The 57,005-nt window shown below is 52.3% G+C and carries 58 protein-coding genes (2 of these 58 cut by a window edge); 15 read left to right on the top strand and 43 right to left on the bottom strand.

What is annotated here, in order from left to right; genetic code table 11:
• The 19 genes from pheS to ACOQPM_RS11495 all read right to left on the bottom strand — a co-directional run.
• Positions 1-921 carry the 5' portion of a phenylalanine--tRNA ligase subunit alpha gene (gene pheS, locus ACOQPM_RS11405; RefSeq protein WP_420629383.1) on the bottom strand. It extends 105 nt beyond the left edge of the window, so the window shows 921 of its 1,026 coding nt (coding positions 1-921); it begins with the start codon at positions 919-921; its stop codon lies beyond the left edge, outside the window.
• A 335-nt stretch (positions 922-1,256) separates the two neighbouring features.
• Positions 1,257-1,724 (bottom strand): NUDIX domain-containing protein, encoded by a 468-nt coding sequence (locus tag ACOQPM_RS11410; RefSeq protein WP_420629384.1) that lies wholly within the window; start codon positions 1,722-1,724, stop codon positions 1,257-1,259.
• A gap of 12 nt (positions 1,725-1,736) precedes the next feature.
• Positions 1,737-2,180 (bottom strand): transcription antitermination factor NusB, encoded by a 444-nt coding sequence (gene nusB / locus ACOQPM_RS11415; RefSeq protein WP_420629385.1) that lies wholly within the window; start codon positions 2,178-2,180, stop codon positions 1,737-1,739.
• Between the two features lie 31 nt (positions 2,181-2,211).
• The gene (locus tag ACOQPM_RS11420) at positions 2,212-2,577 is read right to left on the bottom strand and encodes an Asp23/Gls24 family envelope stress response protein (RefSeq protein WP_420629386.1); all 366 of its coding nucleotides are present in this window, start codon (positions 2,575-2,577) and stop codon (positions 2,212-2,214) included.
• Between the two features lie 39 nt (positions 2,578-2,616).
• Positions 2,617-3,366 carry a 3-oxoacyl-[acyl-carrier-protein] reductase gene (gene fabG, locus ACOQPM_RS11425; protein WP_420629387.1) on the bottom strand — a complete coding sequence of 250 codons (750 nt, stop codon included), beginning with the start codon at positions 3,364-3,366 and terminating at the stop codon, positions 2,617-2,619.
• Positions 3,367-3,426: 60 nt separating this feature from the next.
• Positions 3,427-4,338 carry an ACP S-malonyltransferase gene (gene fabD, locus ACOQPM_RS11430; RefSeq protein WP_420629388.1) on the bottom strand — a complete coding sequence of 304 codons (912 nt, stop codon included), beginning with the start codon at positions 4,336-4,338 and terminating at the stop codon, positions 3,427-3,429.
• A gap of 73 nt (positions 4,339-4,411) precedes the next feature.
• Positions 4,412-4,597, bottom strand: a complete 186-nt coding sequence (gene rpmF / locus ACOQPM_RS11435; protein WP_420629389.1) for a 50S ribosomal protein L32 — start codon at positions 4,595-4,597, stop codon at positions 4,412-4,414.
• 247 nt (positions 4,598-4,844) lie between these two features.
• Entirely contained in the window at positions 4,845-5,099 is a 255-nt protein-coding gene (locus ACOQPM_RS11440) for a Txe/YoeB family addiction module toxin (protein WP_420629390.1), read from the bottom strand.
• Complete coding sequence (locus ACOQPM_RS11445) at positions 5,096-5,347, bottom strand: type II toxin-antitoxin system Phd/YefM family antitoxin (RefSeq protein WP_420629391.1); 252 nt, start codon at positions 5,345-5,347, stop codon at positions 5,096-5,098. The genes ACOQPM_RS11440 and ACOQPM_RS11445 overlap by 4 nt, the downstream gene beginning before the upstream one ends.
• Positions 5,348-5,550: 203 nt before the next feature.
• The gene (locus tag ACOQPM_RS11450; RefSeq protein ID WP_420629392.1) at positions 5,551-6,018 is read right to left on the bottom strand and encodes a hypothetical protein; all 468 of its coding nucleotides are present in this window, start codon (positions 6,016-6,018) and stop codon (positions 5,551-5,553) included.
• 142 nt (positions 6,019-6,160) lie between these two features.
• The gene (gene coaD, locus ACOQPM_RS11455) at positions 6,161-6,694 is read right to left on the bottom strand and encodes a pantetheine-phosphate adenylyltransferase (protein ID WP_420629393.1); all 534 of its coding nucleotides are present in this window, start codon (positions 6,692-6,694) and stop codon (positions 6,161-6,163) included.
• Between the two features lie 80 nt (positions 6,695-6,774).
• Positions 6,775-9,306 (bottom strand): ATP-dependent DNA helicase RecG, encoded by a 2,532-nt coding sequence (gene recG / locus ACOQPM_RS11460; RefSeq protein WP_420629394.1) that lies wholly within the window; start codon positions 9,304-9,306, stop codon positions 6,775-6,777.
• A 66-nt stretch (positions 9,307-9,372) separates the two neighbouring features.
• Positions 9,373-10,230, bottom strand: a complete 858-nt coding sequence (locus tag ACOQPM_RS11465) for a DegV family protein (RefSeq protein WP_420629395.1) — start codon at positions 10,228-10,230, stop codon at positions 9,373-9,375.
• 86 nt (positions 10,231-10,316) lie between these two features.
• Complete coding sequence (locus tag ACOQPM_RS11470; RefSeq protein ID WP_420630529.1) at positions 10,317-12,017, bottom strand: DAK2 domain-containing protein; 1,701 nt, start codon at positions 12,015-12,017, stop codon at positions 10,317-10,319.
• Positions 12,018-12,117: 100 nt separating this feature from the next.
• Complete coding sequence (locus ACOQPM_RS11475) at positions 12,118-12,492, bottom strand: Asp23/Gls24 family envelope stress response protein (protein ID WP_420629396.1); 375 nt, start codon at positions 12,490-12,492, stop codon at positions 12,118-12,120.
• A gap of 159 nt (positions 12,493-12,651) precedes the next feature.
• On the bottom strand, positions 12,652-13,614 hold the full coding sequence (mvk, locus tag ACOQPM_RS11480) for a mevalonate kinase (RefSeq protein ID WP_420629397.1): 963 nt from the start codon (positions 13,612-13,614) through the stop codon (positions 12,652-12,654).
• The gene (locus ACOQPM_RS11485) at positions 13,614-14,486 is read right to left on the bottom strand and encodes a decaprenyl-phosphate phosphoribosyltransferase (RefSeq protein WP_420629398.1); all 873 of its coding nucleotides are present in this window, start codon (positions 14,484-14,486) and stop codon (positions 13,614-13,616) included. Before ACOQPM_RS11485 ends, mvk begins: the two co-directional genes overlap by 1 nt.
• A 280-nt stretch (positions 14,487-14,766) precedes the next feature.
• The gene (locus ACOQPM_RS11490; protein WP_420629399.1) at positions 14,767-15,951 is read right to left on the bottom strand and encodes an MFS transporter; all 1,185 of its coding nucleotides are present in this window, start codon (positions 15,949-15,951) and stop codon (positions 14,767-14,769) included.
• Between the two features lie 98 nt (positions 15,952-16,049).
• Positions 16,050-16,394 (bottom strand): ATP-dependent Clp protease adaptor ClpS, encoded by a 345-nt coding sequence (locus ACOQPM_RS11495; protein WP_420629400.1) that lies wholly within the window; start codon positions 16,392-16,394, stop codon positions 16,050-16,052.
• A gap of 71 nt (positions 16,395-16,465) precedes the next feature.
• Here ACOQPM_RS11495 and ACOQPM_RS11500 point away from each other — a divergent pair, with 71 nt between their 5' ends.
• Together ACOQPM_RS11500 and ACOQPM_RS11505 are read left to right on the top strand one after the other, a co-directional pair.
• Complete coding sequence (locus tag ACOQPM_RS11500) at positions 16,466-17,413, top strand: phosphotransferase family protein (protein WP_420629401.1); 948 nt, start codon at positions 16,466-16,468, stop codon at positions 17,411-17,413.
• 59 nt (positions 17,414-17,472) lie between these two features.
• Complete coding sequence (locus tag ACOQPM_RS11505; protein WP_420629402.1) at positions 17,473-17,988, top strand: hypothetical protein; 516 nt, start codon at positions 17,473-17,475, stop codon at positions 17,986-17,988.
• Positions 17,989-18,149: 161 nt separating this feature from the next.
• Here ACOQPM_RS11505 and ACOQPM_RS11510 read toward each other — a convergent pair whose 3' ends face one another.
• The 12 genes from ACOQPM_RS11510 to ACOQPM_RS11565 form a co-directional block, all read right to left on the bottom strand.
• Positions 18,150-19,256, bottom strand: coding sequence for a hypothetical protein (locus ACOQPM_RS11510; RefSeq protein ID WP_420629403.1), 1,107 nt, complete (start codon positions 19,254-19,256; stop codon positions 18,150-18,152).
• 41 nt (positions 19,257-19,297) lie between these two features.
• Entirely contained in the window at positions 19,298-20,083 is a 786-nt protein-coding gene (locus ACOQPM_RS11515) for a thioredoxin family protein (protein WP_420629404.1), read from the bottom strand.
• A 103-nt stretch (positions 20,084-20,186) separates the two neighbouring features.
• Complete coding sequence (locus tag ACOQPM_RS11520; protein ID WP_420629405.1) at positions 20,187-21,377, bottom strand: ABC transporter permease; 1,191 nt, start codon at positions 21,375-21,377, stop codon at positions 20,187-20,189.
• 85 nt (positions 21,378-21,462) lie between these two features.
• Positions 21,463-22,233, bottom strand: coding sequence for an ATP-binding cassette domain-containing protein (locus ACOQPM_RS11525; protein ID WP_420629406.1), 771 nt, complete (start codon positions 22,231-22,233; stop codon positions 21,463-21,465).
• Between the two features lie 132 nt (positions 22,234-22,365).
• Positions 22,366-23,511, bottom strand: a complete 1,146-nt coding sequence (locus ACOQPM_RS11530) for an ABC transporter permease (protein WP_420629407.1) — start codon at positions 23,509-23,511, stop codon at positions 22,366-22,368.
• 274 nt (positions 23,512-23,785) lie between these two features.
• On the bottom strand, positions 23,786-24,802 hold the full coding sequence (locus ACOQPM_RS11535; protein WP_420629408.1) for a LytTR family transcriptional regulator DNA-binding domain-containing protein: 1,017 nt from the start codon (positions 24,800-24,802) through the stop codon (positions 23,786-23,788).
• Positions 24,803-24,946: 144 nt separating this feature from the next.
• Entirely contained in the window at positions 24,947-26,074 is a 1,128-nt protein-coding gene (locus ACOQPM_RS11540; RefSeq protein WP_420629409.1) for a hypothetical protein, read from the bottom strand.
• 297 nt (positions 26,075-26,371) lie between these two features.
• Complete coding sequence (locus tag ACOQPM_RS11545; RefSeq protein ID WP_420629410.1) at positions 26,372-27,004, bottom strand: 4-vinyl reductase; 633 nt, start codon at positions 27,002-27,004, stop codon at positions 26,372-26,374.
• 253 nt (positions 27,005-27,257) lie between these two features.
• Complete coding sequence (locus ACOQPM_RS11550; protein WP_420629411.1) at positions 27,258-27,752, bottom strand: NUDIX hydrolase; 495 nt, start codon at positions 27,750-27,752, stop codon at positions 27,258-27,260.
• Between the two features lie 3 nt (positions 27,753-27,755).
• Entirely contained in the window at positions 27,756-28,937 is a 1,182-nt protein-coding gene (locus tag ACOQPM_RS11555; protein ID WP_420629412.1) for a M20 metallopeptidase family protein, read from the bottom strand.
• An 84-nt stretch (positions 28,938-29,021) separates the two neighbouring features.
• On the bottom strand, positions 29,022-29,618 hold the full coding sequence (locus tag ACOQPM_RS11560; protein WP_420629413.1) for a pentapeptide repeat-containing protein: 597 nt from the start codon (positions 29,616-29,618) through the stop codon (positions 29,022-29,024).
• A 2-nt stretch (positions 29,619-29,620) separates the two neighbouring features.
• Positions 29,621-30,658 (bottom strand): DNA gyrase C-terminal beta-propeller domain-containing protein, encoded by a 1,038-nt coding sequence (locus ACOQPM_RS11565; RefSeq protein ID WP_420629414.1) that lies wholly within the window; start codon positions 30,656-30,658, stop codon positions 29,621-29,623.
• Positions 30,659-30,842: 184 nt separating this feature from the next.
• On the opposite strand from ACOQPM_RS11565, the gene ACOQPM_RS11570 reads away from it, so the two are divergent.
• The 4 genes from ACOQPM_RS11570 to ACOQPM_RS11585 all read left to right on the top strand — a co-directional run bounded on the left by ACOQPM_RS11570 (position 30,843) and on the right by ACOQPM_RS11585 (position 35,582).
• Positions 30,843-31,301, top strand: a complete 459-nt coding sequence (locus ACOQPM_RS11570; RefSeq protein ID WP_420629415.1) for a MarR family winged helix-turn-helix transcriptional regulator — start codon at positions 30,843-30,845, stop codon at positions 31,299-31,301.
• Between the two features lie 85 nt (positions 31,302-31,386).
• A complete protein-coding gene (locus ACOQPM_RS11575) occupies positions 31,387-33,843 on the top strand; it encodes an alpha-amylase family glycosyl hydrolase (RefSeq protein ID WP_420629416.1) in 2,457 nt (818 codons plus the stop codon).
• A 124-nt stretch (positions 33,844-33,967) separates the two neighbouring features.
• A complete protein-coding gene (locus ACOQPM_RS11580) occupies positions 33,968-34,447 on the top strand; it encodes an NUDIX hydrolase (protein WP_420629417.1) in 480 nt (159 codons plus the stop codon).
• A gap of 148 nt (positions 34,448-34,595) precedes the next feature.
• The gene (locus ACOQPM_RS11585; RefSeq protein ID WP_420629418.1) at positions 34,596-35,582 is read left to right on the top strand and encodes a hypothetical protein; all 987 of its coding nucleotides are present in this window, start codon (positions 34,596-34,598) and stop codon (positions 35,580-35,582) included.
• Positions 35,583-35,618: 36 nt separating this feature from the next.
• Here the strand turns inward: ACOQPM_RS11585 and cyaB are convergent, their stop codons facing one another.
• The 5 genes from cyaB to ACOQPM_RS11610 form a co-directional block, all read right to left on the bottom strand.
• Positions 35,619-36,227 (bottom strand): class IV adenylate cyclase, encoded by a 609-nt coding sequence (cyaB, locus tag ACOQPM_RS11590; RefSeq protein WP_420629419.1) that lies wholly within the window; start codon positions 36,225-36,227, stop codon positions 35,619-35,621.
• A 37-nt stretch (positions 36,228-36,264) separates the two neighbouring features.
• On the bottom strand, positions 36,265-36,801 hold the full coding sequence (locus tag ACOQPM_RS11595) for a biotin/lipoyl-containing protein (protein WP_420629420.1): 537 nt from the start codon (positions 36,799-36,801) through the stop codon (positions 36,265-36,267).
• A gap of 6 nt (positions 36,802-36,807) precedes the next feature.
• Positions 36,808-38,325 carry an acetyl-CoA carboxylase biotin carboxylase subunit gene (gene accC / locus ACOQPM_RS11600; protein ID WP_420629421.1) on the bottom strand — a complete coding sequence of 506 codons (1,518 nt, stop codon included), beginning with the start codon at positions 38,323-38,325 and terminating at the stop codon, positions 36,808-36,810.
• Between the two features lie 71 nt (positions 38,326-38,396).
• Positions 38,397-39,941: an acyl-CoA carboxylase subunit beta gene (locus ACOQPM_RS11605; protein WP_420629422.1), complete on the bottom strand. Its 1,545-nt coding sequence runs from the start codon at positions 39,939-39,941 to the stop codon at positions 38,397-38,399.
• Positions 39,942-39,995: 54 nt separating this feature from the next.
• Entirely contained in the window at positions 39,996-40,403 is a 408-nt protein-coding gene (locus ACOQPM_RS11610) for a hypothetical protein (protein ID WP_420629423.1), read from the bottom strand.
• 153 nt (positions 40,404-40,556) lie between these two features.
• Here ACOQPM_RS11610 and ACOQPM_RS11615 point away from each other — a divergent pair, with 153 nt between their 5' ends.
• The 5 genes from ACOQPM_RS11615 to ACOQPM_RS11635 all read left to right on the top strand — a co-directional run bounded on the left by ACOQPM_RS11615 (position 40,557) and on the right by ACOQPM_RS11635 (position 44,359).
• On the top strand, positions 40,557-41,507 hold the full coding sequence (locus ACOQPM_RS11615) for a sugar-binding protein (protein WP_420629424.1): 951 nt from the start codon (positions 40,557-40,559) through the stop codon (positions 41,505-41,507).
• A gap of 115 nt (positions 41,508-41,622) precedes the next feature.
• Entirely contained in the window at positions 41,623-42,453 is an 831-nt protein-coding gene (locus ACOQPM_RS11620) for a lysophospholipase (RefSeq protein WP_420629425.1), read from the top strand.
• Positions 42,454-42,505: 52 nt separating this feature from the next.
• Positions 42,506-42,868: a dihydroneopterin aldolase gene (locus ACOQPM_RS11625; protein ID WP_420629426.1), complete on the top strand. Its 363-nt coding sequence runs from the start codon at positions 42,506-42,508 to the stop codon at positions 42,866-42,868.
• A gap of 68 nt (positions 42,869-42,936) precedes the next feature.
• On the top strand, positions 42,937-43,473 hold the full coding sequence (folK, locus tag ACOQPM_RS11630; protein ID WP_420629427.1) for a 2-amino-4-hydroxy-6-hydroxymethyldihydropteridine diphosphokinase: 537 nt from the start codon (positions 42,937-42,939) through the stop codon (positions 43,471-43,473).
• Positions 43,460-44,359 carry a phosphotransferase gene (locus ACOQPM_RS11635; RefSeq protein ID WP_420629428.1) on the top strand — a complete coding sequence of 300 codons (900 nt, stop codon included), beginning with the start codon at positions 43,460-43,462 and terminating at the stop codon, positions 44,357-44,359. The genes folK and ACOQPM_RS11635 overlap by 14 nt, the downstream gene beginning before the upstream one ends.
• Here the strand turns inward: ACOQPM_RS11635 and ACOQPM_RS11640 are convergent.
• Both ACOQPM_RS11640 and ACOQPM_RS11645 read right to left on the bottom strand, forming a co-directional pair.
• Complete coding sequence (locus ACOQPM_RS11640) at positions 44,356-45,180, bottom strand: exodeoxyribonuclease III (RefSeq protein WP_420629429.1); 825 nt, start codon at positions 45,178-45,180, stop codon at positions 44,356-44,358. The two genes, ACOQPM_RS11635 and ACOQPM_RS11640, sit on opposite strands and share 4 nt — an antisense overlap.
• Before the next feature lie 83 nt (positions 45,181-45,263).
• On the bottom strand, positions 45,264-45,869 hold the full coding sequence (locus tag ACOQPM_RS11645; RefSeq protein ID WP_420629430.1) for a DUF1990 family protein: 606 nt from the start codon (positions 45,867-45,869) through the stop codon (positions 45,264-45,266).
• A gap of 234 nt (positions 45,870-46,103) precedes the next feature.
• Here ACOQPM_RS11645 and ACOQPM_RS11650 point away from each other — a divergent pair, with 234 nt between their 5' ends.
• Positions 46,104-47,006 (top strand): hypothetical protein, encoded by a 903-nt coding sequence (locus tag ACOQPM_RS11650; protein WP_420629431.1) that lies wholly within the window; start codon positions 46,104-46,106, stop codon positions 47,004-47,006.
• Positions 47,007-47,129: 123 nt separating this feature from the next.
• A complete protein-coding gene (locus ACOQPM_RS11655) occupies positions 47,130-48,356 on the top strand; it encodes a hypothetical protein (RefSeq protein ID WP_420629432.1) in 1,227 nt (408 codons plus the stop codon).
• Between the two features lie 203 nt (positions 48,357-48,559).
• Here ACOQPM_RS11655 and alr read toward each other — a convergent pair whose 3' ends face one another.
• The 3 genes from alr to ACOQPM_RS11670 all read right to left on the bottom strand — a co-directional run bounded on the left by alr (position 48,560) and on the right by ACOQPM_RS11670 (position 51,441).
• Positions 48,560-49,717, bottom strand: coding sequence for an alanine racemase (gene alr, locus ACOQPM_RS11660; protein WP_420629433.1), 1,158 nt, complete (start codon positions 49,715-49,717; stop codon positions 48,560-48,562).
• 125 nt (positions 49,718-49,842) lie between these two features.
• Positions 49,843-50,772, bottom strand: a complete 930-nt coding sequence (locus tag ACOQPM_RS11665; RefSeq protein WP_420629434.1) for a hypothetical protein — start codon at positions 50,770-50,772, stop codon at positions 49,843-49,845.
• A 228-nt stretch (positions 50,773-51,000) separates the two neighbouring features.
• On the bottom strand, positions 51,001-51,441 hold the full coding sequence (locus tag ACOQPM_RS11670) for a pyridoxamine 5'-phosphate oxidase family protein (RefSeq protein ID WP_420629435.1): 441 nt from the start codon (positions 51,439-51,441) through the stop codon (positions 51,001-51,003).
• A 205-nt stretch (positions 51,442-51,646) separates the two neighbouring features.
• Here ACOQPM_RS11670 and ACOQPM_RS11675 point away from each other — a divergent pair, with 205 nt between their 5' ends.
• A complete protein-coding gene (locus ACOQPM_RS11675; protein ID WP_420629436.1) occupies positions 51,647-52,669 on the top strand; it encodes an ABC transporter substrate-binding protein in 1,023 nt (340 codons plus the stop codon).
• 238 nt (positions 52,670-52,907) lie between these two features.
• Positions 52,908-53,735, top strand: coding sequence for an ABC transporter permease (locus ACOQPM_RS11680; RefSeq protein ID WP_420629437.1), 828 nt, complete (start codon positions 52,908-52,910; stop codon positions 53,733-53,735).
• A gap of 62 nt (positions 53,736-53,797) precedes the next feature.
• On the opposite strand, the gene ACOQPM_RS11685 is transcribed toward ACOQPM_RS11680, so the two are convergent.
• Both ACOQPM_RS11685 and ACOQPM_RS11690 read right to left on the bottom strand, forming a co-directional pair.
• Positions 53,798-55,870 carry an ABC transporter permease gene (locus ACOQPM_RS11685; protein ID WP_420629438.1) on the bottom strand — a complete coding sequence of 691 codons (2,073 nt, stop codon included), beginning with the start codon at positions 55,868-55,870 and terminating at the stop codon, positions 53,798-53,800.
• Between the two features lie 139 nt (positions 55,871-56,009).
• Positions 56,010-57,005: the 3' portion of a quaternary amine ABC transporter ATP-binding protein gene (locus ACOQPM_RS11690; protein ID WP_420629439.1), read on the bottom strand. It continues 36 nt past the right edge of the window; only the last 996 of its 1,032 coding nucleotides appear in the window; its start codon lies off the right edge, out of view; it ends in the stop codon at positions 56,010-56,012.

Below are 57,005 nucleotides of genomic sequence, written 5' to 3' on the forward strand. Positions count from 1 at the left end.
GCCCGTATAAATTTCGGGATCGTAGCCGCCGTTACGTAGCACGTTGGGGTGTACCATGCCGCTGCCCAAAATTTCCAGCCAGCCAGTGTATTTGCACACTTGGCACCCTTTGGCATCGCATAAAAAGCAGGTCACGTCCATCTCTGCGCTGGGTTCGGTGAAGGGGAAGTAGCTGGCGCGGAAGCGGGTTTGGCGGTTGGCACCGAAGAGGCGTCGGGCAAACTCGGTGAGCGTCCCTTTAAGGTCGGCAAAGGTGATAGCCGTGCCGACGGCGAGCCCTTCTACCTGGGTGAACTGGATGCTGCTGCGGGTGGTGATTTGCTCGTTGCGGTAGCACATACCGGGCAGGATGACGCGCACTGGTTCGGGATAATATTCACGCATGGCACGAATTTGTCCGGCACTGGTGTGGGTTCGCAGAATCACGTCCGGATTTTCGGTGTAGAAGCTGTCTTGCATTTCCCGCGCCGGGTGGTGGGGTGGGAAGTTGAGCAGTTCAAAGTTGTAGGCGTCGGTTTCCACATCGGGTGAGCGGTAGATTTGAAAGCCCATATCGCCGAAAATGCGGTAGATGTCGCGCAGGGTTTGGGTGATGACGTGTAGTCCTCCTGTGGTTAACGGCCGTCCTGGCAAGGTCACGTCAATGGCGGAGCTGGCGATCTTGTCGGCCAGTTCGGTTGCTTTTAGCTCTGCCTGCCGCGCTGAGTAGGCAGCTTCCAGCTCATTTTTGACGACGTTGATCCGCTTGCCGAAAATCGGCCGTTCCTCGGCACTGAGTTGCCCGACCTGGCGGGTCATCAAATAGATGCTCCCTTTGCGACCTAAAGTGTCGCGGTACCAGGTGTCGAGTACGGCCGTACTCGACACATCCCCCAGCTTGGCCAGCGATGCTTCATACAATGATTCCAGTTGGTCTAGCATAATTAACTTCCTAAGATGATTTTTTGCCAGAGAGTACACAGAGGTTTTAGAGAGTTTTCTCTTATTTCTCTGCGTTCTACTTCGGCTACGCTCAGTACAAGCCTGGCGCTAATAATTCCAAGCGAAAAGTTTATCGGTTCTTGTCCAAAGACACAAAAAAAGACGCGGTGTTGGCCGCGTCTTTCAGAGCAAGTTCGTATTTTACTGCTTCTTCTCAGGCAGAACGAACCTCCGGCGCAAACGCAGCGTAAGAGTCCATAAAAAAGAAGAAGCTAAAAAATCGTTGTTGGTTCATCGTGGGCGCATAATAGCACTGGGCAGGAGGTGTGTCAAGGTCATAATTTTTGCTGCAATTTTCCTGCTTGTACGGCTTCGTAGCCAAATTGGAATTGGTCGCGCTGCAAATTTGCGAGAGGAATCCATTCGGTTGGATTGGTTTCATCGGTTTCGATGAGGGCTGTGGCGGTGGTTAACGGCCGTTCCAAACCATAATACATCGCCGAAAGTTTCCAGGCTCGACGCGCCTCGTCCAAAAAATATTGATCTTCTACAAAAAGGAGTGAACCAATCGCTGGCGTAAGGCCAACAAGCTGCCGAAAGTATTGTCGAATAACCTGCGTGGGTGTGTCGCTGGCGGTGAGCATTGTACCAGGCGGGTGCCACAGACCAGTCTCTGGCTGTTTTTGCAGCAAAATCTGGCTATTCTCAATGTATATGCCATAAACAGCGGGGCGAAATGTGATCGATTCTGCGGCAACGGGAACTGCATTGCCGTAAATATCGTAGCAAACGATGGTGGCCATGATCAGGTTAGATTATTCGGGAACGGGTAAGGGGAGGAACTGTTCTTTTAACTGGGGAATATGGTCAGCAAGTGTGCCTAAAACACCGTTGATGAAGCGTGGCGCGCTGTCTGAGCCATACGTTTTGGCCAATTCAACGGCTTCATTGATAGCAACTTTTACGGGGGTTTCAGCTTCAATTAGAAATTCAAAAATGGCGATGCGGAGAATGTTACGATCAATGACGGCCATCTGATCCAGCGGCCATTCCGGAGCGTATTGGGCAATGAGGGTGTCCATCTCGTCCTGGTGCTGAATCACGCCCTGAATGAGGCGGGAGGCAAACTCGACGCCCGTTTTTTCCATGGGGTTATCCAACAAACGACGTTCTAGCACTTCACCCGGTGGGTGGTCAGCAATGTCGTATTCGTAAAGCGTTTCCAGGGTTACGCGCCGAGCGCGACGTCTAGTTTTCATAGTCTCAGACGGTCATACCAATGGTCAGGAGTCAATCGGTGGATTCTTCCTGAGCATAGACAACATCTTCCACATGCACGTTGACCGCTTCTACGGAAATTCCGACCATCGTATCAATTGCTTCGGCAACGGCCGTTTGCAGACGCTTACTGGTCTCCATAATGTTTACGTGCGGGCTCATTATAACGTAAATATCAAATTTAACCTTGTTATCTTCTGTCAGGTCCAGCAAAATGCCAGACTGACGAGATTCACGGCGGAAAAGCCGTGCTACATCTGCCGGAATGGGTGCCATTTTGGCTACCCCTTCAACCCGAAGGCTGGCAAAATGGGCAATTGTTACCAAAACGTCCGGGGCAACCTCAATGCGGCCAATGCTTTCTTGTACGTTTTCCATTATTGTTTGCTCCCTGCTTTAGGCGCAGTAGGTTCTTGGTTACATGGCAATGCCGCCATCCACACTAATTACCTGACCCGTGATGTATGCGGCCTTGTCTGACGCTAAAAATGATACCAGATACGCTACCTCTGGCAATTTTCCCCAGCGACCAAGTGGGATGAGCTTTTTGGATTCGCTCACAACATCATCTTCAAGTACTTCGGTTAGCGCAGTGGGGAAGAAGCCGGGGGTTATGACATTGACGGTAATGTTCCGCGAGCCAATCTCTTTAGCCAGAGATTTGGAAAAGCCGATGATGCCCGCTTTGGAAGCCGCGTAGTTGGTTTGCCCACCTTGCCCAATAAGAGCCACGACAGAGGAGATGTTGATGATACGGCCGCCTTGCTTCTTCCGCACCATAGGCCGAACGGCCGCTTTGCAGCAATTAAATACACTTTTCAGGTTTGTATCAATCACTGTGTCCCACTGGTCTTCCTTCATCATCATGAGCAAAGTGTCGCGTGTGGTTCCCGCGTTGTTGACCAAAATGTCAATTTGACCATAGGTGTCGGTGGCGGTTTTTATCAACTTTTGGGCTGCTTCAAACTGGGAGACATCGGCCTGAACGGCCGTTGCTTCCCCACCATTTTCCTGAATAGCTGCAACCACCTCTTCTGCCGCCGCGCTACTGGAATTATAGTTGATAACCACCTTCGCGCCGTGCGTCGCCAAATCTTCCGCAATGGCTCGCCCAATACCACGAGACGCCCCCGTAACAACTGCTACTTTCCCTGCTAACAATGCCACAACCCTTCCTCCACCAGAGACTACAAAAGTCTCAAAGACTTTTGTAGTCTGGAAATTGTCCTAAAAATTTTCACCAAAGCTCAACTTCACCCGCTTCGATTTGCGGTGAATGCGCTTCATGAAGCTGAGTAACGTATCGCCAGGGCCAACTTCCACAAAGGTGTCAACGCCCTGTTCCAACAAGTAATTCATCGAATTCGTCCAGGAAACCCCAGCCGTGAGTTGCGCCTTTAGCTCTTCCCGAATTTGGTCTGGTGTTGTCAATGGCGTTGCCGTTACGTTGGCAATCACGGGAACGGTGGGTGCCTCAATTGGGGTGGCGTCTACCGCCTGGGCAAACGCTTCTGCTGCCGAGGCCATCAATCGAGAATGAGCTGCGATCGTGATAGGCAACTTAACAACTTTACGGGCTTTCGCTTCTTCCGCTAGCGCCACGGCTCGCATTAAGGCTGCTTCATCGCCAGAAATGACCACTTGCCCTGGGCAGTTGTCATTGGCTACTTGCACTGTGCCATCTTCATCACTGGCTTGCTCACAAATTTGCTGCACGGTGGGGATGTCCAAAGCCAGGATGGCGGCCATTGCGCCTGGCTCCCGTTCGCCTGCCGCTTTCATTAGTTCGCCACGCTGCCTTACCAAGCGTAACCCATCGGCAAAAGTGATTGCGTTTACGGCCGTTAACGCCGAAAGCTCACCCAAACTATGCCCAGCTACATAGGCAGGCATCTCCCAACCTTGTGTCTGCATACGTTGCCACATTGCCATGCTCGTAACAAACAGTGCTGGCTGCTGGTTCACCGTATCAGTTAGCGTTTCTTCCGGCCCCTCAAAGCAAAGTTTTGAGAGAGCAAAGCCCAATTGTTCATCTGCCTGATCAAAAACAGCACGCGCCTCAGGGGTGTTTTGGTAAAGCTCCAACCCCATGCCCACGTGCTGTGACCCTTGTCCAGGGAAAAGATATGCACTACTCACTTGATAATGTCCAAAAAATTATTGTAGCTAAAAGAGAAAAGGCCGCTTAATAACGGCCTCTTTTCCAAACGAACTAAGCTTCGGCAACCGGCAAAATCTGGCGACCATTGTATTTGCCACACTCAAGGCAAACGTGATGGGAACGCTTCATCTTGCCGCAATCTGGGCATTCCACTAGGTGGAATGTCTTCAAGGCATCGTGTGCTCGCCGCCGACCACGACGTGCTTTGGAAATTCTTCGCTTTGGTACAGCACCCATAACAACATCCTCTCTAACTAATTCAGGCTTCAACCTGCTAATAATTTCTCTACTTAACAAAAAACAAGCGGCAAATTCGCCGCGACTGGCAATTATAGCCACACCCGCTTGACTGTCAAGAAAAATGTGAGGAGCGAGGAAGTCAGCTAGACTCAGGTATGCAGAGCCTCAATGCCTTGAAAATGTTTTGGTTGTTAAGGGCATCCACGACCAGGCATAGAATCCTGATTCCAGAATACTTTCCTCGTTAATAGTGATGGCGAAGCTGAGCGATTCGTAAACTACCTTTTTCCACTTTGTATACAATGCGATGTTCGTGATTTATGCGACGCGACCAGTACCCCGTGAGTGCGTGTTTCAACGGCTCAGGTTTCCCGATTCCCTCATGGGGGGTTCGCTGGATTTCCTTAATCAATCTGTTGATTCGCTTGACTATCTTTTTATCTGTTTTTTGCCAATACAAGTAATCATCCCAGGCGTGTTCAGAAAAGATCAGTTTCACTCGAGCAACTCTCTCTCTTGACCATCACCGCCCTCTAATTCCAAAATGGATTCCAGCAATCGCTGCGCGTTACGCGGACTACGAAGCAGATATGCGGTCTCTTCCATAGCTTGATAATCTTCCAGTGAGATGAGAACTACATGCTGTTGGTTTTTACGAGTGATGATTAGCGGCGCATGATCATCGTACACTTTGGCAATAGTTTTTGCCAGATTATTTCTTGCCCATGTGTAATTTACTGTTTCCATCTATCGCTCCTTGTGTAAGCATGTACAGTTTATTGTACATAATTGACGAGCTGATTGCAACGTGTAGCTTCCACAACATATTCGCTGCCTACTCTGCAGAGTCAAGTGAGCTTGTGTACAGGCTGATTTGACATAAAAAGAGCTGATCCTTTGCGAACCAGCCCTTTACTTTTTAGTTTTAGTCAGATACGGGGATACACGACTTAATCGTTCCCTGGAGCCTGCACTTGCTCCCGTTGCACTTTGTTCAAACCATTACGCACTACAGACAAGGAGCGCATCAAATCCTCCTCCAACTTTACCAATACCTCCATCACATAGGCATCAGCGTCATGGCGCAGCGCTTCGGCATCGCGGCGGGCGCGTTCCAAAATGTTGTCGGCCCGCTGCTGGGATGACATGGTAATGGCGTCTCGCTTTACCAACTCGCCTGCTTCTTGCTTGGCCAACTCCCGGATTCGTTCCGCTTCTTCTTTCGCTTGTGCCAGAATGCGATCTTTCTCTGCTTCAATGCGATTGGCTCGTTTCACTTCTTCTGGCACAGCAACACGCATTTGGTCAATAATGCTAAAGACACGATCTTCATTCACAACTAAATTTGCACTCAATGGTATGCGGGGGCTGTCGTTGAGTGCTTGTTCCAACCGATCGACCAAATGTTGAATATCCATGTTGTTATCCCATTTTCTATGAAGAAGCTTCTAAAGCACCAGGCACGGGCTAAAAATTTTGCTTATCCAAGTCGCGCTGCCCGATGCTTGACACTTTGTTTACCTATTTGAAACCCTCGCAAATATTATAGTAGCTAAACGATCAATCACGCAATGGCACAGGGCGGCTGAATGAATCTTTATCATTGCTATTGAACTGGTTGTACAGGGCGGCCGCAACGTTGGGCGGTACCATACTGCTTACATCGCCGCCGAGCGAGGCGATTTCGCGCACGGTTGTACCACTTAAAAAGGAGTGATCGCCCTGAGTAATGAGGCTCACGGTTTCAATTTCTGGCGCCAGCCTTTTGTTGGCCAAAGCTAGCCGAAACTCTAGCTCAAAATCTGAAAATACGCGCAAGCCGCGCACAAATACTGTGGCATTCATTTTGCGGGCAAAGTCTACGGCCAGGCCGCTAAAGCTGCTTACAAGGATGTTTTCTGCGTTGCTGCCTTGTAACGCTTCTTGGATCATGGCTACGCGCTCATCCACTGAAAAGAGAATTGATTTGGTTGGGATTTTATGATCATAGACAGCAACAATGAGTTTGTCGAAAAGTGCCGCGCCACGAATGATTAAATCAAGATGACCGTAGTGAACGGGATCAAATGTGCCGGGGTAGAGTGCGGTAATCAAAGGGTTTCTCCTGGGGTAGGGGCTGGTGGTTAGCGGTTGGCGGCTAGTTTTTACTAGCCACTGACCACTAACCGCGAAATCTAACTCACATCTCCTGCATTTTGCCAGAATTTGGCGACACGTTGGCGCAGCAGTGCGTGTTCTGGCTGCTCTAGGTTGGGGTCGGCTTCGGCAATGGTTTGGGCTTCGGTCTGGGCAATTTTTAGCATGTCCATATCTAGCAGGCTGGCCAGCTTGAGTTCGGGCAGGCCGCTTTGACGACGGCCGAAAAATTCACCAGGGCCGCGTATTTCTAAATCTTTCTCGGCGAGGGCAAAGCCGTCGTTGGTTTGGGTGAGAGCGCTGAGTCGCTCTTCGGCATCAGGCGTGTCGCTGTCGGCAACGAGGAGGCAGTAAGATTGGTACTGGCCGCGCCCGACGCGCCCGCGGAACTGGTGCAATTGGGCCAAACCAAAGCGGTTGGCACCATCTATGAGCATGACGGTGCTGTTGGGAACGTCTACGCCCACTTCGATGACGGATGTGGAGACGAGAATATTGAGCTTGCCTTCGTAAAAGTCGCGCATGACGCTTTCTTTTTCGCTGCCAGACAAACGGCCGTGTATTAACCCCACCTGCAAATCCGGGAAAATCTTGCCTTGCAGCCGCTCGTGTTCGGCAACGGCCGCTTTGGCATCCACCTTGTCACTTTCTTCAACCAGCGGGTAGATGATGTAGGCTTGACGGCCGTCTTCGATTTGCTTGCGAATAAAGGCGTAAGCCCGTTCCCGCTCGCGGGTGCGAATCCAGCGCGTTTTGATTTCCTGACGGCCAGGTGGCATCTCATCCAAAATGGAGAGGTCCAGATCGCCGTAAAGCGAGAGCGCCAATGAGCGGGGGATAGGAGTGGCGCTCATGGTGAGCAAGTGGGGGCTGTATTCGCCGCTGGCTGGCCCTTTGTCGCGCAATGCCTGGCGCTGGTCTACGCCAAAGCGATGTTGCTCATCCACGATGGCCAGCGCCAGATTGTGAAAGCTGACGGCTTCCTGGATAAGGGCGTGGGTGCCAATGGCCAGATCAATTTCGCCGCTGGCTAACGCAGCGTAGATGGGCGCTTTTTCAGCGGTGGGAGTGCTGCCTGTGAGCAGGCAAAGGCGCAGGCCAAGTGGCTCTAGCAACGGCCGTAATCCCTTAAAGTGCTGCTCGGCCAAAATTTCGGTGGGGGCCATGAGAGTGGATTGGTAGCCAGCTTTAGCGGCCAACAGCAAGGCGGCAGCGGCCACGACGGTTTTGCCTGCGCCCACATCGCCCTGCAGTAGTCGGTTCATGGGGGTGCTGTTGGCCATGTCGTCGGCAATCTCTTGGATGACGCGCTGCTGGGCGTTGGTAAGAGTGTAGGGCAAGCTTTGCTGGAACTGGGTGAGTACGGCCGTATCCTTTTCAATTTCTACCCCTGGCTGCGATTGCCACTCATGCCTGAACCCCTGCATCCCTAGCTGGAGTAAAAATAGCTCATCAAAAATGAGGCGGCGGCGAGCTTGGTGCAGGGCGTGCTGGCTGTCTGGAAAGTGGTGCTGTTGCAGTGCTTCAGGCAGGGTTTCCAGCTTTTGCCGCTGACGTACGCTTGGTGGCAGCGGGTCTGGCACGCGGCGCGCCCAATAGTTCACCGTTTTACGCATGATGTCCCGCATTCGATTGCCGCTGAGACCCTGTGTGAGTGGGTAAATGGGGACGATGCGCCGGGTTCGCAGTGGCTCTAGCTCCAACGGTTCCCATTCTGGCGAATTGAAGACGGGGCGACCTAAATATTGGTCTACCTTGCCGCTGACCACAATTTGCATTCCGGCTTTGAGCTTGTCTACCAGCCATTTTTGATTAAACCAGGTGGCCTGTACCTTGCCGGTGCCATCGCTGATGATGGATTGGACGATGATCTGGTTGTTGCGGCTGCGGCGGGCGCGCGTTTCCCAAATCGTGCCAATGACGGTGACGGTTTCACCGTAAACCAGCTTGTGAATTGGTTTCATCAGGGTGTAATCATCGAAGCGGCGGGGGAAGATGTAGAGGAGTTCTTCGATGGTGCTGGCACCGATTTTGGCTAGATGCTCTGCTAGCTTGGGGCCAATGCCGTGAACGGCCGTTACCGACTGTGCCAACCCTTCTGGGTCAGGATCAACGGGCTTGCGGTTGGCAGGGCGACGTTCCCATTTGCCCGGCTTTTTGTTGCGGGGGGGCAGCGGTTCTCGCCTTACATTTGGTTTGGGCTTTCGGTTTTCTGGGGTAGGGGGTGGGGTAGATGCGGCCGTTTCCACCGGTTTGGCGGGTTCTTTGGCAGGCGGCGCGGACGATTTTATCGGTGCAGGTTCCTGCTCACGCCGCTGCGCCAGCTTGCTTTGCAGTTGTTCAATCACTTTGGCGCGGGCTTCGGTACCGGGCAGACGGCCGTAATCGGTTAAAACTTCGGCAACTTGCTCTACTAGCGCCTTGTCCATCTCGGTTTGGGCCGCTTCGCGGGCTTGCCCCACCCAAAAGGTAGCAAATTGACGAATGCCGCCGACCACAGCTTTGTTTTTGTATCCCTGGCTGGCTTCTAAATCCAGTACACGTTTTAATCGTTTTAAAGCATTTTTCATGTGTGAAAGTTTATCCTACGAGTGGAGATTGGTAATTGGAGATTCGTTCAATTTCCAATCTCCTTTTTACGTTGTTTGTTTGGCAGAAACGGCCGCAAAGCCAACCGCCCCAACGCCCAAATGGGTACCGACGGCCGGGGTGATTCCTTGAATCATCGGAGCCGCATCGGAAAAGTTGGCAAAGAGATCGTGAGATAGCTGGTACAGTTCTTCGGCCGCTGCCTGGGCATTAACATGAATGATGGCCAGCCGTTCAAATGGCGCTAGTTCAGCCACCAATTTGAGCATCTGGTTGAGTGCCCGTTTGCGGGTGCGTACCCTGGCGGCAGCAGAGATTACGCCGTCGGCAATCATCATGATCGGTTTGATTTGCAGCAGGGAGCCAATGCCAAACTGCGCCCAGCTAACGCGGCCGCTACGGTGTAGCGATTCCAAAGAGTCGATCATGCCAAAAACGCAGGTTTGTTTTACTTTTTCATTGAGCATAGCCACGATTTCTGCAATGGTTTGCCCAGCTTTGGCAGCTTCGGCAGCCAGCAGCACTAGCAGGCCAGCCCCCAGCGTAATCTGGCGCGTGTCGAACAAGGTGACGGGCGCAGAATCGGCAGCGGCAGCTCCTACACGGGCGGCATTGTAAGTGGCACTCAGGTCGTGGGCGATGTGCATGGAGAGGATTTGGGTGGCACCATCTGCCGTGAGCTGCTCATAAAGCTGGGTAAAGGTGCCAACGGCGGGTGCGGCCGTGGTGGGGTATTCAGGAAAGGTTTTGAGACGGCCGTAAAACTGTTCCCGGCTCATCTCTACCCCCTCCAAATAGCTGTGTTCGCCAATGTTCAGGTAGACAGGCACCACGGTAATGTCGAGTTGTTCAGCGAGTTCTGGCGGTACGTCGCAGGCACTGTCGGTGACAATTTTAATGGTCATAGTTGGATTTTCACCCTCCCCTCAATCCCCTCCCGTGGGAGGGGAAGCCGGTTCCCTCTCCCTTCGGGGGAGGGCTAGGGAGGGGGCTATTCTGCCCCTAAAATGTAAAAATAATATGGTTGGCCACCGGGCAGTAGTTCGATTTCAACCTCATCGTACTGCGCTTCAATTTGCTCGGCCAGGTCGCCCGCCTCATCTTCGGAGATGTCTTGCCCGTAGTACAGCGAGAGCAGCTCTCGGTCTTCCATTTCCATGGCGGTGAGAACGGCCGTTAATACCCCTGCGAGTTCGGAACCAGATGTGCAAAGACGGCCGTTTACCAGCCCAATAAATTCGCCTTCATTCACTTCCACCCCATCTAGCGTCACGGTGCGGGTGGCGCGGGTAATCTCCCCAGTTGCCACTTCCTGGGATGCGTCGGTCATGGCAGCGGTAACGCCTTCCAAGTCACCATCTGGATTCAGCCCCAGCATCGCACTAAGACCCTGCGGCGCAGTTTTGGTTGGCACCACCGTTACGTTTTTGGGGCTGAGGTCGCGGGCGGCTTCGGCAGCCAGAATGATGTTTTTGTTATTGGGCAGGATGATCACCTTATCGGTTGGCACATCCTGAATGGCCTGGAACAGCTCTTCGATGCTGGGGTTGTTGGTTTGCCCACCGCTGACAACGTAGGAGACGTTCATGCTTTCAAAAATTTTGGCCAATCCATCCCCGGCGGCAACGGCGACGACGCCAATCTGCCCCGGCTGCACGGTTGGTTTGATGATGGGGGGCGCGGTGGGGACAGCGGGGGCGTGTACAATCTCCTCCATCTGCATCTGCATATTTTCTACCACGATGTCCGTAATTTGCCCCAGGCTAATGCCGTAAGAGATGGGTTCGCCAGGGTCCTTCACATGGATGTGTACCTTGATGGTGGTTTCATCCCCAACGACAACGGTGGAATCCCCCATCGCATCAATGCGGTCACGCACTTCATTTACATTTAGATTTTTGCCCAGCAAGATGAACTGCACGTCGTATGGGTTTTCAATTTCGCCGCCTTCCGGCATGGCCAATTCCTGGGCGGATATTTGATGATTGGCGTTAAAGTTGTTGTTGCTGGGAACGGCCGTTAGCTGGAGACCATTCATTTGACCATGCACGTAGCGCAGCATCCCCTCCAAAATGTAGACCAGCCCTTGCCCGCCAGAATCCACCACGCCCGCCTGTTTTAGGATGGCGAGCTGTTCCGGGGTACGTTCCAGGGCTTGCTTACACCGTTCCAGCACCCGCTCTAGCAAAAAGCGCAAATCCAGGCTCTTTTTGGCGGCGTCACCGGCTTCGCTGGCACCTTCCCGAATCACGGTAAGGATCGTGCCTTCGACGGGTTTCATCACGCCACCGTAGGCAGTGTCGGAGGCGGCTTGCAGGGCGTCGGCTAAATTCTGGGCATCGAACGTTTCTTTGCCCTTTAGCCCTTTGGCCAGACCGCGCCAAATCTGGCTAAGAATAACGCCGGAGTTGCCGCGTGCGCCCATGAGGGCACCGTGGGCCAACGTTTCAGCCATTTTGCCGACGTGGTTTTCGTCGCTGTCTTGGACGCGGTTGTAAGCGGAGCGCATGGTGAGCAGCATATTGGTGCCGGTGTCGCCATCCGGTACGGGAAAGACGTTGAGGGCATTGACGTGCTGGTGATTCTGATCCAGCCAGACGAGAGCAGCGTGGGCCAACTTTTGTAGTTGACGGCCGTTGCAATGTAGCCATTTTGGGGGCGGCGCAGTCTGGGCGGCATCGTTGGTTTGCATTTGTGTCACGAATTCTTCTCCGAAATTTCCTCAATTCCTCAATTATTGAACAAATGTAGGTGCAGGTCTCAGACCTACCCCTACACTGTAATTGGGTAATTTAGTTGTTCTCTTTGCTCATCCGCAAACCCTGGATGTAGACGTTGACGGCGTTGACGGGCATATTTAGTGCTTTTTCCACATGGAATTTGACGGTGTGCTGGATGCTTTCGGCCACGGCCCGAATGCGGACGCCATGTTCCACAATGACGTAAACGTCAATGGTGATGACACCATCTTCGATGGCAACGTCTATGCCGCGCTTGCTGTCGCGGGAGAGCAGATTGGCGATGCCGTTGGCCAGGTTCTTGTTGGCCATGCCCACCACGCCGTAGCATTGGTTGATGGCTTGGCTGGCGATAGTGGTAACGGCCGTTGTCGAAATATCTATCATGCCGAGGGTTCCCTCTTGTTGAGCAGTTTCATTTTCAGACATGGTCACTCCTGAAAGGTTTCAGCAGAACTGTGAAATTGCAATTGTATCATAACCTGTGGTGGAAGCATCTGCTGTGGTTTTTGTAGCTTCCGAAGATTGGCCCAATCTCATTTGCTTACGCGCTGTGAGCAGATGTGCTAAAGATTGACCTAATCTACGCTAATTGAGGGTGGTGGTGAGGATGTTGATTGCACCAGCGTTTTGCAAAGCCGTTCGGACTTTGGCTTCCATTGCGTCATCGGTTACAAGTGCCAGCATGTTGCCACCGCGGCCTGCGCCGCTGAGTTTGGCACCGAGTGCGCCTGCTTGCAGGGCGACCTCCACAAGTTTATCCAATTCTGGTGAAGAGACGGTCATTTTTTGCAGCCAGGTGTGGTTCTCCGTCATGAGCTGACCCACTTTGCTTACGTCCCCGGCTTCGATGGCTTGGCGGGCGGTTTGGGCGATACGGCCGCATTCATCAAAAATCTTGGCAAATTTCGCAGGCTGCTTGTTGTATTGGCGGCGCACATCCCCCACAGCAAACTTGGTGCTGCTGCGTACCCCCGTGTCTGCCACCACAAAGCGAAGCGGCGCGGCGACTTTGAACGGCTCAATTTGGTTCTGAGGGGATTGGCGCACAAAGTAGATGGGCTGCTCGTAAGCCACGACCGTGTTGTCTATGCCGCTGGGGGTGCCGTGGTGAATTTTTTCTACTTCATACGTGAGCGCAGAAACCATTTCGTTGGTTTGCAACTCAGGGCGATTGAGATGCTTTGCCAGGGCGCGGATGATGGCGGCGGCAATGGCTGCGCCGCTGCCCATGCCGCTGGCAATGGGTATTTGGCTGTGAAAGCGAATGGTGACACCTGGAGGCTGCCACAGGTTGGCGGCTTCTACCACCAACCAGACGGCGCGAGCAAAAGGGTTATCCTCGGGTAAATCTTCCAGTCGATCAAGGCGACCTAAATCTGGTGCGACGAGGAAACAGAGATTGCTAGATGAGTAAGTGACAGAGGCTGTGGCTCGAATTTGGGAAACGGGGGCAGCAATGGCAGGACGGCCGTATACCACCGCATGTTCGCCAAACAAAATAATCTTGCCAGGGGCAGACGCCTCGCTAACGGGGTTGAAATTGATCATCAGTTAAAAATGTAAAGGGTAAGGAACACCACGATGGCAAACCCAACCAGCGACACCTGAAAAGCACGATCCCGCAGCAAAATTTCTTCCGGTGCGCCCCCCATCTCCCGTACGTGAATCAGGTACAGGTAGCGGAAGATGCCGTACAGCACAAACGGAATCGTCAGCATCATCAGGTGGTTTTCTGGCAGACCTTCCGCCAAAAAAGTGTATAGACTGTACGAAACCACCGCACTCGTCGTTACGACGCCCAATAGCCGGTCAATCAAGTCTAAATTGTACTCTTTGAGGATAGCGCGATGGCTGTTGGCATTGTCGCCCAGCAGCGTTAGCTCGTGTCGCCGCTTGCCCAGCACCATGAACAGCGCCAAAAAGCCGCCAAACAGGTAAAGCCACGGGGAAAACCGCTGCACATCAATCACCGTCACGCCAGCGGCAATCCGCAGCACAAAGCCTGCGGTTACAATGGAGATGTCTAGCAGCACTACATGCTTCAGCCAAAAAGAGTAGGCGATTTGGCTGAGTAAATAAGCCAGCAGCACCAAACCAAACGGCCAACTGAGCAAAAGCCCGGCTACCAGACTGCCCAGGGCAAACAAAACGGCCGCAATTTGGGCAACTTGTGGGCTTAGGTTGCCAGCAGGCAGGGGACGGTTCTTCTTTATAGGGTGCTGGCGATCATTTTCAATATCCGCCAAGTCGTTCATGATGTAGACGGCGCTAGACATGAGGCAAAGTAAAATAAAAGCACCAACGGTGGGCAGCAAGCTGTCTAATTGCAGCAGCTTGCCATCAAAAAAGAGGGCGACAAAGACAAAGCCATTCTTGGTCCACTGGCGTGGGCGCATCGTTTTGAGTAAGGGTAACAGCAAAGGACTCTCCAAAAATTACGCAAAATCATCAACGAGTGACGCAAGGTTGAAAAAAGTAACAAAATTCGTCCAAGCTGGCGAGTTTAGCCCAGCCGAACTTGTTAGGCAAAATGCAGAGCTGCTGAGACACGGCTTTTCAGTTGTTACTAAATGGGACGCGGATTAACGGGGATGGCGCGGATAGAAGTAAATAATCCGCGCCATCCGCGCTTGTCTGCGTCCTATCGCCATTTGAAGGCGATTACTGAAAAGCTCTGGCTGCTGAGATAAAACAGCGTTCTTAATCGAGCTGCCAGTTGTGCGGCGCGAACCAATCCCAGCGCATGGCCAGCAGCAGCAAGATGATGCTCAGGGCAATAACGGCCGTCATCAAGCCAAATAGTAAACCGCCACCCCACACATCGTAAACGATGCCATTGGGCGTTGTGGTGAGCAACGGTGCCAGCCCCATAAACGCGGCCTGGAACAGCGATTGCGCCGTTGAACTCCAGCCTTTCGGGGCGCGTTCGTCCAGCAGTTGCACTAGCACCACAAACAGTAAACCATACCCGATGCCCTTTACGACGCTCGCACCAATGAGCACAATGGGTGAAGCGGCAAGAGCATGCCCCAATAGGGAGATGAACAAAATGGAAATTGACACCAATAACGCTCGTGCCCCTTGTAATCGCTGGATTATTGCGCCACTGTAGCGCATGATCGGCACCTCTGCCAATGCTGACAGGCCAAAAAGTAAGCCAATGTGGGTTTCGTTTCCGCCAAGCCGGGTTATGTAAACGCCACTAAAAATAAAGGTGCTGAATAGCGCCATTCCTAAGAAGAAGGCAGTAACGATGAGGATGACGATTCCCTTGTCTTGTGCCAAAAACCGGGCAGAGCGACGGCCGTTTCCCACCGCAATTTCCCCTTCTTCCAACTGTCGGCCAACAAACAATGTTGGCAGCATCATCACCGCCGCAGCCACAAACATGAGCGTATAGCCAGTTCGTTGCCAGACAATGCCACTGAGGATGGAAACAGTTGCAAATCCCAACGATCCCCACAGCCGCATGTTGCCAAAATTGAGCCGATGGCGCACCGCCATGCGGGCAATCAGCCCGTCGGCAACGGGCAGCGCAGGGCCACGCGCGGCCGATTCTACAATTACCAGCAGCAGCATCGGCACAAAGCTGGTGGGGAAGCGGAAGAGCAGCAGCACAATTGCCCAACCAATCAAGCTGACCTGCAACAGACGCCGCCGCCAGCCACGTCGGTCAGCGAGTGCCGAGAGGTTGGGGGTGACAACCAGGGCAAATAGCGGGAAAACGGCCGCTAAAATGCCCATCTGCCTGCCGTTAAACCCTAACTCTTGCAGGTAGACATTGAAATAAGGCAGATACAACGCCATTGTTGCCCAGAAAATACCGTAATATGCAGAACCAACGGTGGCTGGATGTGCTCGCCAGGCAAGACGATTAGAAACCATAAAATGCTCCAAAAGCTGCGGCAATCAATAGAATTTGGCAGGCACGGCAGCTCCCAGCGAGAATTATAGGTGGATTTGCGAAAAAAGGGGATGGTGAGTTAATCGGCAGGTTCGAGGGTAAAGCTGAAGGGGAAGCCCTCCAGCCGGGCGGCCATCGTTGCCATTTTTACGCGCCGCTCTGCTTCTGTTTTGGGCAGCGTGTCTACTACAGATAGCCCCTCGTTGTGCACTTGCCACATAATGGCTTCGGCAAAGATGACAGGCTTTTTGAAGATTTGCACCATAATCCGCACCACAAATTCCATCGTGGTAATGGGGTCATCATGGGCAATGACCTTCCAGAGTGGCTCCAACGCTTCATCCTGACGGATGTCTTGCTCTTTTTCGATCTCGGTATCGTGGGTAACGGCCGTTGGCGACCAGATTATTTGCTTCACACTCACGCTTTACTCCATAGGCAAGCCGTTGCTAAAACGATCTGGTTCATTATAGCGAGGTTTGCTACTTTTTCATCATGCGAGAATTATTAGATTATTTGGCTACCTGGCCGGAAGACGGCCGTTACCAATCCCACACCATCCAAAAAATCAATGGGGGTGCCAACAACATTTTGTACAAAGTGTGTGGCACCGAGGGCAACTTAGCCGTGAAATTTACGCTGCGAGACGGCCGTCGTCGGGCGTGGCGAGAGTTCCAGGCGTTACAAGCTGTGCAATCACATGGACTAACCACCGCGCCAGAGCCAATTCTGCTAGATGAAACCAGCTATCCCCAGCCAGTGGTGGTGCAAAGCTGGCTGGCTGGTGAGGTAACGGCCGTTCCGCCACAAACAGATGCCGATTGGCAAAAACTCGTCCAGCATTACGTCACACTTAGCCAAATGACGCCAGAAAATATGGGAGTTGCGTTGGAAACGGCCGTTGTCAACTTCAATGGCATTCAAAATGGCCTTCTCCAAATTCAGCAGCAGCGTGCCAGAATCCCACCAGAAAACCAGCCAGCACAACTTAAAGAATTGGTGACGTGGGTAGAAAATTTGCCCCAAACGTTGCCTTTAGCGCAACTAGCACTGTGCCGCGTGGATGCTAATTCACTCAACTTCATTCGCCGTCCAGGGGCATGGGCATCGGTGGATTGGGAAAACAGCGGCTGGGGCGATCCGGCATTTGAGATAGCCGATCTGGCGACGCATCCGCAATATTTAGACGTGCCTGCGGAGCGGTGGGATTGGGTGGCTAATTTGTATGCGGAACTTTGTGGGGAGGAAACGGCCGTTCTCCGCATCTACACCTACACTACTCTCATGCTCATCTGGTGGGTGGCCCGTCTTGCGCGCGCTTTGTATGAAATTCCGCATGGCCTGGATGAGCGCCTCGTCCCCCGCGACCCAGATTGGCATCAGCAGGCGCGGCAGAAACTAACACATTATACAAAAAGTGCATTCACAGCCATCAGTAAATGACTTACAATTGGCGAGTTCAAGCGTTAATCAGTTTTCGGTCAGCAAGTAAATACTTTTAATTGATAGCACAAAATGATGATCAAGATGCTAAAGAAATATTTGAACAATTAGATGTACCTTCTAGTTCACAGACAGCGATGGAAACGATGCACAAATTCAAAAAGGTAATTACGATCCTTGTAATTGTAATCGCGGTACTTCTTGCTTATTTTGTATTGTCTCAACGAGAAGGTAAAAATCCTATTCCTGATGAACTGGCAAGATCTTTGCTTTTTGACATTTTGACTTACTCAAAAGTCGGGATTAATACAACCGCAGATATTCTTCTTGGTGATGAGACTTATCAATATCAGGTCGAAAATATTGAGTATATTATTGGCACTGACATGGAATCAGATGATGTTGAAGCTTGCATTGAAATCAAAATGCTGTACGGAAATTCGCCGAGACCACCAACAGAATATTTTTTGTATCGCGTCTATAAAATCAATGATAATTGGTTTATTCGGTATGTAAGGCAAAGTGAGGTAAACGAAGAATTATCGAACAATTCGTGCAATTATTTTCCTCACTAGTCAACTAATCCAGATTTTGTCCATTTGCCATTCGCTTTTTCTTTACTACTTCCATTCATTCCATAACCATAATCATGACTGTAAATCATACGCTCAACTGTTGGTAGGCTGGTGGATGCACAACCTGACTGATTACCGACCTACCGATTACTGAACACCGATCACCGTACTTTCTGCAAACGGCCGCTTGTTTCACCATCGCCCGCGCTAGTTGGCACAAAGGTGTAGTCGGAGAGCCAATTTACTTTTGGCGCCATTGTTAGCTCAGATAAGGCGACAAGCACACTGTCGTAATTGACGCGCCAACCCGCAAAATGTTGCCATGCTGCATCTTGGTCTGGTTGCAGCGGCACCCCCTGGCTGGCCAAGCGGTCATACGCTTCATTAAACTCAGCCCGTGTCACAGAGATTGGGTCTTCTGGAAAGTGTGGATCATCATTGTAGGAGACTAAAAACATGTCGGCGATGTGGCGCAGCGCAATATTCCCTGCCCGAATAACCAGTGCTTGCGTCGGCGGCACATGATCTGGCTGTTTTACAGTGCTCAGATATAGAGATGCGCCATCCAGCACCGCTCCAGCAGCCACAACCCAGCTTTGCTGCGCGCGCGGCGACCGAAAAAAGACTAACGCTGCCAGCGAGGTGTGGCTTTCATCAATTTGGGTGAACCAGCGCTCCCAACTGCTCCAGAAATCTTGAATGACCAGCGTGCTTGCTAAACTATGGAGCCGCCAAACCAGCTCTGCGGCCGTTGGCGGCGCACCAGCCCGCACCTCAAGCAGCGACACGGCCTCCTCGCGCTGCGAAAAGGCGCTGTACATGGTGGGCAGGTAAGAGATGAGCATGGCGACCAAAATCAGGCCAACGGTGGCCTCGATGAAGGCCAAAACTGTTTGTGGCATGGTTTCGGCTGTGGCAAACCCAAGCGTGAGGATGGACGAACCACTCAGCAAAAAGGCATCCTGCCAGGGGGTGATGCCCATTGCCCAAAACATGCAGGCAAAGCCCAGCGTGGTGATGAAAAGCCAGGTTGGTACCATCAGCAGCAAGCTAATCGGCGCATAAATCGCCATCAAGCTGTCGCGCTGTTCGTAGGATGGCAGCGCTTTCATGATTAAGTTGAAAACTCTGCGAACGGACACAAAAACCACCCGCGTAAGTTTTACCGAGGCACTGCGGGGCAGCACAAAGGTGCGGGTGGCTGAAATGAAGGTGTAAATAGCTAGAAACAGCCCAAAAATAAAGACAAAGATGCGGAGAATGATCATGTGGTGATCATACCCCTATTTTGGTTAAGAGGAAACGGCCGTTACGACGCCTGATACTGCTTGGTGAGCTTATGATTTTCGCCCAGCAGAGTAAACAAGGCTTGCATTACGTCGCCAATGTAAGGTTGGTCGATCTCTTCCCCAACGCTTAACGCCTCAGCTAGCAACGCCAACGCTTTTTTGGGATTGCTCCGTTTTAAGGCCAGATTGGCCTGTTGGTACAGCTTGTCTAACGGCTCCAGCCCTGTAAGTGCATCTCCATCGGCCACATCCATCATGAAGCGTGCCAGCGGCAGCAGGGCAACGGCCGTTTCTGATTCATCACTCTCGGGGAAACTGTTAAGCAAGGTGAAGGCATTGACGCCATTCCCCTTTTTAAGCTGATGCTTGGCTTGCTCCAGTCGCTGGATTGGATCGTCGCTCCCCTGAAATTTGGTGGCTGGGGCGGGTGCCGATACGGTTTTGTTCACAAAGCGGCGCACCAATCCGGCTGGCAAAACCCCCGTGAACTCATCCACGATACGGCCGTTGCGAAACATTTTCACCGCCGGAATAGAACGAATCCCGTACTTCCGTGCCATCCGCTGGTTATGCTCAGTGTCCAATTTTGCCAAAACAAATGGACTGTCAGCCTCCTCAGCTAAATTCTCCAACACTGGCCCAAGCTGGCGGCACGGCCCACACCACGCCGCCCAAAAATCAACCATCACGGGCGTTTTGTAAGAGCGATGAATGACCTGCACCTCAAAAGATTGGTCTGTCACCTCTAGAACTGAAACCTCTGCTGCCGATTTCTTTTTCTTTTTGCCAAAAGAAAACCATTTCATAATGCCCTCATCTGTTTTGATGTTCAAATGTAAAAACCTGACAGTGATTCATAGCACTGTCAGGTTTTTATTTAATCATGAGATGTTAAATCAAACTGTGAGGTTACATACTATACAGCAGCCGTTCCCGGTTGAAGATTTGCATAGCCAACACAACACCCACCACCGTTGCCAGCACGTTGCCGATGATGCTAAACAGAACCGCATTAGCGGGTACAATGCCACCCAGCGTTAAAGCGCTTACCACAGCAGACGTGCCATAAACCGGAACGAGATAAGCCAGGCTGGCACCAGTTGGTGGCACAAAAGCGGCCGCAATGGCTACAAACATCACGCCAAACATCACGGGCGTCAGGGCAGATTGAGCATCCTTAAACGTTTTGGTGCGAATGCTAATGACCATCAGGATGACGTTGGCAAACAGCGCCAGCGGTAGCGATACCAGGATAGCCTGGATGATGACGCCCAACGGTAAAGCACCGGCTCCATCCGTCATGGACTCTGGCAGTAGGATGCTGGCCGCCCAAAAACCAAAGAGGGTGAGTATGATGGGAATCCCCGTGACGGTAAATACGGCCGCTAACTTGCCCACAAAAATCTCCACATCACTGCTGGGCGTCACCAGCAAGGATTCTAATGTGCCCCGCTCTTTTTCACCTGCAGTGACGTCTATGGCAATGAACATGCCGCCCTGCACGGCGCTAATAGCTACCAGGATGGGCAAGAAGAAGGCCGCGGCCGCGCCTGCACGCTGGGCTGGGGAGGCCAAATCTTCAGCATCCAGATTTACTGGAGCTAGTACGGACAAGTCCACATTTCTTTCGGTGAGTCTTTGTACCGTAATTTGCTGGTTGTATGCGCCCAGTGCCAGCTCCAGCCGATTCAGCGACAGTCCACCGCCAAACAGCCCGCCAGAGGTGCTGTTGGTGCGTACAATCAGAGTGGCCTCTTCTTCGTTGGTTACATTGTCGCCAAAGCCGGGGGTAAAGATAAGCCCGGCAGCTTCTTCGGCACTGGTAATGGTGGCTTCCAGATCGCCCTCGTATGGTTCCAATTCAATATCAAAGGCAGCGAAAGTGTCTATGAAATCTTGCCCGGCGTATTCCAGACCCTGTACGGGCAAGATGAGGGTATCATCCTGCCGTGATTCAACCAATGATCCGAGCAGGGGGTTCAGCACAGCGTAGAAGATGCCAAGAACCAACGGGACGACTAAGGTTTGCCGCAGCCCTTTGCGGTCGCGGATGATGTCTAAGATTTCTTTTTGCCAGATGTTTAAGATGTTATTTAACATGGTGTTTTCCTTTTCAGTTTGCGAGTTGATAGTTTGTTAGTGGTTAGTTTTTAAGTCGAGGCGACTAGTCACCAACCATTAACAACTAGCCATTTTCCTGCATACGGCCGTATTCACTGCGCTCTAATCCCTCACGACCCGCCAAAGCCACAAAGGCGTCTTCCAGGTTGTCTTTGCCCGTGCGAGCCATCAGTTCAGCAGGGGTGCCGGAGGCCACGATTTTGCCGCCGACGATGATGGCGATGTTGTCGCAGAGCTTTTCGGCTTCGTCCATGTAGTGGGTGCTAAAAAGCACACACCGCCCCTGGTCGCGCATGGCGCGAATGCTGTCGCGGGTGTCGCGCACGGCCATCACGTCTAGTCCGTTGGTTGGCTCATCCATGATGATGTTGGGCGGGTTGTGGACCAGGGCGCGACCCAGCACAATCTTTTGCCGTTGTCCCCGGCTAAATCCTTCCGCGCGACGGTCGGCAATCCCGTCCATGTTCAGTTCAGCAATGACAGCTTCAATGCGAGATTCCAGCACTTGCCCTTTGAGACCGTAGAAACGGCCGTAATACCGAAACTGCTCTCGTGGCGTCAATCGCGGATAAACACCGTTCATATCTGCCTGAACGCCCAATGCCTGGCGCACACCGCGCGGGTCGCGGGTTACGTCATGCTCATCCACAATCACCGTGCCTTCCATCGGCTTGATAAGGCCAGAGATCATCCGCAGCGTGGTGGTTTTGCCAGCGCCGTTGGGTCCCAGTAGCCCGGTAATTTTCCCATCCGGGCAAGAGAATGAGACATCATCTACTGCTTTGATGCTGTTGTCGTCTCCGTAATATTTTTTCAAATTCTTCACGTCAATCATTGGTAAAAGCTCCTTTGTAAATAGCATATTGCGTGTTGCGTATTCTGATAGGAAATACGCAATACGAAATATCATATAGCAAACGCTTGAATGTCCGATTAGACTAGATTTTGTAAGTCAAAACTGTGTGGGTTAGGCGGGTTCGATGATGCTTCTTGGATTTTGCCAAAGCCGCCACGCTGTCAGGCCAACCACAACCACCATCACCGACAGCCACACGGCTAAATTGCCACTGTTGGCTTCTGCAACTTCGCTGTTGTTTAGGGCATCGCTCAAGCCCTGTACCAAAAAGTGCGTTGGCACAAAAGAGAAAATCGTTTCAAATGGCTCCGGCAACTTGAGCAGGTTAGAAAACCAGGCCGGGATGAGAATAAGGATCATGCCAACGCCCAGCCAGCTATTGCACTGTTTGCTGGATTGAACCAGGCTGCCTGTCAAGATACTAATGCCGAGCGTAATCGGCAAGGTTACAGTCATGTAGAGCAGTGCCAGTGGCCAATTGCCGGTTAAACCGCCATTTAGCAGGATGACAATTGACAAGGTAGCAGCAATACCAATTATGCCAGCCAGCGATTTGCCCAAGACAACGTGGTAAGGATTGGCTGGGGAGTTGATGAGAACAACCCCCATTTTCTTTTCTTTTTCTTCTGTAATGAGCAGGGCCACAAGATTGGCACCTGTGAGGAAGAACACCATGGTAATCACCACAATGAGCAAATAGCTATTTAAACCCGTCCCTACTGAGAGATCATCTGATTCAACTTCTGTCCATTCAATTTGGGCGGGCAGGGTTTGCTGCCCCAGCTTCAAGATTTCTGCCTCGATGAACCGTTGCCATTCGGCCGTTTCTGATGCCAGGCCGTCTGCGGGGTTGAGCCATACATTTAACGCTGGCATATCGCCCGCAGTTACATCTGCATCAAAGTTGGCTGGAATTTGGATGCCCGTCATTTCGCCTTCGTCAATTTGTGCCTGAAGTGCCTCTTCACTGGTAACAATGTGCAGTTCTATAGTGGCACTTTCTTGCATGGCGTTGACCAATTGGGAATTGCCCAAATCGTACACGGCAATATCCAAAATGCTTGAAGTGCTAATGCCGCTGACCATGAGACGATAGACCAAAAAGATAAGTACAGGCAGCAAGCTCATCACAATAAACTGGCTATTTGTTGTGATTTCGGCGAGGTCTTTGCGGGCAATGGCCCAGATGACGCGCCCGTGATTGGCACGACTGCCAGCTTTGGTTTGTTTTGGGAGTGATTCAACGCCTGTTGTCATATCCGTTTGCCCATTTGTTATGAACTGTCTAGATTTTGGCTGATTCTACGGTATCTCTGTACTTGAATCTAACTTTCTCTTTCTGAATTTATTTGATTTTTCTCGCTTTTGGTTTTGCTACAACAAGTTCGGGTGTCTATTTTGCCGCTTACGGCCGTTTGCCATCCACGCACTCCACAATAACAAATTGCCACGCGGCGTGCATTATTTTTGGGCTAAAAAGCGGCAAAATCGGCTGAATGGCAGCAAATTTGGGTTGAATGGCGCAGCTTTTCTAGAAATCTAGCAGGTCGCGCAGGTCGCGGGCGGCCGTTTTGCTGAGGGGAATTTCGATGGGTTTGGCGTCGTCGGGCTGAAAGCCGTCCAAAATGAGGGTGTAGCTGTCGCGGGTGTAGGAGATCATCTCTTTGATGTGCTGCAAGTTGACCAGGTAGCTGCGGTGGGCACGAAAGAAGCCGCTGCGGTCCAGTCGCTCTTCTACGTCGGTGAGGGTGAGGTGGGTGGGAATACGGCCGTCATACGTGTGTAGGTAAGTACGGCCGTCGTCACTAGTGGCGTAAAGAATGTCGGCGGGGTTTACGAGCGCAATCTTGCCCTCTAGCCGCGCCGGAATTTTGAAGGGCAGGTTGTGGGTTGGTGGCGTGGGCTGGTCGCTGGGTTGGTAGCTGTGGCTGTACTGGCCCTGGTTCATAATGATAATGGTTTGGCAAACGGCCGTTAGCGCCGCGCTCTCATCGGCAATAAGCAAGGTTGCAACGCCCGCTTTGGCTTGCTGGCGCAGCAAGTTGGTGAAGATCTCTACCGTTGCCGGCGCGCTACGATGAAACGGGTCTACCAAAATAAGCACCTGCGGCTGGTGCAGCAGAGCGCGACCCAATGCCAGCCGCCGCGCCAGCTCTGGCGAAAGCTGCTGGGCGCGGATTTGGGCTTTGTCTTGCAGACCAACTTGGGTGAGCATGGAGGCTGCCCGATCCAGCGGCAAGCCGTAAAGGCGGCAGTAAAAATCCAGATTTTGGCGCACGGTGAGTCGTTCATACAGACCGTTTTCAGCGGGAAGAAAGCCAACTTTTTGGGCAAACTCGGCGCGCTCGTGGTGCGGGTCTAGCCCGTCCAGACGTATCTGGCCTGCGGTGGGGGACGTTTGCCCGGTAAGTAGCTGGATAAATGTTTCTTTGTGCGGGGCGGTGAGACCAGAAACGGCCGTAATGCTCCCAGCCGCTACGGTTAGTTCCGGGATGTCTATGATACTGTTTTGCTGAACCACTTTCTGCAGCTGGGCAATTTCAATCATGCTACCTAGTGTAGCAAATCATGGTGGGAATAAAAAAAAAGCCCCGGAAACGGCCGTTTCCGGGGCTTTTTGGAGACTTTTGAAGTTTTGTATCATTTTGCAGCAATTTCCAGAAAGAAAAACTTCAAAAGTCTAAATTCTTGCTTACTGACAATGATCCATCGTGGTGGAGTTGTTGTAGAACCAGTTATATGAATAGAAAGGATGGGCGTGCGCCGTTTGTGCCCGCATGGAGATGCGGTAAGAACCCTTGAGATGATCCGGGATGGAGAAGGTGTAGCGGGCGCTGCTTTGGTCCGCAGATTCCAATGTGCCCACGACGGTTCCACCAATGCCTCGAGTGTACATGGGCCCCATGGTGACGGTGAAATTTTGGTTGGTGGGGTAATTTTTGGTCAATATTTCTACTTCGCCATCGCGCGTTACTTTGCAAACGGTAAAGGTGGGAATGCCGTTGTAAACTGTCTTGGCAACCGTGTTATTGTTGTCGCCATCGCCACTGTTACCTTCACTGCTGTCGCCGCTGTTTGTAGAGTTATTCCAGAACCAGTTGTAGGCGTAGAATGGATTGACATGGGCTGTTTGGGCGCGGATAGCGATACGGCCGTCATCTTTCAGCGCCTCTGGAATCTCAAATGTTGCCGTCAACTTGCCCCCTTCGCCAGATTCAATGGTGCCCACAACGATGCCACCGATGCCGCGTGTAAACATTTTGCCCATGGTGACGGTGAAGGTTTGGTTGGCAGGGAAGTTGTTGGTTTCGATGGTGACATTGTCGCCTTTGGCAACGGCCGTAATCTTAAAGGTGGGAATGCCCGTGTACACCGTGCCAGTGCCGCTGCCGCCACCGGTGCCGCCACTAGGCGGAGCCGTGTTGTTATAGAACCAGTTGAAGCTGTAATACCCCAGGTTGCTATCTAGCCGGATGGCAATCTGGTGATCATCCTTCAGGCCTTCGGGGATGTCGAAAGAGGCCGTCATGGAACCGCCTGCGCCAGACTCCAATGTGCCCACGACTGTGCCGCCAACGCCGCGTGTGCCCATCTTGCCCATACGCACAGTAAACGTTTGCCCAGCCGGATAGTTGTGCGTTTGGAAGGTGACACTATCGCCGCGCTGTACGCTGCTGATGCTAATGGTGGGGATGGGATGGGGATGGGAACTAACGGTACCTGCGGTAAAAAACAGGGCTAGCAAAAGTAAGCCCAGTGCTGTTACGGCGCGTCGCCCAAAACGGCCGAATCCCGCTTGAGAAGATGATGTATGATTCACGCTGAAACCTCCTTCAGGTGTGTGGCAGGAGAACTAAGGCAAAACAAGCCAGAAACGAAGAGAGGGTAATTTGGTTTGCGTTTTGCTTTTAGAACACACAACAAGTGGGACGATACTGCTAATCCCTCCTGCAACGGTTTGCTTGCCCCATAAGGGCAAACTGGACGATACGGTAGGAGCATTATAGCGAAAAGTAGGGGGGGATTTCTATAGAACGGCCGTTCCGAACAAAAATGACAAAAAAGCGCCTCTGGTAAGGGGCGCTTTTGTCAGTAAATTATGTGGTGAGTGTTGGTCTTATAGCGGTTCTTTATCAATGGCGACAATCCCACTTTCATCTCCCTGGCCAATGCAATGGGTAGGGGAAACGTTAAAACGTTTGTCGGAATCCACAAAGTTTTCCAGCGCACCCTGCAAAACACCAACGGCCAAATGGCAGACCGGCGAATCAGTTTCCCGGTTGGTACACATGGGGCAGACCAAAATGCTCCAGTACCACGATTTATCATCATCAGTCAGCGACACTTCCTGATCGCTCACCTGGTTGAAGAATTTAGCAAAAAATTGCAGCCCCAGCCCAATGCGCCGTTCCAAAGAGCCAATCTTCATGGCAGCGCGGGCGGCCGTAGCTACAGACCCAAAACTGTCTAGCCCGTCGTTGAATGTTTTCTTGCCGGCCCGTACAGCAAAGGCGCGCGCACCCCGTGCGCCGTACATATCCCAAAACGCTTGTTGTAGCTGGCCCACATGTGCAAACGGCACTTCTTTTTTCATGTTGTCTGCTGGGTAGTTGTCAATGTAGCTAGATAGTCCACCCATGTTTAGTAGGGCATTGACACCATTTTTGCCCACAATTTCTTCTGTAGCAATTAAAATGATGCGAACCCATCGGTTTGGGTAAAACTTATCTTCGTTTGCTGGACCTGCCATAGTTACCTCCAACGACTTGAACAAATACGAGTAAAGCAATTATCAATGAACTACGATGCGAAGCAAATCACAAGAAGGCTTTTAAATTAAGTGAAATCGCTTCGTTGTGATTTATTCAGGGAAAACGGGAGAATCGTCGCTTTCTTATTTCAAAGTACTTCCCGTTTTCACCTACTATTATAGTACAACCTTTTTATCTTCACACACGCTTGTTAAATTTTTGTCTCAAATTCTGCACATTTGTGGCAAAGTGTCAATCTTTTTGGCCTAATAAGGCGAGGGCTTCCTGGGCACAGACCTGCACGTTGGTGGGCATTTCTGTGTTTTCCAGGTCGGTTAAATCGAACCATTTCAGACAGTGGGTTTCACCGTTGGCGGGGTTGAGTTGGTTGGAAACGGCCGTTGCATAATAAATAAAATCAATGTGCTGGTGGTACGGATTGATGTTTTCCAGCAACAGGTGCATGGGGCGGTGTAGTTGGCACGCTTCATCGTCAGCTATGAACAGTTGGCTGTCTGGATTGTACAGGGTGACATCGAGCCCGGTTTCTTCTTTCACCTCACGAACGGCCGCTTCCTCCGGCAGTTCGTCCCGGTCAATGTGCCCTCCAGCGGGCAGCCAAATGCCCAGCTTTTTGTGCTGATGCAGCAGCACTTGGTTCTGGTACACAACAAAGGTGGTGGCGGTGAAGTGGCGGGTAATTTCCATAAATTTGGAGATTGGAGACTGGAGATTTTTAGTCTCCATTATCTATCTTATCTTGCCGGTGACAAAGCGATGGGCTGTTTCGGCCAGGATGGCCGTGCCCAGCGGCAGCACATTTTCATCAATGTCAAAAATATCGGTATGGTGGTTTCGCACAATGCCGTCGTCAATGGCTGCGCCGAGCATGAACATGGCGCCTTTGGCCTGGCGGGTCATGTAGGCAAAATCTTCAGCCCCCATGCCAAATTCGGTTTCGACGACGGCCGTTTCCCCCACAATTTCCTCGGCCACATCCCGCATCCAGCCATTTACCTCCACATTGTTAAACATTGCCGGATACCCTTTGGTGAGCTGAAATTCGTAGCTGCCGCCCATCTGCTCCGCCAGTTTGAGTGCACGTTCTACCTCTACATGGAGCTGTTCGCGCACGTCGTCATGGTAAGAGCGGATAGTGCCCTGCAAATAAACCTCGTTGGGGATGACGTTGGGGGCTGCGCCACCGCTAATCTGCCCCAAACTCACCACGCAGCCACGCAGCGGGTTTATGCGGCGGGAGGGGATGGCGTAAATGGCGGGTAAGATGATGCTGAGCATGTGCAGCGGATCGCTGCCCGTGTGCGGGTAAGCGCCATGGCCACCGTCGCCGCGCACCCACGCTTTAAACGAATCCACATTGGCCAGCGAATACCCATCCTGAAAGCGAATTTGGCCAGATAGCTTATCTGAAGCGACATGAAGGGCGATGACGGCATCCACATTTTTCAATGCACCGTCGCTAATCATGGCGGTAGCACCGCTGATGCCGTTTTCGTCAAATGCTTCTTCGGATGGCTGGAAGAGCAGGCGGACATTGCCATGCCAGTTGCCCTCGGCCATGCTTTGCTTGAGCAAGTGCGCCGCGCCTAGCAGCATGGCGGTATGAGCATCGTGCCCGCAGGCGTGCATCACGCCCTCATTTTGGGATTTGTAAGGCGCGTCTGACTTTTGCAGGATGGGCAAGGCGTCCATGTCGGCACGGATGGCGATGGTGGGGCCGCTGCCTGTACCCATCTGGCCGACGATACCGGTGCGGCCAACGCCTGTTTTCACATCAATGCCCAGTTCGGTGAGCGTGTCGGCGACGAGTGTGGCCGTTCTGAATTCCTGAAAGCCCAGTTCCGGGTGGGCGTGAAGGTCGCGCCGCAACCGAATGAGTTCTTCGTGTAATGCTTGTGCTCTTTCTAGCATGTTGGTTCCTCGTTTGTTGGTAGGAGCAGACCCCCGTGTCTGCCCACGCCAGGGCGCACACGGGGATGCGCTCCTACCAATGATTTATGAAGTGGGATTTTCCAAAATAATGTCCAGCCCGTCTAGCAAGGCAATCGCTTCTGGTAGGGAAAATTTGGTTTGCTTGAGCGTGTTTTCGGCGGCAGCGATGGCATAATTTTTAGCCCCCCGAAAATCGGCGCGGGTGAGGTTGGTGTGGATGAAACGGCCGTCCAAAAAATCAGTGTGTGTGCAGTTGGCGTCGGTCAAGTTCGTTTCAGCAAAGGTCGCTTCTTTAGCCAGGTAATTGGTGAGGACTGCTTTGCTTAAATCCAGTTCCATGAAGGTGCTGTAGCTGAGGTTGCAGCTATGGAATTCGATCCACTGGATGCGTCCTGCTTTTGCCCAATTAACACCAATCAACTTGCATTCTGCAAATTTGCAGCGTTGGAAACGGCTGTAATCTACATCCAGCAGGGTGAGATCGCAGTTTTCAAAGTGGCAGTCGCGGAAAATGCAGCGTTTGAATTGGGTCTCGCTAAAGTTGCAGTTGGTGAAGGTACATTCTTCAAAGGTAACGGCCGTTACCTCTTCCTGCGAAACGACCAATTCACTGAACTGTTGTTCGATATATTCTTCACCACTGTCGAAGGGGAGGCTCATGTTTACTCCAACTTGATGGCAGTAACGGCCGTAACCACATCATTCCGCACTTCCATACAGTTCACGCCCTGCACCACGCCCGTTTTGGGCGGCACCTCGCTAGCCTGAAAGCGAATCATCTTACCGCCTTGCGCCAAAATGAAGAGGTCGTCTTTCTCTTTCACCGTGACTGCGCCAATGAGCTGGTCGCTTTTGAAGATGGTTTTGCCGCCAGCGCCGGGCGCTTTGTTCATGCGGAAGCCGCCCATCAAGCGAATGGTGCCTTTGCCATCATGCCCCACCACAAAAACGCCGCTGCGCTCAGTGACGCTGGCAACGGCGACCACCTCGTCGCCGGGAGCCACGCGCAGCCCCAGGCAGCCACCGCGTGCTGGCACCTGGGTTTCGCGAAAGCGGATGCCCTGCGCTTGCTGGGTCGCCAGGAAGATTTCCTCGCTGCCGTTTGTCCAGGTAACGGCCGTAATCTGCCCCCCTTGCTTCACATCATGAAAAGACATGCCGGGGATGAGGCTCTTGCCAAAGTAGCTGGCCGCCACGCGCTGCACCCAACCCCGCTGGCTAGCCAAAATCACATATTGGCCTGCTTCAGCTGGCAGCGCACCGATGATGTGTTCATTGCCGTGGAAGGGGAATTGGTTTGTGAGGCTTTCGCCGGGGGCACGCAGCTCGTCGGTTTGGTGAATGTCGGCCACGGCGATGGGGAAGACGCGCCCCAGGTTGCTAAACAGCAGCAGTCGCTTGCTCTCATCAACCACGACGATCTGGGCTGGAAAGTCATGCTCGTCCACGTCCAGATCAAACACACCAATGCCGCTGCGCCGCTGACGGCCGTACAAATGCCGCGCCGTCCGCTTCGCCATCCCCCGCTGGCTAATCGTGATGACCTGCTGCGTCGTCGGCGGTTCGCTAGGTTCCACTTCGGTGCTGCGTCGGCGCGTGGGTTGGCTCGATTTGGATTTGAGCAACGCAGCTTCCAGCGCTTCGATGTAGGCTAGCACATCCGGGCTGACGCTGCTTAAATCAGGGCGTTCTAGTTCCATAAATTCTCCCGATAAGGTAGGTTTAGGTTTGTTGCTTCCCTGATCATAGAGAGGGAGTGCGGAATCGGCAATATGAATTAGGCTTTTACAGATGATTGTGGTGCATCTTGACATTCTTTTTGCCCTATGTTATCCTGCTGTCAAGTTTGTTGACTAGTCAACAAACTTGCTTGAGAATCAAACTATGACCGACAGTTCACTGGAAGAAAGCCTGTATCGTCAATTCCTTACCGTATATGTGTTGCTCGATGACGGCGACCGGCGTACCTTCAAAAAGATTGCCCTCACCATTACACAATATAATTTTTTACGCGCTTTAGATAACGCCGCAGCCGACAGCCTCACCGTAACGGAAGCAGCAAATATTTTGCTTTGTACCAGGGGTAATATCACTCGGCTGGTGCAGCGTTTGAGCAAAAGCGGCCTCGTGCGTGTTGGTAGCGATGCCAATGATCAGCGGCTGGTTCGCATTTTTCTTACGGCAGCGGGCAAAGAAAAAGTTGCCGAGGCGCACCAACTGCACCAAGCATCTATTCAACGGCGATTAGCAGCCTTGACTCCGGCACAACGGCAGCAGCTTATCGATCTCACAGCAACGGCCGTTCAACTTCTGAAAGCCGATCTCGCTGCACAAAGCAACTAAAATACCGCACCTCACATCGCCCTTTTTTACTTTTTCAACTGTTTCTGCATCACCCACCTATTTCGATATTCGAAGGTATTTCTCAATGCATTTTGTACGCAAGTCACTTAATTCTCTACCATTTCGTGCCCTATTTTTAGGAACCTTGCTCAGCTTGCTGTTGCTGTGGCAAACCCAATCAATCAGAGCCGCTGCCGACTTCATTGACCATGCAGGCAATATCGTCCCGTCCGCCCCCACCAGTAGCGACACCGTTGATTTCTGGGTGCAGATTGGCTACCAGGGCTGGGTAACAGACACGCGCCTCTACCTCACTACCGACGGCAGCGAGCCATCCATCAACCCTACCACCCACGCCCCTCAAGGGTCTACCCAAGCCATCACCATGACCCTGGATCATACTGAAAACAACACGCTTTGGTACAAAGCAACCGCTGGCCCCTGGCCTACCAACACCGTCATCCGATACAAAATTGCCTCTTGGCACAGCGGAGGCGGGGCTACCAAATATGCCGACAGCACGACTGATTGGCCCGTTACCGACCCCACCCAGGCACGCATTTTTGGCTTCCGCGTAGGTGAAAATCAGCTTCCTTCTTGGACAGGCGAAGCTGTTATTTACAACGTTTTTGTTGATCGTTTTTATGATGGCGATACCAGTAACAACGATTATTGCGTTGAGTCTGCCAACGGTTACTGTGACCATAACCATGCTGTTCATGGCGCATTGCCTGCCCATCCCCAAGATGATTACCGCTTTACTTATAACGGCGGCGATCTTGATGGCGTTGTTGAGCATCTCGATTATTTAGAAGATCTGGGTATCAACGTGCTTTGGTTGTCCCCTGTTTTCGACAACCCTAACTTTTATACAGACAGTGACTTTAACAGCAATGGAGACATCTATTTCACCTACCACGGCTACCATCCCAGCGACCCGCTGACTGTGGAAGAACTGTTTGGTACGCAAGCTGATCTGCAAACTTTAGTGACCCAGGCAGCCACTCGCGACATTCGCGTTATTTTAGACTTTGTCCCCAACCATACCTCCAGCCAGCATAGTTACTTTGCTGATGCCAGCACCAACTGTTCGGGGCCATACAGCACCTGGTATACGTTTAGCAACTGCAATACGGCCGCTGATCCCACATTCAACGTCAACTTCCCAACCGGTTTCAACACCAGTTCAGCCACTTACACTGTCTACGGTTCCAATGACACCAACAAAAGCTTCTTTGGTGTGCTGGAACTGCCCCAAATCAATAATGACAACAGCGCGGCACGCAACTGGGTTATCAACAGTCGTGCCGATTATTGGCTGACCACCTTAGGCCACGCAGGCTACCGGCTCGATTACGCCCCCGGCCCCAGCACTGATTTTTGGCGCGAATTTAATGACACCATTGGCACAAACGAAACTTTTACCATTGCCGAAATCTGGCTAAACAACGGGCCGGAAATGATTCGTCGCCAACAGGGGCGGGTGGATTCGGCAATGGATTTTGAGGCCAACGCCGCCATCGTGGGCTTCTTCACCAGCGGCAACGATGTGGATTCGCTAGACAGTAGCTTGCGTGACCGCGCCAGCTTCTACTACCAGGATGGCATCTCCCCCAGCGAATTTGTGCGTGGTTGCTTTATTGATAACCACGACATGGATCGCTTCTCTCACCGCGTGAGCTACAACTTAGCCGATATGAAGCTGGGTGCCTTGCTCATGTTTACCCAGCCGTGTGTACCGGTGATGTACTACGGTAACGAGATCGGCTTGGGACAAGAGTTTGGCATTTACCATTTCGGCGGTGGCCGCCCTGAATATGCGCGTGAACGAATGGCTTGGGGCTTTTATGATGCCTCTGCGCCAGCAGAATGGACAGGCAGCGCCAACACGGCGTTGTGGGATTTCTATGAGGCACTTATTGACGTGCGGAAAACAACCCCAGGGCTGCAAACCTTTAGCCCTGCCGATTACATTACGCTTTACCGGCTCAACGCTGACCGCACCTATGCCTACCAACGTGGGCAGGGAAATGATGCTGTCTTGGTGGCGTTGAACGACAGTGGCGGCACGCGCACGATGACTATCCCCAACATTGGAGCTGTTTCGTTGCCCTACGCCAACGGGACGGTGCTTCAAGATTTATTGGGCAGCGGCAAAAGCTGTACAGTTAGCGGTGGACAATGTACCGTTACCCTAGACAATACTGATCCGGGCGTTGTGCTCGCACCGCAGTCTGGTGGCAGTGTGGAGGTAACTTTTACTGTAAATGGATATGTAACGCAGTGGGGACAGGATATGTACGTGGTAGGTAACGTGCCGGAGCTAGGCGATTGGGATCCAGCCAATGCTGTTCCGTTAACCTGGGTTGATAGTGACACTTGGAGTGGCCCGGCAACGTTTACAACCAGCGCGGGTCAGACAATCCAGTTCAAATTCATTGTGCGGCAGGGTAGTACCACTACTATTTGGGAAGGCGGGGGTAACCGAACGTATACAGTGCCTTCTAGCGGTACAGGAAGCTACACGGGCTGGTGGCAGTAAAACATTTTAGCTTTTTGTAAATGATGAAAACGGCCGTTTGCAACAGTTAGATGAAAATGAATGCAGACGGCCGTTTCTGTTTCCCTTCTAGTTGCTAAAATGCGTAAGTGCTGAGGAAATCAAAATGGATGAGAAATCATCAGACTGGCCACCTAAAAAAGTGATTTGCGTGGGCACAGTTGTGCGTAAAGAAGATAAGGTTCTTTGGATTCGGCAGGCAAAAGGAGCTTCTTTAGCCGGTCAGTGGAGTATTCCCTGGGGAATCGTGGAAGCAAATGAGCAACCTGAAGAGGCGGCTGCGCGGGAAACGTTGGAGGAAGGAGGGGTAACGGCCGTAATCGAAGGGCTTCTGGGGTATCAAAACTTTAATTGGCACTCAATGACGAGCCTAATCTACCTTTGTCGTCATGAAGATGGTATTCCTAAGAGTGATGATCAGGAAACCGATCAGGCGGCTTATTTTACGTTGGATGAGCTAGAAGCATTGGAAGAACCGATTGAACCATGGTGTCTGTGGCTGGTTCGGCGCGTTTTGTCGGGAGCCTACCATTTGATACCGTACCTGCCGGAGAATCCTAACCAACCCAAAGGCGCCTTTTTTTAGAGGCCAGATCAAAAAGTAAGCTAGGGCAGAATGTTGGCGATGGGGCGTTTAAGCTGGCGAAGTTGGTATGTTATAATACGGCCGTTGCGAATCTACAAAGTGGGGAAAGAAAACCTCATATTGAGCTTCATCAGGGAGTTCTATTTCCATGGCCAAAAATTTTAAACTAACATTTGCCCTTTTGATTGTTTTAGTGGTGTTCTTGCTAAGTAGTTGTATCTCAGTTCAAAATTCAGATTTCCTGATTAAAATAAGCAGTCGCCGTGGTACGTACAGCCACCCAAGATGGTCCGAGGATGGGGAAACGATCTTGTTTCAATTTGTATCAAATAACAGTTCTGAGCATCAGTTTGTTACCGTGGATTCTGATGGCGGTAATTGGAACCAACTAGAGGTTCCCTCTCGAAGCGATTTTGCCATTGAAAAACCAGATTGGTGGGATCAGGATCAGATTGCCTACATCTTCAATCAGCCAAATGCAGCAATGGGGATAGTGCTTGAATCATTCATGATTCATGATTTGAATACGGGCGAATCGGAGACAGTTTCAGAGAATCATCCACTCATTTATGATACCTGCTGGGATAAACCAAATAACTTGATAATCTATCTCGAGAAAATTAGTCATCGGTTGTCGCAAGAGGGTTCCTCATTGCAGGTAATGGATTTTCAAACCAACCATACGACGACGATTGTCGAGGGAGCAGAATGGTTTATTTTAGAAAATCTTGCTTGTGATTTTCAGAACGGGCAGGTTGCTTACACATTTATGGATATTTCATCCCGTCCACACATTCATAGTCTCATTGTTGAAGATCTCGACTCTGGTGAAAGTAAAACGCTAATCGGTCCCATTGATGCAACCATTGGTAATCTGACTTGGTCCCCTGACGGGGAATGGCTAGCTGTACAAATGTTTGGGGATACGCCAGAAACCAGATATCAGGCAGGCATTGTCTTGGTGGCATCAGATGGTTCAGAAGTAATCGAAGTAACTGGAATAGAGAGACGAATATTTCCGGTGGATTTGGATTGGTCTCCAAAGAATGATGTGCTAGTGGTCACTTCTCTGGATGGTGTGGGCAGGTATTCGATGCACCTGTTAGACCTATCTTCTTGGCTCAAGGAAGAGTGACTGCAATTGTTAACAAAATGAATTTGCAGCCTGAAGTTAAAGCAAAATATCAGCAATGGAGACATTTTGGTTGGCAAAGTTAGCGAAAGTAAGGTCGTTGAAGGGGAGGTCGTGGTGGGCTTTGAGCTGAGCCATTAGGCCGAGATAGTTGTCCAGGATGCGATCTTGCCAGTTGAGGTTGAGGTAGGAAACGGCCGTCTTAATCCCACTTTCATCCCCCTCAAACTCTACAAAATTGCCATAGGGTAGCTCATCCAGCACAATCTCCACGTCTTGCCAAATGAACGTTTCTCGGTATTTTTCATAAACAACCACAGGGGCGAAGCCCAGCCGCTGCAAAATCTCAGCCAGCGTGTCAAAATTGCTTACCTGCACTTCTAACTCTTCGCGCACTTTGGCTTCGCTCTTGGGCAGATTTTTGGGTGTGCTTTTGTAGGTGAGGGTAACGGCCGTATCTTGCCGCAGCCGCAATAATGAACGTGATAGGTAAAGGTGAGAATCGGCCGTGTCAAAGGCCACATTTCGCTCAAAAACGCGCGGCTTTATGAGTTCCGCCCCCACCGCCAGCAGCCGCTCCCGAAATGCGGCCAGCTCCGGTACGTAAAACTTCACCTCAACTTCTAAATTTTGCTGATTTGCGCCCACGTTTTAGTATAGTTCTTTTGCCCAAACGATTAGCTGGCTATGCTTCGCCCACAATTGGTGCCTCATCCAACTCTGGGTCAATAATCACTGCGAGCACCTGATCCTTCTCTACGCTAGCCCCCTGAACCACATGCACACGAGACACAATCCCGTCCTTCGGCGCACGCAATTCATTTTCCATCTTCATGGACTCCAAAATGATGACTTTGTCCCCTTTTTGCACCGTTTGGCCTTCCGCTATTGGTACGGCCACAATTAGCCCCGGCATGGGCGATTTAATTTGCGCTTCGCCAGTGACCTCTCCTGCTGCTCCCCGCGCCTTAGATAAACGATAAGCACGTTCATCCTGCACTTTCACCGTGTACAGTTCGCCCTTCGTTAGCACTTCCCACACGTCATCGCGGGCTTCCACCACAGCTTCCAAAGAACGGTTATCCAGCAAAAGGGACAACACATCAGCTTCCGGCAAATGTTGAAAATCAATGTCGTAACGTTCACCGTTAACCACTATCTGGTTGTCCTGCTCAATTTCAATAATAAACTCTTGATCGTTTACAGTTGTTATGTATTTCATGGGCAATTACTTCCGCAGCCGTTCCCAGCGACTATACCATTTCCAGTTGCTCACATCCCGATGACCCGGTGCCACAATTTGGCTGGCTTGCTGGCCTTCCTGGTGTGCCATCAGCGTGGCTAAAATGGCGGCTTCCATCACGCGCGGCGCTTCACGGTCGCTCATAGAAAACCGTTCTTCTACAAAATGGGTGTCAAACTGCCCGGTCAAAAAGCGGTGACTATCCATCATATGTTGGTGGAAGGGGATGTTGGTTTTTACGCCCATCACTCGATACTCTTCCAGGGCGCGGCGCATCCGCAAAATGGCCTCACCGCGCGTTTCACCATAACAAACTAGCTTGCTGATCATCGAATCGTAATAGGGTGTAATTTCGTAACCAGGAAAAACGCCAGTATCCACCCGCACGCCGGGGCCAGTGGGTACGCGGCTCACGGTAATGGTTCCGGTGGAGGGCAGATAGTTGTTGTAAGGGTCTTCGGCGTTGATGCGGCATTCGATGGCCCATCCCTTCATTTTGATCTCTTCTTGCGTGAAGCGTAGCTTGCGCCCGCGAGCAATCCGTAGCTGTTCCTGCACAATATCCACACCGGTTACCAGTTCCGTGATGGGATGTTCTACCTGAACGCGGGTATTCATTTCCAGAAAGTAAAAGTTTTTATCGCGGTCTAGCAAAAATTCGATGGTACCGGCGCTGACGTAATCTACCGCTTTGGCAGCGGCCACGGCTACGGCACCCATGCGCTGCCGCAGCGCTTCATCCACCACAAAGCTGGGGCTTTCTTCAATCACTTTTTGGTGGCGACGCTGGAGCGAACATTCTCGTTCGCCCAGGTGGATGACGTTGCCGTGCATGTCGGCCAGGAGCTGAATTTCAATGTGACGGCCGTTTTCAATCAACCTTTCCAAATAAACCGCGTCATTGCCAAAGGCTGCTGCCGCTTCACGTCGCGCCGCCCCCAGCGCATCTGGCAAATCGGCCGATTTATACACCGGACGCATCCCTTTGCCGCCGCCGCCGGCTGTGGCCTTCACCAACAGAGGGTAGCCAATGGATTTGGCCGCTTCAATCAGCTCCTCGTCTGTGCCCATTGGGGCACCAGGCACAACAGGCACACCAGCCGCAATCGCGGTGTCCCGCGCTGTCTGCTTGTCTCCCATCACCTGAATCGCTTCTGGTGGCGGGCCAACAAATACCAGACCGTTGTCTACACACATCTGGGCAAACTCTGCCCGCTCAGACAAAAAGCCATAGCCTGGATGAATTGCCTCTGCGCCAGACTGTTTTGCCACTTCAATAATTTTGTCCATGCGTAAGTAGCTGTCGCGGGCGGGTGAAGGGCCAATGTAATATGCTTCTGTGGCATAGCGCACATGCAGCGCACTCCGGTCGGCATCTGAGTAAACTGCAACGGTGCTAATGCCCAACTCATGGCAAGCCCGCAAAATACGCATCGCAATCTCGCCACGGTTGGCAATAAGTAATTTGTTGAATCGTTTGGGTAGTAAACTGTCTGTAGCCATTGTTTCGGTGGTCGGTAATCGGTGGTCGGTAATCGGTAAAAACTAACCGATTACGGTTTACCGTTTACCGGCTAAAGGGGAATGTTCCCGTGCTTTTTCGGCGGATTTTGATCCCGCTTGTTTTGCAGCATGTTTAGAGCATTGATGAGGCGAGGGCGGGTCTCGCTCGGTTCGATGACATCGTCCACGTAGCCACGCTTGGCTGCTTCGTAAGGATTGGCAAACCGTTCCCGATAATCGTCAACCAGCTCGCTTTTACGAGCAATTGGGTCATCTGCCGCTTTTAGTTCGCGGCGGAAGATGATGTTGACTGCGCCATCTGGCCCCATCACGGCAACTTCGGCCGTAGGCCAGGCCAGGTTCAGGTCGGCGCGGATGTGCTTGCTATTCATCACGCAGTACGCTCCGCCGTAAGCCTTGCGGGTAACAACGGTGATTTTGGGTACAGTGGCTTCGCAGAAGGCGTACAGCAGCTTGGCCCCATGCCGAATAATGCCGCCATGCTCCTGATTGACGCCGGGTAAGAAGCCTGGCACATCTTCAAACACAATTAGGGGAATATTGAAGCTATCGCAGAAGCGCACAAAGCGGCCTGCTTTTTCGCTGGCGTTGATGTCTAGCACGCCTGCCAACACCATTGGCTGGTTGGCCACAATGCCCACCGCGTGGCCACCCAGTCGCGCAAATCCCACCACAATATTTTGGGCGTAATGCTCCTGAATTTCGTAAAAAATGCCGTCATCCATGATGAGGTGGATGACTTCTTTGATGTCGTATGGTTTGTTGGGATTGTCGGGAACCATGGTGTTGAGAGCCGCTTCGGTACGCAGGCTGTCATCTTTGGTGGGCACAAAGGGCGGGTCTTCCATATTGTTGGAAGGTAGGTAGCTCATCAATTCGCGGATGAGGTATAGGGCGTCGGCTTCTGATTCAGCCGCCATGTGAGCTACGCCGCTCTTTTGGTTGTGGGTCATGGCGCCGCCCAGCTCTTCAAAGGAGACTTCTTCGCCGGTGACAGCTTTTACTACATCTGGCCCGGTGATGAACATGTAGCTGCTTTCCTTGACCATATAGATGAAGTCGGTGAGGGCGGGGGAGTAAACTGCGCCGCCCGCGCATGGCCCCATGATGGCACTGATTTGGGGGACAACGCCCGAAGCCAGGGTGTTTCGCAAGAAGATGTCGGCGTAGCCACCCAGGCTGACCACGCCTTCCTGAATGCGCGCACCGCCGGAGTCGTTTAGGCCGATGACGGGTGCGCCGTTACGCATAGCCATGTCCATGATTTTGCAGATTTTTTCGGCATGTACTTGGCTGAGACTGCCACCAAAGACGGTGAAGTCTTGGCTAAAGACGTAAACGAGGCGGTTATCAATGGTGCCCCATCCCGTGACGACACTGTCGCCAGGAATTTTCTGCTTATCCATGCCAAAGTTGCTTTCACGATGAGTGACAAAGGCATCTATCTCGCGGAAGGAGCCTTTGTCAAGCAAAAGATCGAGCCGCTCATGGGCCGTCATCTTGCCTTTTTCTTTGTGCCGGGCGATGCGGTCAGGGCCGCCACCTTGCTGTGACTCGTGCCGAAGCTGTTGCAGTTTCTGTAATTTATCGTTCATTTGCCAATTCCAAATAACAATGCTGCCAATTCCAGTTGTACATTTGGAATTGGCTTAAAAGTAGGTTTGGGTGACACGCCGGAGCGCCCACCAGGTGAATAGGATGTTGCTCATTAACAAAAGCGTGCTGATGCCCCACAAGGGCCAGTTGCGTGGCGGTTGGGCAAACAGCAGCCAAACGGCCGTTTCATACAAAGCATACCAGCCAATTGTTATGGGTATGGCACGAATGGTAAACGGCCGTTTCCACCAAAGTTGCCACGCTAGCATAAAAAACAACAATGTAAAAAGCCCCGCTGCTACCAAACGCAAACGCGGGTCTGGTTGAAGATGAAGAACGGTTTGTAAATTGAGCTGTTGGCCAATGGCAATGGCTCGCCCAAGATTCCAGGTTCCTAAAAAAATAACACTCCAAAGGGCAATAGTTACGGTGCGAGGACGTTTTGGAGATGAGAAACCCATTGCCAAAATTATATAATAGATTGGGCTCCAGTTGCCACTATTTGCCAGTGTGCCAAGGAACGACGCATAATTACAGGGGTAGTGGCTGGTGATTGATGGTTAGCTGCTAGTACAAACCAAATTACTAGCCACCAACCACTAAAAGGATTTCTCATGCACGAACCACAACACAACCTGGATGATGATTGGGCAGGATTGGAGCCGGAGAAAACGCAAGATGGCTCACAATTGATGCTGTATGCGGGAATTGGGATTGCCGTCCTGTTTGGCATTATTGTGTGTGGGGTGGCCGCCTACTTTGTTTGGGCGCAGTTCCGTGAGCGTACCACAACAGATGAAGCACCTGCGGTGGTGGTTCCGACCTCAGTTGTGACAGATACGCCCACGGATACTCCGTCTATTGCCCCGACGAGCACCTTGCCTGCAACGGCCGTTGCTACACAAATCCCGTTAGGCAGCGGCGCAGTCGTCGCTAGCTTTACAACCACACCGCCCAATATTGATGGCAATTTAGGCGACTGGCCCGGCACAATTGCCGCCAGCTCAACCAATCGGGTGTACAGCGTGGCGGGTTGGGATGGCTCTGAGGATTTAACGGCCGTTTGGCAACTTGCTTGGGACAATGGCAACCTATACGTTGCCGTGAGCGTGACCGATGACACCCACGTACAGACCGCCAGCGGCAACGAAATTTTCCGGGGCGACGGGGTGGATATGCAGTTCGACACCGTGCGCGATGCCGATTTTGGTGACGGCCTAAGCCCGGACGATTTCCAGATTACCCTGTCGCCGGGGGACTTTGCTGGCAGCAGCCCAACGGCATTTCGCTATCAGGGTACGGCCAGCGGCGCAATTTTGGATGCGCCGGGCGGCAACAGCGTAACGGTGGCCGCGCAGCAAACGGCCGACGGCTACACGCTGGAAGCGGCCATTCCCTGGACGGATCTCAATTTGGAGCCAAGTGAAGAGTTAACCATCGGTTTGGCATTGAATGCCAACGACAACGACACGCCGGAAACGGCCGTTCAAGAAGTGATGATGTCTCACATGCCCAACCGCACCCTAACCAACCCAACCACCTGGGGCACGCTAACGTTGAGATAAAACCCGTAACAACCGGTAGGGGTGAGGCAGTTGGTAACAATTGTGGCAACATGAACCAACATTTCTCCAACTGCCTCACCCTCTCGTAAAAATGCAATCAACAAGGACGAAGAAGATGAAACACGAAGAAGCAACCTTCAAAAGTGCCGATGGATTGGATTTGTTCTACCAAAGCTGGCTGCCAGAGGGCGACCTGAAGGCAGTAATTATGATTGTGCACGGCATGGGGGAATATGGCGGGCGCTACCCGCATGTCGTCAACGGGCTGGTTCCCAAAGGGTACGCCATTTACGCTGCCGATCATCGCGGACACGGCCGTTCCCCCGGCAAGCGCATGTTTGTGAATAACTGGTCAGAATACCTGGATGATTTGGGGGTGTTTATTAAACTCGTAAAGGATAGGTGGGCGGAACGGCCGTTTTTCCTGTACGGACACAGCATGGGGGGCAACATTGCCCTCAACTACGTCCTGCGCCACCCTGAGGGATACAATGGCGTCATTGCCTCCGCACCGGCCGTTGGCAAGCTGGATGTGCCGCCGATTTTAGCCCTGATCAGCAAAATAATGTCTAAACTGGCTCCCGCCATGCAGGTAAAAACCAACCTGGAACTCCCAGACATTTCCCGCGATCCCGTAGAAGCCCAAGCGTACGGTGATGATCCGCTTGTTCAAACCTTCGCCACGCCCCGCTTTGGCGTAGAATTTCCCGCCGCCGCCGAATGGGCCATGGCACAAGCCGCCAAATTTAAGCCACCGCTCCTTATGGTTCATGGCGATAGCGACAACATTGTCAACGTCTCGGCCAGCCGCGACTTTTTTGCCAAAGTGCCGCAGCCAGACAAAAAGCTGATTGTGTATGAAGGCGGCGTGCATGAATCGCACAACGACATTCACCGCGACCAGGTCATCGCCGACATTGAGCAATGGCTGGAAGCGCATCTGTAAACTAACCGTGTCATGCCCGTGAAGACGGGAATGACCCAAGAAAGTGTGTACTATGGACAAAATCATCATTCGTGACTTGCTGCTGCGCGGCATCATCGGCATAAACCCCGACGAGCGCGTGAAGCTGCAAGATATTCTCATCAACATGGTCATCTGGGCCGATATTCGCCAGGCGGCCAACAGTGACACCATCGAAGATGCGGTAGATTACAAGTCAATCACCAAGCGCGTTATCCAGCATGTGGAAGAGTCGTCAGACTTTTTGGTGGAGAAGCTAGTGACAGATTTGGCACGTATCGTCATTACAGAGTTTGGCGTGGAGCGGGTAATGGTGCGCGTGGAAAAACCAGGCGCACTCCGCTTTGCCGAATCCGTTGGCATAGAAATTGAGCGCACTCGCGCCGATTTTGACTGAATTTATTGCGTAAGTAGAGTGCAATACGCAATAGCTCAAACTCTCATGGAATCCAGAAGAGCCAGAAAATGCCGAACCAAGTTGTCATCGCGCTGGGATCAAACATTGAGAAAGAGAAAAATCTGCCGCGAGCGATTGAACTGCTGCGTGAGATGTGTGCGGTTACGGCCGTATCCCCCATTTATGAAACTGAACCCGTTGGTCTGCTGAATCAACCCAACTTCTGGAACACGGCCGTTCTCATCCAAACCGATCTCACCGCCAGCCAAATCAAGCAGCAAATCATCGGCACGATTGAAACGAGGCTCCAGCGGGTGCGCCTGCCAGACAAAAACGCGCCACGCACCATTGATGCAGACATTGTGTTGTTTAACGATGCGGTGCTGGAATATGATGGTGGCGACGGCCGTTCGCGCCCTATCCCCGACCCCGATTTAGCCAAATTCCCCCACGTTGCCGTCCCCGTTGCTGACCTGCTGCCCAATTTTCCTCATCCTGAAACGGGCGAGCCGCTGGGTCAGTTGGCAGAAAGGTTGATGGCTGAGGTGGTGATTGAATACGGCCGTTCCCCACTGACGGCCGTTGCGGAAAATGTACCAGACTAACTACCATCTCACCCCTGAATTGCAGAATCGCCTGGAAGCTGTTGCCAAAAAGCAAATTTTGCGAGCTCTGCCTGTTCAGGGAGGCTACACGCCCGCACGACGATTGAAACTCACCTTCACCGACAATACGACCTGTTTTGCCAAAATTGGCGCAACCTCAGACACAGCTAGCTATTTACGTCAAGAAAATATTGTTTATCAAACACTGTCTGGCTCATTCATGCCCCGCTTTCTTGGCTGGGACGATCATCCAGGCAACCCCATTCTTTTGTTGGAAGATTTGAGCCACGCTTTTTGGCCGCCGCCGTGGAACGGCCGTCGCATCGGACAAGTGATGGATTCTCTTTCCTTGATGTGGAATGCTTCGATGCCCAATTTGCCTCAACTTACGGCACAAAACTACATCTGGAATGGCTGGCAGCAGGTTGCGAATAATCCCGCTCCGTTCCTCTCTTTGGGGCTGACGACGGAGGATTGGTTGGAGCGGGCGCTGCCCGTTTTGTTGGCAATTGATTATGAGGCGGTGGTAAACGGCCGTTCCCTCCTCCATTTAGATTTACGCAGCGACAACATCTGCTTTAGTCAAGATCACACCATTTTCATTGATTGGAATCTGGTATGTGTAGGAAATCCTAATGTGGATTTGGGCTTTTGGCTCCCCAGTCTACAAGCTGAAGGTGGCCCCGCCCCAGAAACATTGCTGCCCGACGCTGGCGAGATTGCGGCACTGGTTAGCGGCTTCTTTGCCGCCCGCGCTGGTCTGCCCACCATCCCCAATGCGCCCCGTGTGCGTCACATTCAACAGGTGCAGCTCAAAACGGCTCTCCCCTGGGCAGTACGTTTACTAAATCTGCCACCGCTGGATGGCGAACGAATACGTTTCTAATCAGCCAGTTGCAAACTTACGGGACAGTGATCCGATCCCAATACATCGGCGTGGATGGCTGCTTCGGCAATGCGCGGCACTAAATCTGGGCTGGTGAAGAAGTAATCCAGCCGCCAGCCCACGTTGCGCCCTCGCGCCCCACCGATGTAGCTCCACCACGAGTACGCGCTCGTTTGCTCGGGGTACAAATGCCGGAAGCTGTCCACATACCCCTGCGCCACAATTTTATCCAGCCAGGCGCACTCCTCTGGCAAAAAGCCAGTCTTTGTACGATTCGGTTTTGGTCTTGCCAGGTCAATTTCCTTGTGTGCCGTGTTCACATCCCCACAAAAGATGACGGATTTGCCAGCGGCGAGCAGCTCGTTGCAAAAATCGAGGAAAGCCGCCTTGTACGCCATTTTGAAAGGCACCCGGCTGTGGTCGCGGCTGCCGTTGGGGAAGTAAGCTCCAATGACAACAAAGTTGTCATACTCGGCCACGATGGTGCGCCCTTCGCGGTCATATGCCTCGATGCCAAGACCAATTTGCACGTTATTTGGCTCCGTTTTGCTATAGAGCGCCACGCCACTGTACCCTTTCTTCTCCGCCCAGGCCCAGTAAGTGTGGTAGCCAGCGGGCTGGCGCAGTTCAGGGATTAGCTGGTCGGGGTGGCATTTGGTTTCTTGCAGGCTCAGGATGTCGGGCTGGGCTGAATGGAGCCAATCCAGAAACCCTTTTTTGTGGGCGGCCCGCAGGCCATTTACGTTCCAGGAGGCGAGTGTGGTTGTCATGCGCTGATTGTACCGAGTTTGGTAGGGATCACGAATATAACGAATAGGCAATTTAGAAATTCATTAAAGTTGTTCTCAACTGTAACCATACAGGAGACCGGCCACAGCCAGAGAGAAAGATTCGTGGTTCGTTTTTAGGCGAGGAGGATTTGTTTAAAGTATTCAAGGCCGCGTTGGTGGGCAGCTTGTTGCAGGCGGCGCATGAAGCTGTAGTTGCGAGTGGGTTCTTCGGGGCGCGGACGAGAGGTTGCTTTGACGGTGAGGATGAGCGCATTGTCTTTGCGCCATTCCAGGCAGGCAGACCATTCGCCTTGCTCTACGTGGGTATCTACGGTGACGTAAGTAAAACCGTAGCGGCGCGGTTCAAGGATGACCTGCGTAACTTCGGTCATGGTCACGGCATCGAGGATGGGTTTGCCAAACAGGGAAAAGAGGTGAATGCGCTGCACAATGCGGTCACCAGCTTGTACCCACCGATTCCACAAACCAAAGTCGCTGACGTGGCTCATGACGTCGTGGGGGTAAAATTGGTAGCGCATCAATTTGTCGGACGCTTTTTTGAAGAGACGGCCGTCTTCATCCACCCCTAGCGGCAGTTCGTAACTATCCATTTGCCAGCTATGGTCAATCGGTTGACCGGGTTGGTACGAACGAGGCGCACTGTTCCAAATGTCCAAATATTTCACGTCGCAGCAGCCATCGTCGAACCAGTTTAGTTTTGCGGTGGTGAGCAGTTTCATCGGTCGCTTCTTCCTCAACGGTGTTGGTGACGTAGAGTATAGACAATTTATCCAAAAAAATCGCTGTGCTTTAGTCCTATTCTAACAATCAGGTAGGGTGTGTTACAAGCACAGGATCGGTTCGTTGACTGGCAAATGTTGTTACAAACGGCCGTAACCGAGTGAAAGATGAGTGAATTTTTGGAATCCGACACTTTTATTGGCGTTTGACGGGCGGAATGTTATGGTTGCGGCATGAATTTTCGTCGAACAATGATTCAGCAACTTGATAAAGCGGTGTTGTACAGTCTGAATCGGCGCGTGCCAGATTCATTGGAATCCAGTGCAGCCGAAGCGCCAACATTAGAAGATGTATTGGCAAAAACAGAGGTAGATACGCGGCAAACGGCCGTTTACCAACTCACAGCCCCCGGCGAACACCCCATCATCCTGCAAAGCCCCATGGGAGAAGTCTGCTGCCGCGCCAAAGTGCGCCCCGCCATAGACCCACATGCGCCGCTGCTTCTGTTTCATCACGGCTTTAACGAATATCCTTACACCAGTAGCTGGCGGCGACTGTTTCCCCAAGCTGTGCCGCTGCCTTTCCACACCGCCTGCGTTCAAGCCCCGTTCCACACTAGCTGGCTGGAACCTGTAGAAAAAGGATTTACTTCGGTGCAGAGCGTCTACCAGATTTTTGCTGGTTCGTTGCGCCTTATGGAACTGGTGCAGCAGCAATTTGAGGCAGAGGGAGCGGCGTACACAGCAGCGGCTGGCGTGAGTTGGGGCGGCATTACCAGCATGATGTATGAAGGCGTGCTGCGGCAAACACGCGCCGTTATTCCGATGCTCTCTTCTCCCAATTTGGCGCAGGTCATCTGGGACATCTCAGAAATGTTCAATCGCCCCATGCAGCTCACCCAAACAGAGCTACAAACCTATTTGGATTTCACTACCTACTACCAGCAATGCGCCCCTGACCGCGTTTTTCCATTGCTAGGTGAAAGCGATCTCTTTTTTCGGATGGAAAATCATGCGGAACTGTTTGCAGAACGGCCGTTAGTCACCATCCCTGCCGGGCATATTTCAGCCATGTGGCACACCGCCTCCATGCGCGACCACGTTCTTTCCGTGTTGCACCAGCTCGGTGTTTCCTAGATTCTTTTTCCTGTCATAAACCTATCAGAATATTGTTAGCTGCCTGGACGATTTGGTTCAGGCATTTTGTTTATACTGCAAGCAATAGTTCTGGTGGTTTGGCTGGGGAGCCGGGAGGAAAAAATGTTCCGTGTCGCGTATCGTGCTGGTTTATTGTTGGGAGCGGTCATTCTGGCCCTGTTCATCGGGGCCAGGGTGATCAATGTTTTCGACCCCTATCGAATTTTAACTGAACAACTTATTGCCGAGGTGGCCGCCGAGCCGCAGCGCACTGTGCAGCTAAATTCGTATGGCTCGCAGGCGGTCTACCTGCGTCAAACGCTCAAAACCGAGGAAGCGGCTGCCTTTGCCAATTGGCTGGATCAATCGCAAGCGGTAGAGCTGCTGGAGCTGGTTCCCGCTGGCACAAAGGTGCGGCTGATTGTGGCTGGCGTGGACACGGCCGTTCACCAAATAGCGACCTTTGACGATGATTTGGCCGAAATTAGCGAGGCGACATCGTTGTCGCACGGTTTGGCGCAGCTACGCGTTTATGACCTAGACAATGGGGATGCTGTTTTATCTGATTTGTACCGGCAGAGCCAAACCGTCTCTGGTAGTTTGGCGGATGTAAGTGATGGTTTGGGCGATGTGGCAAAGGCCGTTTCTACCGTCACAGAACTGCCCGCTCTGGAAACCATCCAGCAGGAAGCGTGGGAATGGCAAAGCTTCTTCACCAACCTGGCGTCCAATGGCCTCATGCCTCAGGCTGCCGCGACGATTGCCAATGATGCAGCCGAATTGGTCGGCTTGGTATATTGGGGTATTGAATCCTGGCAGGGCGTTCCGGCCAATATGTTGAGCATTAAACAGCGCATTGATCTGGATGTGGCCTGGCTGGACGACTTTGAGCAACGATACCAGCAGGCCAAATTAGTCAATGATCGCTGGCAGTTCGACACACTGCGACTGGTATCTTCTTTTGTAGCCGAAAATCATCAGCCGCTGTTGCTGGGGCTTGTTGGCAGCCTATTGCTGGCGCTAGCTGGCTGGGTTGGCAGCCGCGAACGGGCTACCCTGCCGCAACCTGTGCCGCGGCAGACTGCTCCCCAGCCTGTACGGTCTCGTCCTAGCCTGGCGTTTCATTGGGCAGACGGCCGTACCGACCACCAAACCCTACCCAGTGTAGGAGAACTGACCGTCGGTAACATCGTTATCCGGCGGGCGCGTGTGCGCTACTATCTGGAACAACTGGATAACGCCTTTCCTACTCTTTTGAATGGGCAAACCATTAATGGCGCACGCACCCTCAACGATGGTGATGTACTGCAAATTGGCGAACTGCAAACCGTTTTTCAGCTTGCCGGATGACGTTCACTTAGAAACTATTTAACTTTGACTCAGGTTTGGTTTAAGTAAGGGGGCTATTCTAACAATCAGAAGTCGCCAAAAGAAGTGTTTCGACCCTGGTTCTCCCTCCTGGCCGGGGTCGAACGCTTTTTGGGGGGCGTGACAGAATTCATTTGATTTCCGAGACCTTTGAGGTTTATCAAACCTCAAAGGTCTTTTTCTTTTTAATCGGCCATGTACAGGCGAGAGACGCGGGTGTTGATGTTGGTGAGAATTTCGTAGGGGATGGTGCCAGCCCACTCAGCCAGCTCTTCACAGGTAATAGCAACGTCGCCATCTTCGCTTTCACCCAGCAGCAAAACCTCATCGTTGTTGTAGGCGCTGTCCCATTCAATGTTGACCATGAGCTGATCCATGCAAATACGGCCGATTACCGGATACCGCTTTCCCCGAATGATCACCTGTGCCCGTCCCGACATCCGCCGAAAGTAGCCGTCGCCGTACCCCACCGGCACCGTCACCACCCGCACCATGTGGTCGCTTTGCCAGGTGGAGCCGTAGCTTACCGGGTGGTTAGGCAGCACCACTTTAAAGTACACCACGCGGGATTTCCAGCTCAGCACGGGGCGCACATCAATAGTTTTGGCGACATCGTCTGACGGGTAGACGCCGTAGAGCAGAATTCCGGCACGAACCATGTCGAAATGGCTGCCAAGCAGCTGCAAGATGGCCCCGGAGTTGGCCATGTGGCGCATGGGGGGCGGTGGCATCCCGCGAGATTCATAAAACGAGAGTACCTGGTTGAAGCGGTCTAGTTGGGTTTGGGCAGATTGGAGAACGGCCGTGTCCGCATTGGCAAAGTGAGAAAAAATCCCCTCCACCAGACAATGTTCGCAGTGCAAAGCCGCCTCTAGCAGCGAATCTGCATTGTAATAATGCACCCCAATCCGCTCCATCCCCGTGTCAATTTTCAGGTGAACTTTGGCTTGCACGCCTATCCTAGCGGCGGCTTCGTCAATTTGGGTCAGCTTTTCCACAGAGGAGGCGGTAAGGGTGAGATCGTGCTGCAAAAAGAGCGGCACTTGGTTGCCAATGATCCCCCCCAGCACCAAAATCGGCGCGGTGATGCCCGCCTCACGCAGCAAAATGCCCTCTTCCAAAAAGGCCACGCCCAGGTACGGCGCACCCAGTGACACCACATGCCGCGCCACCTCCACCAGCCCATGCCCATACGCATTCGCTTTCAGGATGGGCATTACCGTGGCGGGCGCGACGGCGCGTTCAATCGCCCGGTAATTTTCCGTCAGGCGGATGAGGTTCACTTCGATGTAGGTGGGGCGGACAATGCCATTGTTGCTAATCGTCGGTTCATTCAAAGTCATGCCCCGATTTTACCCAACCCCGCAGCTTTGACGATTTCGCCATTTTAACGAATAAAGCAAAGATAATAGAAGAAATAGCTGTTTGCTCCAATTGTCTAACAGCGTTTAGCTTTAGTGCTCCCTTGTTAAGTTTTCTTTTGGATTTCAGAATCCGTTATTAGCTTTCTGATTGCTATATTACCTTCGCCTTCTTTCTCTGGGATAATTTGTCTTACCTCTATGGTATCCAATATTAATTGAATACCATTCTCTGTTTGCGTTCTGGATTTAGTGTTAATCATTAAACCCAAGGTTCTATTTTGAGGAACCTCGAATGTACCCATGTGTGCCAAGTATATGGATGACGTAAACGGCTCTTGAGTATATCCAAATTCTTCCAGTATTGATTCAACTAAATCATTGATCGCCAGGAAGCCTTTAGACAATGTATTGAAAGCATCATTCTCCTCTCTATAAGTGAAATTCTTAATTGATTTACGCTCTGGATTATCAGGAAGCAGAATAAGAATCTGCCCAGGATCATTTTCAAAATGAAAGTAGGAATGATCAACTAGCGCAAAATGGTGCTCATTTACATCACGCAAATCTCTTATGTATTTGCCACCATTTAACCAATATTTATTTACTTGATCACTAACACCTTTACTAAATCCATATGTAGCCAGCCCTTTTTTAAACGCCTTATTCAAGCTAGAAGGAACAGCTCTTTTTATGCCTTCGATTTTTTGAAAAATACCAATTAATTCATTTTGTAAGATAACAAGAAGAGTAAGGCAGGCCGGTATCTGCGAATAAACAAAAAATAACGGTTCTGCGGAAACAGCAATTCTGCTGCTCGAATCAAATTCAATCTGCTTGATATAGTTTCTTACCAATAAAACAGTTTGTTCTTCTGCTACGTACATATTTCTTAGTGAGGCAAGAATGCAAGAAGAACGGTATAAGAAATGCTCTAACCGATTAGCAAATGGTTCATCTTCTCCGCTTGCCCTTAGCAACGTGTTAAGCCTTTGAAAGACACCGTATTCATTTAGTAGATTTGGTTGGTACCTCATGTAAAAACCTTAAAACTCATGTTGCACTGCGAAGACATGAACTAGATGCTTAATAATATAGACCGTTTAAACTGCAAACCTTTACTGATAATACCGCAAATGCCATACGGCCGTTCCCTCAATCACTTCCTCCTGCAAATACAGTAATCGTGCCATCGCCTTCCGTAGAATGTTTCATGCACTTGCAGAGGTCTTTCTGTCCAACGTGGGGCGATGGGGGAGGCAATTCTAATCTACAGCACGCCAGCGTTGCGGGTGCGGTGTACCCTCAACGTACACGTTCATAAAAGCAAAGTTGACAGTGAGCAAAAACAAAATGTAACGATCTTTTGGACTGTAAGAGGACACCTGTACTGCCTGCTTTCGTACCGCTGGGTCTTGGAGCAGTACAGCTTGCCCACGAACGTAAAACTCACCACCACCGCCGCCTGTATCTTCTACGGAGCAGTGCAGCGTGTAGCGCGGGTCGCGCTGCAAATCTTTGCCTTTGGGCGATGTAGGCTCCATGAACAGAAATAGCTGCTCGCCGATGATGGGTGTTACCGGATGCACACGGGGGCTGCCATCGGCGCGGACAGTACCCAGATAGGCCACACCGCTTTGAAAACGAGCTTGCCCAAAGTCAGCAAGATTTGGGGCTTGTTGAGCAAATTCTTTCCAGCTTAACATCTTGTCTCCTTTGATATTCAGCCACGAGGCCATTGCCAGAGGTTATTCAATTCAGTTACCGATGGGGGCAAGTATACACAAAGTTGGGCAACGGCCGTTGCCCAGCACAAAATGAATAGTTCGCATGATATATCGTCACCGAAGATTTTGACTGCTATACTCCACAATCACCATTAGTAAATCTTAAGCGAGGAAGGAGAAACTCATGAAAACCAATTGGAAGTATGCAGCTTTGATTCTTTTATTGCTTGCCGCCTTACTGCTCGCCGCTTGTGGCACTGGTGGCGACGAACCCACGGCAGACGGCGACGAAACAACCACCAGCGATGAAGCAACCGACAGCGAAGATGCCACCACATCGGAAGAGAAAATGACCATCATTTTGATTGCAAATTCCTGGTCAGCCTCTGAATTAAATATCGCCGTAGCTAAAAACCTGCTGGAAAACGAGCTGGGCTATCCTGTAGAAGTTGTCTCGCTGGATGAAAACGCCCAATGGCCTGCCCTGGCTGCGGGCGATGCCCACGCCAGCCTGGAAGTGTGGCCTTCTGGTCATGCCGCCAACGTGGAAGAGTACATTGATGGCTCAGGCACCGTAGAAAATGGCGGGCTGCTTGGCCCGGTCGGCCGCATTGGCTGGTACATGCCTGCCTACATGCTCGACCAAAATGCAGATTTGGCAACCTGGGAAGGCTTTACCAGTGACGAGGCGGCGGCACTCTTTGCCACGGCCGAAACAGGTGATGCGGGCCAATTCCTGGGTGGCGACCCCAGCTTTGTGCAGTACGATGGCGACATCATCAATAATTTGGGAATGCAGTTTGAAGTGGTATTTGCCGGATCCGAGGAAGCAATTTTAGCGCAGCTAGACTCCGCTTACAGCCGGGAAGAGCCAGTGCTGTTCTACTTCTGGACGCCCCATTCTATTCACGCCAAATATGAGCTAACGCGCGTGGAACTACCCGAATACAGCGATGATTGCTACGCTGAAGCTGATTCCGGCGGCGTAGATTGCGACTATCCGGGCGACGATCTGTTCAAAATCTTCTGGTCTGGCTTGGCAGAGGCCGCGCCGGATGCCCACACGCTGCTGACTAACATGAGCTACAGCACCGAGGATCAGATCAGCATGATTGCGGCCGTAGAAATTGACGGGCAATCGGTGGAAGAGGCGGCGCAGGCGTGGTTGGATGCCAACGAAGATGTGTGGCGGGCTTGGCTACCGTAAAAATTGACTTAAATCGTTTGCATTTTTGCGGACAATAAAACTGAAAGTGAAGCGGGTTGCTGCTCAAGCAAAAACCCGCTTTTTTCTTGTGATGATTTAATTAGCCACAGAGCCACAGAGAGTTTAGAGATAAGCAGACGTTTAGATGACAGTCACTTTCAAAGTGACTGCCATCTGTAGTAAATCTCTTTTGCCTCTGTGCTCTCTGTGGCAAGAAATAATAGATGCGTGTCTTTTGATGATGGCAGGGCAACAAACAGATTCTTCACGTTCGGGGCGATGGATTGGCTGGGTAACGGCCGTTCTCACCTTCATCATGTCGCTTTTCCTCATCTTGCCGCTGGTGGGTTTGGTGTGGCGAGCGACGACATTGCCGGTAACGGCCGTTCTGAACCAAAGCAACCTCGCTAGTGCCATCCTGCTCAGCTTGACGACTACAGCTATCAGCGTGCTGCTTATCATCCTGTTCGGGACGCCGCTGGCGTATGTGCTAGCGCGGTATCCGCTACGCTTCAAGCGATTGCTCACCGTTTTCATCGAGCTGCCGATTGTGATGCCGCCAGTCGTGGCCGGGCTGGGGCTGCTGGCCGTGTTTGGCCGACGCGGGCTGCTGGGGCTACCGCTGGCCGAGTTGGGGATTACGATTACGTTTTCAGGAACGGCCGTGGTGCTGGCTCAGATTTTTGTCGCCTCCCCCTTTTACATTCGCGCTGCCCAAAGCCGCTTTGCGGCTTTCCCCCGCGAATTTGAGGATGCAGCAGAGGTAGATGGTGCCAATCGCTGGCAAATATTTCGCCACATCATGCTGCCCCTCAGCCGCAACGGACTGCTGGCCGGGCTTATTCTTAGCTGGGCGCGGGCGCTGGGGGAGTTCGGCGCGACGATTTTGTTTGCCGGAAATTTGCAAGGCACTACCCAAACGATGCCGCTGCTGGTCTATGCTTCGCTGGAGCGCGACCTGCGCGTTACCTTCATCACCGCGCTCATTTTGCTGGGGTTGGCGGTGGTGGCCTTTGGTATCACTCGCTGGCTCACGGGACTGGATGATCTTGAGAGGTGGGGGTAAATTATTGCGTATTTCGTAACCAGACCCTACGCAATACGAAATACGCAATATTCCATAACCGTTTACGGTTTACTGCCCCCCGAACTCCGCGCTGCGCCTGCCAGCAGCAGCCGATCAATCACCACCGCCAAAATCACAATCGCCACCCCCGCCTCGATGCCCTGCCCAAGCTGGTTGCGGGCCAGGCCATTGACCGCTTCCAGCCCCAAACCCGCGCCGCCCACCATGCCCGCCACCACCACCATTGCCAGCACCATCATCACTGTTTGGTTGATGCCCGCCATGATGGACGGGAGCGCGAGGGGAAGCTGCACTTTGAGCAGCAGTTGGCGACTGGTGGAGCCAAACGCCTGGGCTGCTTCCACCGCCTCTGGGCTGGCTTGGCGGATGCCCAAATTGGTTAATCGAATGGCGGGGGGCAGGGCGTACAGCACCGAGGCCATGATGCCCGGTACGCGCCCCACGTTGAACAGCATCACGACCGGCACCAGATAGACAAAGGCGGGAATCGTTTGCAAAAAGTCGAGGGTGGGGCGCAAAACGGCCGCTACCGTATCACTCTTGGCTGCCCAAATGCCCAGCGGCAGGGCGATGATGAGCGCAAAGAAAACGGCCACAATGACCTGACTCAGCGTGACCAGCGCCAGCTCCCACATGCCCAGCAGCCCCACGCCAAAAAGCACCACCGCGCTACCCACCGCCAACCGCCAGCCAGAGACCCAGTAGCCCAGCAGAGCCACTAGCAAAATCAGCGCGGGCCAGGAGAGGAATTCCTGGAAGAAGGCATCGAGCGGATCGAGCAGTTGCAGGATGACAAAGTTGCTAAACGGCCGTGTTCCCAGCAAAAACGGCCCCAGTTCAAACTCAAACAAATTGTCGCGCACCCAAAGAACGGCCGTATCCACCGGGTCTTGCAAATTGAGCCGCCATGTTTCGGGGAAGGTTGTCCAATCGAAGGTGCGCCCCAGCCAGAGCAGGGCGCCCAGCAAAATGAGGCTGGCAAACAGGTAAGCGTGGCGCGTCACAAAGTCGCTGCGGCTGAGGCTAGCCAATCGTGCCAACAGATCGCTACAGGTTGCGTATAGCCAATCTAAACCAGCTTCCAGTCGGATAATGAGTTGGTTGGTTTGCCAGCTTTTGGGGAAGAGACGGCCGTTCATCACTCCCGCCCCCGTCCGATTGCGTTCCGACAGGGCTTCGCTGAGCCGATCCAGCAGCACCGCCAGGAAGACAATGGCCAGTCCTGCCTCCAGTGCCAGCCCCACGCGCAGGCTACGCAGCGCATCCAGCACCACGCCCCCCAGCCCCGCTGCGCCAATCATCGCCGCAATCACGACAATGCCCAAGGCCATCATAATGGTTTGGTTGACGCCAGCCATGATAGTGGGCAACGCAAGCGGGAGCTGCACCTTGAACAAAATTTGGCGCGGCGTCGCCCCAAACGAACGAGCCGCTTCCACCGTCTCCTTGTCCACCTCGCGGATGCCCAGCGTAGTGAGCCGGATGGCGGGCGGCAGGGCGTAGATAATGGTGGCGACGGCACTGGGCACGCGGGCAATGCCAAAAAAGAGCACCACCGGCAGCAGGTAAACAAAGGCGGGCATTGTTTGCATGGCGTCGAGGAACGGCCGTAACCCCCGTTCCACCTTGGCATTCCGTGCCGCCCAAATGCCCAGCGGAATGCCGATGAGCAGGGCGATGAGTACGGAGACGGTCATCAAGGCCAGGGTTTGCATGCTTTCTGGCCACAGCCCCACCAGCCCCATAAACAGCAGACAGAAGGTGGTGAGCAACGCCAGCCGCAAATTGGACGCTTTCTGTGCGAGCAGGAAGACGGCCGTCCCCAACACAGGCCAGGGCAGCCACAGCAAAAAGGTCTCGGCACGGCGCAAGGCAAAGTCCAACCCGTCGCTAACCGGTTCAAAAAAGTAGAGGAAGAGCGGGTGGGTGGTGCGGTTGCGAATGGACCACTGCTTAAACGTGTCCAGCGGCTCGCGCAGGCGCACGTCCCACGCCTCCGGGAACAGGTTCAGGCTCACGGCAAAATGATGCACCAGCAGCAGCCCTACCAGCAAAACCAGGCCAATGAGGAGGTACGGCCGTTTCTCATGTGGCTTTCGAGATTCAGCGTGCATGAGCGGTCTCAAAAAAGCGGAACACGGAGAACCACAGAGAAGCGCGGAGCTTCACAGAGGATTTTCTACTCCCCGTGTAACTCCAAGCAACCGATAGGTTGCACGCCTCCGTGAAGCTCTGTGTTCCTAAAAAATACACTCAATTACCCTCCGACAGTGCTTGCAAAACGGCCGTTCTATCTACCATGCCAATCACACAGCCCTCGTCGTCTAAAACGGCCAGCGCATCGGGGGAAACGGCCGTTAACCCAATAAGCTTCTCCAGCGTCGTATCGGCGTGTACCGACACGTGATCCCCATCCGCATCCGTCGCCGCCACTGTCATGATCGTTTTGGCCGTGATAATTTTGATACGTGGCACGTCGCGGGTGAATTCCCGCACGTAATCGTTTAGCGGATGAGCCACAATCTCTTCTGGCCTGCCCATCTGCACAATCTCCCCGTCCTTCATAATGGCAATATGATGTCCCAGCTTAAGTGCCTCCAAAAAGTCGTGGGTGATGAACACCAGCGTCTTGTTGAGCGTTTTTTGCAGCCGCAGCAGCTCATCCTGCATCTCCCGCCGGATGAGCGGGTCTAACGCGCTAAACGGTTCGTCGCACAGCAAAATTTCTGGATCAACCGCCAGGGCGCGGGCCAGACCCACCCGCTGCTGCATTCCGCCGCTTAGCTCATGCGGAAAATGCTGCTCCCAGCTTTTCAGCCCCACCATTGCCAAAATTTGCCGCGCCTGGTCGTGCCGTGCGGCTTTTTTGATGCCCTGCACTTCCAGGCCATAGGCCACGTTGTCCAAAACGGAGCGGTGAGGGAACAGCCCAAACCGCTGGAACACCATGCTCATTTTGTGGCGGCGCAGTTCACGCAGTTGAGCCTCGTCAAAGGCCACGACGTTTTGCCCATCTACAATAATTTCGCCCTCGGTGGGTTCAATGAGCCGGGACAGGCAGCGAATCAGCGTAGATTTACCGCTGCCAGAAAGCCCCATCACCACAAAAATTTCCCCTGGCCGCACGTCAAACGAGACATCACGCACGGCAACCACATGCCCTGTCTGCGCCAAAATCTCACTGTGGGTAAGCCCTTGGTTGAGCAACGGCCGTACCATCGCCGGATTCGGCCCAAAAATCTTCCAAAC

The sequence above is a fragment of the Candidatus Leptofilum sp. genome, assembly GCF_965223525.1.
In the GTDB taxonomy this organism is placed as follows: Bacteria; Chloroflexota; Anaerolineae; order Promineifilales; family Promineifilaceae; genus Leptofilum.

What these genes read in the sequence shown, in the direction of transcription:
- ACOQPM_RS11410 (WP_420629384.1), bottom strand. Translation starts at nt 1,724, where the DNA reads ATGGCCACCATCGTTTGCTACGATATTTACGGCAATGCAGTTCCCGTT.
- nusB (WP_420629385.1), bottom strand. Translation starts at nt 2,180, where the DNA reads ATGAAAACTAGACGTCGCGCTCGGCGCGTAACCCTGGAAACGCTTTAC.
- ACOQPM_RS11420 (WP_420629386.1), bottom strand. Translation starts at nt 2,577, where the DNA reads ATGGAAAACGTACAAGAAAGCATTGGCCGCATTGAGGTTGCCCCGGAC.
- rpmF (WP_420629389.1), bottom strand. Translation starts at nt 4,597, where the DNA reads ATGGGTGCTGTACCAAAGCGAAGAATTTCCAAAGCACGTCGTGGTCGG.
- ACOQPM_RS11445 (WP_420629391.1), bottom strand. Translation starts at nt 5,347, where the DNA reads ATGGAAACAGTAAATTACACATGGGCAAGAAATAATCTGGCAAAAACT.
- ACOQPM_RS11450 (WP_420629392.1), bottom strand. Translation starts at nt 6,018, where the DNA reads ATGGATATTCAACATTTGGTCGATCGGTTGGAACAAGCACTCAACGAC.
- recG (WP_420629394.1), bottom strand. Translation starts at nt 9,306, where the DNA reads ATGAAAAATGCTTTAAAACGATTAAAACGTGTACTGGATTTAGAAGCC.
- ACOQPM_RS11465 (WP_420629395.1), bottom strand. Translation starts at nt 10,230, where the DNA reads ATGACCATTAAAATTGTCACCGACAGTGCCTGCGACGTACCGCCAGAA.
- ACOQPM_RS11470 (WP_420630529.1), bottom strand. Translation starts at nt 12,017, where the DNA reads ATGCAAACCAACGATGCCGCCCAGACTGCGCCGCCCCCAAAATGGCTA.
- ACOQPM_RS11475 (WP_420629396.1), bottom strand. Translation starts at nt 12,492, where the DNA reads ATGTCTGAAAATGAAACTGCTCAACAAGAGGGAACCCTCGGCATGATA.
- mvk (WP_420629397.1), bottom strand. Translation starts at nt 13,614, where the DNA reads ATGATCAATTTCAACCCCGTTAGCGAGGCGTCTGCCCCTGGCAAGATT.
- ACOQPM_RS11490 (WP_420629399.1), bottom strand. Translation starts at nt 15,951, where the DNA reads ATGGTTTCTAATCGTCTTGCCTGGCGAGCACATCCAGCCACCGTTGGT.
- ACOQPM_RS11500 (WP_420629401.1), top strand. Translation starts at nt 16,466, where the DNA reads ATGCGAGAATTATTAGATTATTTGGCTACCTGGCCGGAAGACGGCCGT.
- ACOQPM_RS11510 (WP_420629403.1), bottom strand. Translation starts at nt 19,256, where the DNA reads ATGATCATTCTCCGCATCTTTGTCTTTATTTTTGGGCTGTTTCTAGCT.
- ACOQPM_RS11515 (WP_420629404.1), bottom strand. Translation starts at nt 20,083, where the DNA reads ATGAAATGGTTTTCTTTTGGCAAAAAGAAAAAGAAATCGGCAGCAGAG.
- ACOQPM_RS11520 (WP_420629405.1), bottom strand. Translation starts at nt 21,377, where the DNA reads ATGTTAAATAACATCTTAAACATCTGGCAAAAAGAAATCTTAGACATC.
- ACOQPM_RS11525 (WP_420629406.1), bottom strand. Translation starts at nt 22,233, where the DNA reads ATGATTGACGTGAAGAATTTGAAAAAATATTACGGAGACGACAACAGC.
- ACOQPM_RS11530 (WP_420629407.1), bottom strand. Translation starts at nt 23,511, where the DNA reads ATGACAACAGGCGTTGAATCACTCCCAAAACAAACCAAAGCTGGCAGT.
- ACOQPM_RS11535 (WP_420629408.1), bottom strand. Translation starts at nt 24,802, where the DNA reads ATGATTGAAATTGCCCAGCTGCAGAAAGTGGTTCAGCAAAACAGTATC.
- ACOQPM_RS11545 (WP_420629410.1), bottom strand. Translation starts at nt 27,004, where the DNA reads ATGGCAGGTCCAGCAAACGAAGATAAGTTTTACCCAAACCGATGGGTT.
- ACOQPM_RS11550 (WP_420629411.1), bottom strand. Translation starts at nt 27,752, where the DNA reads ATGGAGACTAAAAATCTCCAGTCTCCAATCTCCAAATTTATGGAAATT.
- ACOQPM_RS11555 (WP_420629412.1), bottom strand. Translation starts at nt 28,937, where the DNA reads ATGCTAGAAAGAGCACAAGCATTACACGAAGAACTCATTCGGTTGCGG.
- ACOQPM_RS11560 (WP_420629413.1), bottom strand. Translation starts at nt 29,618, where the DNA reads ATGAGCCTCCCCTTCGACAGTGGTGAAGAATATATCGAACAACAGTTC.
- ACOQPM_RS11565 (WP_420629414.1), bottom strand. Translation starts at nt 30,658, where the DNA reads ATGGAACTAGAACGCCCTGATTTAAGCAGCGTCAGCCCGGATGTGCTA.
- ACOQPM_RS11570 (WP_420629415.1), top strand. Translation starts at nt 30,843, where the DNA reads ATGACCGACAGTTCACTGGAAGAAAGCCTGTATCGTCAATTCCTTACC.
- ACOQPM_RS11575 (WP_420629416.1), top strand. Translation starts at nt 31,387, where the DNA reads ATGCATTTTGTACGCAAGTCACTTAATTCTCTACCATTTCGTGCCCTA.
- ACOQPM_RS11580 (WP_420629417.1), top strand. Translation starts at nt 33,968, where the DNA reads ATGGATGAGAAATCATCAGACTGGCCACCTAAAAAAGTGATTTGCGTG.
- ACOQPM_RS11585 (WP_420629418.1), top strand. Translation starts at nt 34,596, where the DNA reads ATGGCCAAAAATTTTAAACTAACATTTGCCCTTTTGATTGTTTTAGTG.
- ACOQPM_RS11595 (WP_420629420.1), bottom strand. Translation starts at nt 36,801, where the DNA reads ATGAAATACATAACAACTGTAAACGATCAAGAGTTTATTATTGAAATT.
- accC (WP_420629421.1), bottom strand. Translation starts at nt 38,325, where the DNA reads ATGGCTACAGACAGTTTACTACCCAAACGATTCAACAAATTACTTATT.
- ACOQPM_RS11605 (WP_420629422.1), bottom strand. Translation starts at nt 39,941, where the DNA reads ATGAACGATAAATTACAGAAACTGCAACAGCTTCGGCACGAGTCACAG.
- ACOQPM_RS11610 (WP_420629423.1), bottom strand. Translation starts at nt 40,403, where the DNA reads ATGGGTTTCTCATCTCCAAAACGTCCTCGCACCGTAACTATTGCCCTT.
- ACOQPM_RS11615 (WP_420629424.1), top strand. Translation starts at nt 40,557, where the DNA reads ATGCACGAACCACAACACAACCTGGATGATGATTGGGCAGGATTGGAG.
- ACOQPM_RS11620 (WP_420629425.1), top strand. Translation starts at nt 41,623, where the DNA reads ATGAAACACGAAGAAGCAACCTTCAAAAGTGCCGATGGATTGGATTTG.
- ACOQPM_RS11625 (WP_420629426.1), top strand. Translation starts at nt 42,506, where the DNA reads ATGGACAAAATCATCATTCGTGACTTGCTGCTGCGCGGCATCATCGGC.
- folK (WP_420629427.1), top strand. Translation starts at nt 42,937, where the DNA reads ATGCCGAACCAAGTTGTCATCGCGCTGGGATCAAACATTGAGAAAGAG.
- ACOQPM_RS11635 (WP_420629428.1), top strand. Translation starts at nt 43,460, where the DNA reads ATGTACCAGACTAACTACCATCTCACCCCTGAATTGCAGAATCGCCTG.
- ACOQPM_RS11645 (WP_420629430.1), bottom strand. Translation starts at nt 45,869, where the DNA reads ATGAAACTGCTCACCACCGCAAAACTAAACTGGTTCGACGATGGCTGC.
- ACOQPM_RS11650 (WP_420629431.1), top strand. Translation starts at nt 46,104, where the DNA reads ATGAATTTTCGTCGAACAATGATTCAGCAACTTGATAAAGCGGTGTTG.
- ACOQPM_RS11655 (WP_420629432.1), top strand. Translation starts at nt 47,130, where the DNA reads ATGTTCCGTGTCGCGTATCGTGCTGGTTTATTGTTGGGAGCGGTCATT.
- alr (WP_420629433.1), bottom strand. Translation starts at nt 49,717, where the DNA reads ATGACTTTGAATGAACCGACGATTAGCAACAATGGCATTGTCCGCCCC.
- ACOQPM_RS11665 (WP_420629434.1), bottom strand. Translation starts at nt 50,772, where the DNA reads ATGAGGTACCAACCAAATCTACTAAATGAATACGGTGTCTTTCAAAGG.
- ACOQPM_RS11670 (WP_420629435.1), bottom strand. Translation starts at nt 51,441, where the DNA reads ATGTTAAGCTGGAAAGAATTTGCTCAACAAGCCCCAAATCTTGCTGAC.
- ACOQPM_RS11675 (WP_420629436.1), top strand. Translation starts at nt 51,647, where the DNA reads ATGAAAACCAATTGGAAGTATGCAGCTTTGATTCTTTTATTGCTTGCC.
- ACOQPM_RS11680 (WP_420629437.1), top strand. Translation starts at nt 52,908, where the DNA reads ATGATGGCAGGGCAACAAACAGATTCTTCACGTTCGGGGCGATGGATT.
- ACOQPM_RS11685 (WP_420629438.1), bottom strand. Translation starts at nt 55,870, where the DNA reads ATGCACGCTGAATCTCGAAAGCCACATGAGAAACGGCCGTACCTCCTC.